This is a genomic window from Bacillus sp. PK6-16, assembly GCF_056530295.1.
Map to the genome: position 1 here is coordinate 5,150,001 of NZ_CP096511.1, position 56,270 is coordinate 5,206,270.

Annotated in this window: 73 protein-coding genes, 1 rRNA gene and 2 other annotated features (2 of these 76 cut by a window edge); of the genes, 3 read left to right on the plus strand and 71 right to left on the minus strand. The window is 39.0% G+C overall.

Annotated features, from left to right (window positions below):
- Together M1D66_RS26400 and M1D66_RS26405 are read right to left on the minus strand one after the other, a co-directional pair.
- A 16S ribosomal RNA gene (locus M1D66_RS26400) occupies window positions 1–146 on the minus strand; it reaches 1,406 nt to the left of the window's first position.
- A 223-nt stretch (window positions 147–369) separates the two neighbouring features.
- Window positions 370–588, minus strand: coding sequence for a hypothetical protein (locus M1D66_RS26405; protein ID WP_000901147.1), 219 nt, complete (start codon window positions 586–588; stop codon window positions 370–372).
- Window positions 589–758: 170 nt separating this feature from the next.
- Here M1D66_RS26405 and pdaB point away from each other — a divergent pair, with 170 nt between their 5' ends.
- Window positions 759–1,523 (plus strand): polysaccharide deacetylase family sporulation protein PdaB, encoded by a 765-nt coding sequence (pdaB, locus tag M1D66_RS26410; protein WP_000464703.1) that lies wholly within the window; start codon window positions 759–761, stop codon window positions 1,521–1,523.
- Between the two features lie 117 nt (window positions 1,524–1,640).
- Here pdaB and kbaA read toward each other — a convergent pair whose 3' ends face one another.
- Window positions 1,641–2,252, minus strand: a complete 612-nt coding sequence (gene kbaA / locus M1D66_RS26415; RefSeq protein WP_001088534.1) for a KinB signaling pathway activation protein KbaA — start codon at window positions 2,250–2,252, stop codon at window positions 1,641–1,643.
- A 139-nt stretch (window positions 2,253–2,391) separates the two neighbouring features.
- Between kbaA and gerD the strand changes: the two genes are divergently transcribed.
- Window positions 2,392–3,009, plus strand: a complete 618-nt coding sequence (gene gerD / locus M1D66_RS26420; RefSeq protein ID WP_000827294.1) for a spore germination lipoprotein GerD — start codon at window positions 2,392–2,394, stop codon at window positions 3,007–3,009.
- A gap of 171 nt (window positions 3,010–3,180) precedes the next feature.
- On the opposite strand, the gene M1D66_RS26425 is transcribed toward gerD, so the two are convergent.
- The 39 genes from M1D66_RS26425 to rpsJ form a co-directional block, all read right to left on the minus strand.
- Complete coding sequence (locus M1D66_RS26425; protein WP_000256628.1) at window positions 3,181–4,248, minus strand: Mrp/NBP35 family ATP-binding protein; 1,068 nt, start codon at window positions 4,246–4,248, stop codon at window positions 3,181–3,183.
- Window positions 4,249–4,392: 144 nt separating this feature from the next.
- Window positions 4,393–5,106 carry an N-acetylmuramoyl-L-alanine amidase CwlD gene (cwlD, locus tag M1D66_RS26430; RefSeq protein ID WP_000822439.1) on the minus strand — a complete coding sequence of 238 codons (714 nt, stop codon included), beginning with the start codon at window positions 5,104–5,106 and terminating at the stop codon, window positions 4,393–4,395.
- 66 nt (window positions 5,107–5,172) lie between these two features.
- Window positions 5,173–5,601: a DUF2521 family protein gene (locus M1D66_RS26435; protein ID WP_001101005.1), complete on the minus strand. Its 429-nt coding sequence runs from the start codon at window positions 5,599–5,601 to the stop codon at window positions 5,173–5,175.
- Window positions 5,602–5,763: 162 nt separating this feature from the next.
- A complete protein-coding gene (rpsI, locus tag M1D66_RS26440) occupies window positions 5,764–6,156 on the minus strand; it encodes a 30S ribosomal protein S9 (RefSeq protein WP_000079986.1) in 393 nt (130 codons plus the stop codon).
- Between the two features lie 21 nt (window positions 6,157–6,177).
- A complete protein-coding gene (rplM, locus tag M1D66_RS26445) occupies window positions 6,178–6,615 on the minus strand; it encodes a 50S ribosomal protein L13 (RefSeq protein WP_001260793.1) in 438 nt (145 codons plus the stop codon).
- A gap of 152 nt (window positions 6,616–6,767) precedes the next feature.
- Window positions 6,768–7,511, minus strand: coding sequence for a tRNA pseudouridine(38-40) synthase TruA (truA, locus tag M1D66_RS26450; protein WP_002098927.1), 744 nt, complete (start codon window positions 7,509–7,511; stop codon window positions 6,768–6,770).
- Window positions 7,512–7,525: 14 nt separating this feature from the next.
- Window positions 7,526–8,320, minus strand: coding sequence for an energy-coupling factor transporter transmembrane component T family protein (locus M1D66_RS26455; protein ID WP_001186526.1), 795 nt, complete (start codon window positions 8,318–8,320; stop codon window positions 7,526–7,528).
- Window positions 8,308–9,189 (minus strand): energy-coupling factor ABC transporter ATP-binding protein, encoded by an 882-nt coding sequence (locus tag M1D66_RS26460; protein WP_000406533.1) that lies wholly within the window; start codon window positions 9,187–9,189, stop codon window positions 8,308–8,310. Before M1D66_RS26460 ends, M1D66_RS26455 begins: the two co-directional genes overlap by 13 nt.
- Window positions 9,165–10,007, minus strand: coding sequence for an energy-coupling factor ABC transporter ATP-binding protein (locus M1D66_RS26465; RefSeq protein ID WP_000711757.1), 843 nt, complete (start codon window positions 10,005–10,007; stop codon window positions 9,165–9,167). The genes M1D66_RS26460 and M1D66_RS26465 overlap by 25 nt, the downstream gene beginning before the upstream one ends.
- A gap of 103 nt (window positions 10,008–10,110) precedes the next feature.
- Window positions 10,111–10,473 carry a 50S ribosomal protein L17 gene (gene rplQ, locus M1D66_RS26470; protein ID WP_000331490.1) on the minus strand — a complete coding sequence of 121 codons (363 nt, stop codon included), beginning with the start codon at window positions 10,471–10,473 and terminating at the stop codon, window positions 10,111–10,113.
- Between the two features lie 35 nt (window positions 10,474–10,508).
- The gene (locus M1D66_RS26475) at window positions 10,509–11,453 is read right to left on the minus strand and encodes a DNA-directed RNA polymerase subunit alpha (protein WP_000569643.1); all 945 of its coding nucleotides are present in this window, start codon (window positions 11,451–11,453) and stop codon (window positions 10,509–10,511) included.
- A gap of 180 nt (window positions 11,454–11,633) precedes the next feature.
- The gene (rpsK, locus tag M1D66_RS26480; protein ID WP_000101798.1) at window positions 11,634–12,023 is read right to left on the minus strand and encodes a 30S ribosomal protein S11; all 390 of its coding nucleotides are present in this window, start codon (window positions 12,021–12,023) and stop codon (window positions 11,634–11,636) included.
- Between the two features lie 24 nt (window positions 12,024–12,047).
- Window positions 12,048–12,413 (minus strand): 30S ribosomal protein S13, encoded by a 366-nt coding sequence (gene rpsM, locus M1D66_RS26485; protein WP_000090788.1) that lies wholly within the window; start codon window positions 12,411–12,413, stop codon window positions 12,048–12,050.
- A gap of 21 nt (window positions 12,414–12,434) precedes the next feature.
- The gene (gene rpmJ, locus M1D66_RS26490; RefSeq protein ID WP_000868344.1) at window positions 12,435–12,548 is read right to left on the minus strand and encodes a 50S ribosomal protein L36; all 114 of its coding nucleotides are present in this window, start codon (window positions 12,546–12,548) and stop codon (window positions 12,435–12,437) included.
- Window positions 12,549–12,583: 35 nt separating this feature from the next.
- A complete protein-coding gene (gene infA / locus M1D66_RS26495; RefSeq protein WP_001029884.1) occupies window positions 12,584–12,802 on the minus strand; it encodes a translation initiation factor IF-1 in 219 nt (72 codons plus the stop codon).
- A 68-nt stretch (window positions 12,803–12,870) separates the two neighbouring features.
- Window positions 12,871–13,617 (minus strand): type I methionyl aminopeptidase, encoded by a 747-nt coding sequence (gene map / locus M1D66_RS26500; protein ID WP_000582539.1) that lies wholly within the window; start codon window positions 13,615–13,617, stop codon window positions 12,871–12,873.
- Complete coding sequence (locus tag M1D66_RS26505) at window positions 13,617–14,267, minus strand: adenylate kinase (RefSeq protein WP_001048989.1); 651 nt, start codon at window positions 14,265–14,267, stop codon at window positions 13,617–13,619. Before M1D66_RS26505 ends, map begins: the two co-directional genes overlap by 1 nt.
- Before the next feature lie 56 nt (window positions 14,268–14,323).
- Window positions 14,324–15,625 carry a preprotein translocase subunit SecY gene (gene secY, locus M1D66_RS26510; RefSeq protein WP_000490117.1) on the minus strand — a complete coding sequence of 434 codons (1,302 nt, stop codon included), beginning with the start codon at window positions 15,623–15,625 and terminating at the stop codon, window positions 14,324–14,326.
- Window positions 15,625–16,065: a 50S ribosomal protein L15 gene (gene rplO, locus M1D66_RS26515; protein WP_000766081.1), complete on the minus strand. Its 441-nt coding sequence runs from the start codon at window positions 16,063–16,065 to the stop codon at window positions 15,625–15,627. The genes secY and rplO overlap by 1 nt, the downstream gene beginning before the upstream one ends.
- Before the next feature lie 33 nt (window positions 16,066–16,098).
- Complete coding sequence (gene rpmD, locus M1D66_RS26520; protein ID WP_001085234.1) at window positions 16,099–16,281, minus strand: 50S ribosomal protein L30; 183 nt, start codon at window positions 16,279–16,281, stop codon at window positions 16,099–16,101.
- A gap of 13 nt (window positions 16,282–16,294) precedes the next feature.
- A complete protein-coding gene (gene rpsE, locus M1D66_RS26525; protein ID WP_000554646.1) occupies window positions 16,295–16,795 on the minus strand; it encodes a 30S ribosomal protein S5 in 501 nt (166 codons plus the stop codon).
- A 21-nt stretch (window positions 16,796–16,816) separates the two neighbouring features.
- Entirely contained in the window at window positions 16,817–17,179 is a 363-nt protein-coding gene (gene rplR / locus M1D66_RS26530) for a 50S ribosomal protein L18 (protein WP_000628816.1), read from the minus strand.
- Between the two features lie 31 nt (window positions 17,180–17,210).
- Entirely contained in the window at window positions 17,211–17,750 is a 540-nt protein-coding gene (gene rplF, locus M1D66_RS26535) for a 50S ribosomal protein L6 (RefSeq protein WP_000086558.1), read from the minus strand.
- Between the two features lie 32 nt (window positions 17,751–17,782).
- Entirely contained in the window at window positions 17,783–18,181 is a 399-nt protein-coding gene (rpsH, locus tag M1D66_RS26540) for a 30S ribosomal protein S8 (protein ID WP_000245511.1), read from the minus strand.
- A gap of 29 nt (window positions 18,182–18,210) precedes the next feature.
- Window positions 18,211–18,396: a 30S ribosomal protein S14 gene (gene rpsN / locus M1D66_RS26545; protein WP_001085700.1), complete on the minus strand. Its 186-nt coding sequence runs from the start codon at window positions 18,394–18,396 to the stop codon at window positions 18,211–18,213.
- 33 nt (window positions 18,397–18,429) lie between these two features.
- Window positions 18,430–18,969 (minus strand): 50S ribosomal protein L5, encoded by a 540-nt coding sequence (gene rplE, locus M1D66_RS26550; protein WP_001080831.1) that lies wholly within the window; start codon window positions 18,967–18,969, stop codon window positions 18,430–18,432.
- Window positions 18,970–18,995: 26 nt separating this feature from the next.
- Entirely contained in the window at window positions 18,996–19,307 is a 312-nt protein-coding gene (rplX, locus tag M1D66_RS26555) for a 50S ribosomal protein L24 (protein ID WP_000558200.1), read from the minus strand.
- A 38-nt stretch (window positions 19,308–19,345) separates the two neighbouring features.
- A complete protein-coding gene (gene rplN / locus M1D66_RS26560; RefSeq protein ID WP_000615912.1) occupies window positions 19,346–19,714 on the minus strand; it encodes a 50S ribosomal protein L14 in 369 nt (122 codons plus the stop codon).
- A 43-nt stretch (window positions 19,715–19,757) separates the two neighbouring features.
- Window positions 19,758–20,021 (minus strand): 30S ribosomal protein S17, encoded by a 264-nt coding sequence (gene rpsQ / locus M1D66_RS26565; RefSeq protein WP_000004106.1) that lies wholly within the window; start codon window positions 20,019–20,021, stop codon window positions 19,758–19,760.
- Window positions 20,022–20,041: 20 nt separating this feature from the next.
- Window positions 20,042–20,242: a 50S ribosomal protein L29 gene (rpmC, locus tag M1D66_RS26570; RefSeq protein WP_000855718.1), complete on the minus strand. Its 201-nt coding sequence runs from the start codon at window positions 20,240–20,242 to the stop codon at window positions 20,042–20,044.
- Window positions 20,232–20,666, minus strand: coding sequence for a 50S ribosomal protein L16 (gene rplP / locus M1D66_RS26575; protein ID WP_000928969.1), 435 nt, complete (start codon window positions 20,664–20,666; stop codon window positions 20,232–20,234). Before rplP ends, rpmC begins: the two co-directional genes overlap by 11 nt.
- Before the next feature lies 1 nt (window position 20,667).
- The gene (gene rpsC / locus M1D66_RS26580; protein ID WP_000529956.1) at window positions 20,668–21,327 is read right to left on the minus strand and encodes a 30S ribosomal protein S3; all 660 of its coding nucleotides are present in this window, start codon (window positions 21,325–21,327) and stop codon (window positions 20,668–20,670) included.
- A 3-nt stretch (window positions 21,328–21,330) separates the two neighbouring features.
- On the minus strand, window positions 21,331–21,672 hold the full coding sequence (rplV, locus tag M1D66_RS26585; protein WP_001148024.1) for a 50S ribosomal protein L22: 342 nt from the start codon (window positions 21,670–21,672) through the stop codon (window positions 21,331–21,333).
- A 17-nt stretch (window positions 21,673–21,689) separates the two neighbouring features.
- Window positions 21,690–21,968, minus strand: a complete 279-nt coding sequence (gene rpsS, locus M1D66_RS26590; RefSeq protein WP_000124454.1) for a 30S ribosomal protein S19 — start codon at window positions 21,966–21,968, stop codon at window positions 21,690–21,692.
- Window positions 21,969–22,028: 60 nt separating this feature from the next.
- Entirely contained in the window at window positions 22,029–22,859 is an 831-nt protein-coding gene (rplB, locus tag M1D66_RS26595) for a 50S ribosomal protein L2 (protein WP_000511583.1), read from the minus strand.
- A 28-nt stretch (window positions 22,860–22,887) separates the two neighbouring features.
- The gene (gene rplW / locus M1D66_RS26600) at window positions 22,888–23,178 is read right to left on the minus strand and encodes a 50S ribosomal protein L23 (protein ID WP_001205558.1); all 291 of its coding nucleotides are present in this window, start codon (window positions 23,176–23,178) and stop codon (window positions 22,888–22,890) included.
- Window positions 23,178–23,801: a 50S ribosomal protein L4 gene (gene rplD / locus M1D66_RS26605; RefSeq protein WP_001127258.1), complete on the minus strand. Its 624-nt coding sequence runs from the start codon at window positions 23,799–23,801 to the stop codon at window positions 23,178–23,180. Before rplD ends, rplW begins: the two co-directional genes overlap by 1 nt.
- A gap of 25 nt (window positions 23,802–23,826) precedes the next feature.
- Complete coding sequence (gene rplC / locus M1D66_RS26610; RefSeq protein ID WP_000160207.1) at window positions 23,827–24,459, minus strand: 50S ribosomal protein L3; 633 nt, start codon at window positions 24,457–24,459, stop codon at window positions 23,827–23,829.
- 34 nt (window positions 24,460–24,493) lie between these two features.
- Window positions 24,494–24,802: a 30S ribosomal protein S10 gene (gene rpsJ / locus M1D66_RS26615; protein ID WP_001040596.1), complete on the minus strand. Its 309-nt coding sequence runs from the start codon at window positions 24,800–24,802 to the stop codon at window positions 24,494–24,496.
- A gap of 69 nt (window positions 24,803–24,871) precedes the next feature.
- Between rpsJ and M1D66_RS26620 the strand changes: the two genes are divergently transcribed.
- Window positions 24,872–25,045 carry a hypothetical protein gene (locus M1D66_RS26620; protein ID WP_153603574.1) on the plus strand — a complete coding sequence of 58 codons (174 nt, stop codon included), beginning with the start codon at window positions 24,872–24,874 and terminating at the stop codon, window positions 25,043–25,045.
- Between the two features lie 155 nt (window positions 25,046–25,200).
- Here the strand turns inward: M1D66_RS26620 and tuf are convergent, their stop codons facing one another.
- The 29 genes from tuf to mcsB all read right to left on the minus strand — a co-directional run.
- Window positions 25,201–26,388 carry an elongation factor Tu gene (gene tuf, locus M1D66_RS26625; protein ID WP_001029614.1) on the minus strand — a complete coding sequence of 396 codons (1,188 nt, stop codon included), beginning with the start codon at window positions 26,386–26,388 and terminating at the stop codon, window positions 25,201–25,203.
- A gap of 117 nt (window positions 26,389–26,505) precedes the next feature.
- Window positions 26,506–28,584: an elongation factor G gene (gene fusA / locus M1D66_RS26630; RefSeq protein WP_000090370.1), complete on the minus strand. Its 2,079-nt coding sequence runs from the start codon at window positions 28,582–28,584 to the stop codon at window positions 26,506–26,508.
- 208 nt (window positions 28,585–28,792) lie between these two features.
- Window positions 28,793–29,263, minus strand: a complete 471-nt coding sequence (gene rpsG, locus M1D66_RS26635; RefSeq protein WP_001137491.1) for a 30S ribosomal protein S7 — start codon at window positions 29,261–29,263, stop codon at window positions 28,793–28,795.
- 29 nt (window positions 29,264–29,292) lie between these two features.
- Window positions 29,293–29,715 (minus strand): 30S ribosomal protein S12, encoded by a 423-nt coding sequence (gene rpsL / locus M1D66_RS26640; RefSeq protein WP_001142341.1) that lies wholly within the window; start codon window positions 29,713–29,715, stop codon window positions 29,293–29,295.
- A gap of 114 nt (window positions 29,716–29,829) precedes the next feature.
- The gene (locus M1D66_RS26645; RefSeq protein WP_000121837.1) at window positions 29,830–30,078 is read right to left on the minus strand and encodes a 50S ribosomal protein L7ae-like protein; all 249 of its coding nucleotides are present in this window, start codon (window positions 30,076–30,078) and stop codon (window positions 29,830–29,832) included.
- Between the two features lie 113 nt (window positions 30,079–30,191).
- Window positions 30,192–33,803 (minus strand): DNA-directed RNA polymerase subunit beta', encoded by a 3,612-nt coding sequence (gene rpoC / locus M1D66_RS26650; RefSeq protein ID WP_000567939.1) that lies wholly within the window; start codon window positions 33,801–33,803, stop codon window positions 30,192–30,194.
- A gap of 37 nt (window positions 33,804–33,840) precedes the next feature.
- Complete coding sequence (rpoB, locus tag M1D66_RS26655; protein ID WP_000147553.1) at window positions 33,841–37,374, minus strand: DNA-directed RNA polymerase subunit beta; 3,534 nt, start codon at window positions 37,372–37,374, stop codon at window positions 33,841–33,843.
- A gap of 291 nt (window positions 37,375–37,665) precedes the next feature.
- Complete coding sequence (locus M1D66_RS26660; protein WP_000763266.1) at window positions 37,666–38,265, minus strand: class I SAM-dependent methyltransferase; 600 nt, start codon at window positions 38,263–38,265, stop codon at window positions 37,666–37,668.
- A 76-nt stretch (window positions 38,266–38,341) separates the two neighbouring features.
- A complete protein-coding gene (gene rplL / locus M1D66_RS26665; RefSeq protein WP_000159736.1) occupies window positions 38,342–38,701 on the minus strand; it encodes a 50S ribosomal protein L7/L12 in 360 nt (119 codons plus the stop codon).
- A gap of 67 nt (window positions 38,702–38,768) precedes the next feature.
- Entirely contained in the window at window positions 38,769–39,269 is a 501-nt protein-coding gene (gene rplJ, locus M1D66_RS26670) for a 50S ribosomal protein L10 (protein WP_000048716.1), read from the minus strand.
- Between the two features lie 39 nt (window positions 39,270–39,308).
- Window positions 39,309–39,453 (minus strand) — a sequence feature (ribosomal protein L10 leader region).
- A gap of 49 nt (window positions 39,454–39,502) precedes the next feature.
- The gene (rplA, locus tag M1D66_RS26675) at window positions 39,503–40,195 is read right to left on the minus strand and encodes a 50S ribosomal protein L1 (RefSeq protein ID WP_001987630.1); all 693 of its coding nucleotides are present in this window, start codon (window positions 40,193–40,195) and stop codon (window positions 39,503–39,505) included.
- 176 nt (window positions 40,196–40,371) lie between these two features.
- Window positions 40,372–40,797: a 50S ribosomal protein L11 gene (gene rplK, locus M1D66_RS26680; RefSeq protein ID WP_001085872.1), complete on the minus strand. Its 426-nt coding sequence runs from the start codon at window positions 40,795–40,797 to the stop codon at window positions 40,372–40,374.
- A gap of 167 nt (window positions 40,798–40,964) precedes the next feature.
- Window positions 40,965–41,498 (minus strand): transcription termination/antitermination protein NusG, encoded by a 534-nt coding sequence (gene nusG, locus M1D66_RS26685; RefSeq protein ID WP_000415794.1) that lies wholly within the window; start codon window positions 41,496–41,498, stop codon window positions 40,965–40,967.
- A 131-nt stretch (window positions 41,499–41,629) separates the two neighbouring features.
- Window positions 41,630–41,809, minus strand: a complete 180-nt coding sequence (secE, locus tag M1D66_RS26690) for a preprotein translocase subunit SecE (protein WP_001241323.1) — start codon at window positions 41,807–41,809, stop codon at window positions 41,630–41,632.
- Window positions 41,810–41,841: 32 nt separating this feature from the next.
- Complete coding sequence (gene rpmG / locus M1D66_RS26695; protein WP_014481927.1) at window positions 41,842–41,988, minus strand: 50S ribosomal protein L33; 147 nt, start codon at window positions 41,986–41,988, stop codon at window positions 41,842–41,844.
- A gap of 136 nt (window positions 41,989–42,124) precedes the next feature.
- Entirely contained in the window at window positions 42,125–42,784 is a 660-nt protein-coding gene (locus tag M1D66_RS26700) for an RNA polymerase factor sigma-70 (protein ID WP_000387193.1), read from the minus strand.
- A gap of 67 nt (window positions 42,785–42,851) precedes the next feature.
- Complete coding sequence (locus tag M1D66_RS26705) at window positions 42,852–43,364, minus strand: NYN domain-containing protein (protein ID WP_000997886.1); 513 nt, start codon at window positions 43,362–43,364, stop codon at window positions 42,852–42,854.
- A 3-nt stretch (window positions 43,365–43,367) separates the two neighbouring features.
- Window positions 43,368–44,111: a 23S rRNA (guanosine(2251)-2'-O)-methyltransferase RlmB gene (gene rlmB / locus M1D66_RS26710; RefSeq protein ID WP_049106450.1), complete on the minus strand. Its 744-nt coding sequence runs from the start codon at window positions 44,109–44,111 to the stop codon at window positions 43,368–43,370.
- Window positions 44,108–44,515 carry a Mini-ribonuclease 3 gene (locus tag M1D66_RS26715; protein ID WP_086384897.1) on the minus strand — a complete coding sequence of 136 codons (408 nt, stop codon included), beginning with the start codon at window positions 44,513–44,515 and terminating at the stop codon, window positions 44,108–44,110. Before M1D66_RS26715 ends, rlmB begins: the two co-directional genes overlap by 4 nt.
- 2 nt (window positions 44,516–44,517) lie before the next feature.
- The gene (gene cysS, locus M1D66_RS26720) at window positions 44,518–45,915 is read right to left on the minus strand and encodes a cysteine--tRNA ligase (protein WP_000152276.1); all 1,398 of its coding nucleotides are present in this window, start codon (window positions 45,913–45,915) and stop codon (window positions 44,518–44,520) included.
- The gene (gene cysE, locus M1D66_RS26725; RefSeq protein WP_000476497.1) at window positions 45,896–46,561 is read right to left on the minus strand and encodes a serine O-acetyltransferase; all 666 of its coding nucleotides are present in this window, start codon (window positions 46,559–46,561) and stop codon (window positions 45,896–45,898) included. The genes cysS and cysE overlap by 20 nt, the downstream gene beginning before the upstream one ends.
- Before the next feature lie 150 nt (window positions 46,562–46,711).
- Window positions 46,712–46,958, minus strand: a binding site (T-box leader).
- A gap of 47 nt (window positions 46,959–47,005) precedes the next feature.
- Window positions 47,006–48,463, minus strand: coding sequence for a glutamate--tRNA ligase (gltX, locus tag M1D66_RS26730; protein WP_000415143.1), 1,458 nt, complete (start codon window positions 48,461–48,463; stop codon window positions 47,006–47,008).
- Between the two features lie 89 nt (window positions 48,464–48,552).
- Window positions 48,553–49,029, minus strand: a complete 477-nt coding sequence (gene ispF / locus M1D66_RS26735; protein ID WP_000488386.1) for a 2-C-methyl-D-erythritol 2,4-cyclodiphosphate synthase — start codon at window positions 49,027–49,029, stop codon at window positions 48,553–48,555.
- A 116-nt stretch (window positions 49,030–49,145) separates the two neighbouring features.
- Window positions 49,146–49,826 (minus strand): 2-C-methyl-D-erythritol 4-phosphate cytidylyltransferase, encoded by a 681-nt coding sequence (ispD, locus tag M1D66_RS26740; RefSeq protein WP_000288283.1) that lies wholly within the window; start codon window positions 49,824–49,826, stop codon window positions 49,146–49,148.
- Window positions 49,827–49,842: 16 nt separating this feature from the next.
- The gene (locus M1D66_RS26745; protein WP_000919677.1) at window positions 49,843–50,952 is read right to left on the minus strand and encodes a PIN/TRAM domain-containing protein; all 1,110 of its coding nucleotides are present in this window, start codon (window positions 50,950–50,952) and stop codon (window positions 49,843–49,845) included.
- Between the two features lie 161 nt (window positions 50,953–51,113).
- The gene (gene disA / locus M1D66_RS26750; RefSeq protein WP_000392163.1) at window positions 51,114–52,187 is read right to left on the minus strand and encodes a DNA integrity scanning diadenylate cyclase DisA; all 1,074 of its coding nucleotides are present in this window, start codon (window positions 52,185–52,187) and stop codon (window positions 51,114–51,116) included.
- Window positions 52,188–52,190: 3 nt separating this feature from the next.
- Complete coding sequence (gene radA / locus M1D66_RS26755; RefSeq protein ID WP_088065366.1) at window positions 52,191–53,567, minus strand: DNA repair protein RadA; 1,377 nt, start codon at window positions 53,565–53,567, stop codon at window positions 52,191–52,193.
- Window positions 53,568–53,662: 95 nt separating this feature from the next.
- Complete coding sequence (clpC, locus tag M1D66_RS26760; protein WP_000971183.1) at window positions 53,663–56,098, minus strand: ATP-dependent protease ATP-binding subunit ClpC; 2,436 nt, start codon at window positions 56,096–56,098, stop codon at window positions 53,663–53,665.
- A 22-nt stretch (window positions 56,099–56,120) separates the two neighbouring features.
- Window positions 56,121–56,270: the 3' end of a protein-arginine kinase McsB gene (gene mcsB / locus M1D66_RS26765; protein WP_000050842.1), read on the minus strand. Its footprint extends 915 nt past the window's final position; the window shows 150 of its 1,065 coding nt (coding positions 916–1,065); the start codon falls outside the window, past its right edge; the stop codon is at window positions 56,121–56,123.

Below are 56,270 nucleotides of genomic sequence, written 5' to 3' on the forward strand. Positions count from 1 at the left end.
CCAGTCTTATGGGCAGGTTACCCACGTGTTACTCACCCGTCCGCCGCTAACTTCATAAGAGCAAGCTCTTAATCCATTCGCTCGACTTGCATGTATTAGGCACGCCGCCAGCGTTCATCCTGAGCCAGGATCAAACTCTCCAATAAAGTTAGTTTGTCTAGCATCTAAAATAAAAATTGACGTTTCACGTTGTTTGTTTCGTTCAGTTTTCAAAGAACTACTTGGTCGCTCGTTTGCGACTTCCTTATGTTAACATCTTCGTTAGTTAATGTCAACTAAGTTTTTCAATTTCTTTTTGTCGTTTTCTGCGTTTCCGCATCAGCGACGGTTATTAATTTAACATATACAAACTATTAACGTCAACACTTTTTAATAAAAAATTCTTTTTCTTACATAACGAATACATTCTTCTGTGTTAGCTACTCTCCGGAATAAACAGAAAATGATTTTATATCTTTCTTCCATGGCTTTTTTTACAACTTCATGAATACGCTCATCTTCAAAATCAAATAAAAGTTCCTCTAATTCTCTCTTCAATATGTATTCCATTTCTTTTCTCTCTTCTTTTGTCAACATCAGCCCAAGCAAACAATCACCTCAATAATTCCTTACGCAACAATAAACGTTCCGCTCATTTTCAATTATCACAATCCTATCATCCATTATATCCACTACTTACGATATTAATCCTTTGTTCTCTTTTTTATATTTCCAGCATATATGTAACTGAAAAGGATTGGACAAAGGGGCGTAATATTATGTTTTTCTTTTTTATTACGAGTAAGAGAAATTTTAAACACATTAGCTTAATAGTGATACTGTCCTTATTTACAGCATGGCTACTCTTTTTAAAAACATATTCACATGAATCTGCTTTTTCAACTGCTACAGGCCCTAAAGTAATTTACAAAGGAGACACCGCTAAAAAGCAAGTTGCATTTACGTTTGATATTAGTTGGGGAGACAAAAAAGCAATTCCAATCCTAGATACTCTTAAAGAAAAAGAAATTAAGAATGCAACCTTCTTCCTTTCTGCTGCATGGGCCGAAAGACACCCCGATATTGTAGAGCGAATCATGAAAGATGGACACGAAATCGGTAGTATGGGGTACAATTACACATCCTATACTTCTCTAGAGACAAATGAAATAAGACGAGACCTTTTACGAGCACAAGATGTTTTTACGAAACTTGGTGTAAAACAAGTCAAGCTGTTACGTCCACCTAGTGGCGAATTTAACAAAGCAACCCTTAAAATCGCAGAATCACTTGGATACACCGTCGTGCATTGGAGTAATAATTCAAACGATTGGAAAAACCCAGGTGTAAATAACATCGTTTCCACTGTCTCTAATAACTTGAAAGGTGGAGATATCGTCTTATTACACGCATCCGATTCTGCCCTTCAAACAAATAGAGCTTTACCGCTGCTCCTGCAAAAAATAAAAAGTGATGGATATGAGCAAATATCCGTTTCACAACTTATTTCCAACACAAGTACGAAAAGTGAAGATGTGAAGTAGCTTCTTCCCTACTACTCTTCACGCATAAAAAGCTCTACTACCTTTCAAGAAGGTGGTAGAGCTTTTTTAATCATACCATTTACAACATTATAACTGCTGTTGTATAAAACCTCTCTATTAAGCTGATTTACTTGTTTTTCCGATTAAACGATGTAATACAAGTAATTGATATGCATTACATAACAATAGCGGTATAACCATTAAATATAACCAATCTGTATCATTAATCCGAAGCGCCGGTACCCATTCAAGGATCGTTACAACAACCATAAAGAACAGAGCTGGCACAAATGCTTTTTTATTTGTTTCTTTACTTTTTACATAAGCAACAATTGCTCCAAACACAAATAACATTCCAGCAACAAGTATATTATTCCCTAACGAGACTTCCCCATTTGCAATAAGTACAGATCTTAAATACACAAAATCAAATAATACGAATGCAATAAAGAAGAGCTGGACTGCATTCCATAAAGAAGATGAGCGAAACATCCCTAGTCCAAAACGGTGGATTGTTAAATATGCAAAGAATCCCATTTGACTTATAACACTAAAAATAAATCCCACACCCATCAGCCAGAAAGATACTGCTAAAATCTCCTTACCGTCGAAATTTTGAAAAAATTTATTGTACTTGTCCCACTCCAAAACAAAACCAATAATAACTGTGCTCATCCCACCAAGAAACAACGTCGTTAAAAATAGTCGTACCCACTTGCGGCTATTCACAACACATCCCCCATTATCCTTATATTTCTAATTAAATTGTATCAATGACAATTTCAAAAAGCTAGCCATGTTCATGTATAAATTCCTTAAAGATATTTATATTAAAAAGAGAGAACTGTGCTGAAAGGAGTTCCAACTTATGAAACGGATGCTATTCATTTTCGTTTCTTCTTTTCTACTTATCGCACTTGCAGCATGCGCACAAGGAAAAGAAACGAAATCCGAACTAGATTACGATCAAACAAAGAAAATGATTGTTGATATTTTAAAAACAGATCAAGGTAAGAAAGCTATTCAAGATGTATTAACTGATGAAAAAATGAAACAAGCACTCATACTAGATGAAACAGTAGTAAAGAAAACGATTGAAGATGCCATGGTATCCGATAAAGGGCAACAATTCTGGGAAAAGCTCTTTAAAGATCCTGAGTTCTCATCAAAATTTGCTAAAAGTATGGGGAAAGAACAAACTCAATTAATGAAAACCTTATTAAAAGACCCTGAATACCAAGCAGGCGTTATAGAAATTATGAAAAATCCTGAAGTAGAAAAAATGATGTTACAAACAATGAAGAGTAAAGAATACCGTCAATATCTACAACAAGTACTAACAGAAACTGCTGAAAGTCCACTCTTCCAAGCCAAGATGATTGATATCATTAGTAAAGGTGTGCAAAAAGCTGAAAAAGGCGGATCTGGTAAGAAAGAAGCAGGCGGTGACGGTGGTTCTCAAGGCGACAAGAAGGAAGAACAGTAAAAAATAATAACTATAATAACGAGTGGACAATTTATATATTGTTCACTCGTTATTACTTTATCTTGCTATTAACAGACAAAATGGACCCCTCTAATTAAGCGAAAGGTTTACTAGCAACAAAAGCCTTATTGTTGTCAGTAACAGGTGAACCCCACTGATTAAAGTTTCACTTTATTTTTGTGTAACAGCTGTTTTATCAATTACTGTTTCAGCTATTTTACTATAAATAATGCCCGTTGTATGTGTATCTTCATATACTGAAGGAGCAAAGTCTTCTTTATTCCAATCGGGTTGTTGCAGTGGAATACGACCAAGAACATTCGTTTGTAATTCGGTAGCTAACTTATCTCCCCCGCCTTTTCCAAATACATATTCTTTCTCACCAGTTACCTTACTTTCAAAATATGCCATATTCTCAACAACACCAAGAATACTATGTTCAGTGCGCAATGCCATCGCTCCAGCACGCGCTGCTACAAACGCAGCTGTTGGATGAGGCGTCGTTACAATAATCTCTTTGCAAGATGGCAACATTGAGTGCACATCTAACGCAACATCACCTGTGCCTGGTGGCAAATCTAGTACTAAATAATCTAAATCGCCCCATTCTACTTCTGTGAAGAAGTGGTTTAACATTTTCCCAAGCATAGGTCCTCTCCAAATAACTGGTGCATTATCCTCTACAAAGAAGCCCATTGAGATTACCTTTACACCTAAACGTTCCACCGGAATTATCTTGTCACCTCTTACGATAGGACGTTTTTCTATCCCCATCATGTCTGGCACACTAAAACCGTAAATGTCCGCATCAATAATACCAACTTTTTTTCCTAAACGAGCTAAAGCAACTGCAAGGTTAACGGAAACAGTTGATTTTCCCACGCCACCTTTTCCACTCGCTACTGCTAAGAATGTTGTTTTTGAATTAGGTGACAATAAAGATTCACTTTGTTCTTCTTCTTGTTCCGGTGCAAACTGAGCTAATTCCTCTTCTGTAAATTCTGCAAAACGAAGTCCAACTGTTGCTGCCCCAAGTTCTTTTACTAACTTTACAATTCCAGACTGCAACTGCATTTGTTCCGCTGTACCGGTTTTTACGATTGCAATTTTGACACTCACATGTTCCTTCTCTGGCTTGACTGTTACCTCTTTAATTGCACTTGTTTCTTTTAATGTTTTATGTAAAAACGGATCTACAATCCCTTCTAACGCTTCAACCACTTGCTCTTTCGTTACCATAATTAGCCCAGCCCCCTGTATGAAAAATAACGTAATGTTAATTGAATTTATCTCTGCTTATCCTTGAAATAAATGCGTTTACATTTCCAGTATAACATATTTTCCGAAAACTTCGTTAACGAGAGAAGCTCAAAAAAATCCTCCTTATTCTGGAGGATTTCCTTTTTCCGTGAAATAACGTAATATACCACGGTATATTGCAGCTGCTACCTTTTGCTGATATTTCTCCGAATTTAACATATACCTTTCGTTCACATTCGATAAAAAGCCAGCTTCAATTAAAGCACCTGGTGTTTTAGAATACTTTAATAAATATACATGCGAAATTGTCTTAGCAGAACGATTCGTGTTCTCTAAACTTGTTCTCAATTCAGCCTGTATAAATTTTGCAGCACGTTCATTTTCAATCGAAGAGCGGTAATAGAACGTTTGTGCGCCTTTCGATCCACTACTAGTTAAAGCATTTAAATGAATACTTGCAAAAAAGTCTACATCAGGTTTATTGATGATTTCTACACGTTTTTTTAAATCCTCTGCTTTACGTCTACTATATGACTTTGTATCTTTGTTAGCTAAATCATAATCTCCCTCACGCGTTAAAATAACTAGTGCACCTTGTTCTTGTAAATAGTCTTGTACCTTTTTTGTAATTTCAAGCGTAATATCCTTTTCTATAATATCCTTTCCACCAACAGCCCCTCCATCTGGTCCACCATGCCCAGCATCTAACACAATTACTTTCCCTGATAAGGGTAAATTCCAAGCTCGCCACGATTTTGTAATTTGAAATTCTTGCTTGACTAAAAAAAACAATACAACCGCAGCGAGTGCAAAAGAGATAATTCGAATTCTCTTCATACCTTTCCTCCTCCAGCTAGTCCCTCTAATTACTTATATGGGACAAGAGGAAAGTTTATGCTTGTCTTAATGAAGCTTTAATCGATATCTTCTTTCACCTTTTTCATACCCTTCTTGCCACCACAATCCTATAAACTGCTGACAAGATTCAAAAAGTAACTCCTCATCTTTCAACTTTATTTCTCGCATAGTCATACTCGTTAAAAATTGAAATAGCGTTTCAGTTAATTGTTGTTCTTCTTCTAAAGCTCTATATTTCACATCAAAAAACGATTCACCATAATAACCAAATTTACTGTATCTCGCTCCTAATAAATAAGATTCTATCCCTAATTCAATACAGTAATCTTCATACTGACGATGAAGCTCTTGCATTTGAAAGGCATCACGAATATTTGAACGCAATGTTTTTAATGATAATTCCCGCAACATCTTCCGCTCGTATTTTAACTGCTTTTCTTTTTGTTTTTCTTGTAAGCTGACAATGACATTCATAGTACATATAAACCTCCCTAATACGTATTAGTCTAAACTTCTAAAGAAGAAGCATACGCGTGGCGGGAGCACTAAAATATTCCAAGCTATAAAAATTGCAAAAGAGGAATGAAACATAAAAAAACCCCAACCAAAATGGTTGGGGTTTGTAGTTCGCAAAAATTAACGTTTTGAGAACTGAGGTGCACGACGTGCGCCTTTAAGACCGTATTTTTTACGCTCTTTCATACGTGCGTCACGAGTTAATAGACCTGCACGTTTTAATGTTAGACGGTATTCTGGATCAGCTTTTAATAAAGCGCGAGAAATACCGTGACGAATAGCACCAGCTTGACCAGTGTATCCACCACCATTTACGTTTACAAGTACATCGTAGTTACCTAAAGTTTCTGTTGCAACTAGAGGTTGTTTCACTACTTCACGTAATGCAGCAAATGGGATATAGTTTTCAAAATCACGACCGTTAATGATAACGCGTCCTTCGCCTGGAACTAGGCGTACGCGCGCTACTGAACTCTTACGACGTCCAGTGCCATAGTATTGAACCTGTGCCAAAGTAAGCCCTCCTTTAATTAATTATCCGCGAAGTTCGTAAACTTCTGGTTTTTGTGCTTGGTGTGGATGCTCTGCTCCAGCATACACGTTAAGTTTCTTAGAAACTTGACGGCCTAAGCGTCCTTTTGGAAGCATGCCTTTAATTGCAAGCTCTAACATTTGTACAGGGTAGTTTGTACGCATTTCAAGAGCTGTTCTTTGCTTAAGTCCACCTGGGTGGTTAGTGTGACGGTAGTAAATTTTATCGTTTAATTTATTACCTGTTAAATGAATTTTCTCAGCGTTAATAATAATTACATGATCACCCGTGTCAACGTGTGGTGTAAATGTAGGTTTGTTTTTACCACGTAAAATGGATGCTACTTCACTAGCAAGGCGACCTAAAGTTTGACCTTCAGCATCAACCACATACCATTTACGCTCAACTTCGTTAGCTTTTGCCATAAAAGTCGTACGCATGTGTTTCCCTCCTCGTTATCTTTTCCATAGAAAAAATCTATTGTTTATCTTAAACACGATTTCCTTCCGGGGCTAATCGTGGTTTTAGAAACAATACCATATGTTATGATATACTTTTGAGTTTCTAATGTCAAGCAAATGTTACACCAGGATTAGTTGTTATAGTTTACCTCCCATAAGTAAAGCCCATGACCTGGAGCCATCTTTCCAGCAAACTGACGATTTTGTTTCGCTAAAATCTCTGGAATGCTATCAGGATCAAGCTTTCCTTGCCCTACGCTAAGTAACGTACCAACAATAATTCTGACCATATTATATAAAAATCCATTACCTACAAAACGAAAAATTATTTCATCATTTTGTTCAATTAACTCGATTTCATAAATTGTTCGCACTTTATCTTTTTTGTCAGTTTTTGCCGAACAAAAAGAAGTGAAATCATGTGTTCCAATAAAATAAGGAATTGCTTTTCTTATAGAGTTGATTTCGAGCGGGTATGGATATTGATATACGTAATTTCTACGGAATACATCCGCAGTCTTTGATAATAATACACGATAACGATATTCTTTTTTCTCAACACCGTAACGTGCATGAAATTCTTCTGTTTTTTTCTCTACTTGCCTAATAACAATATCATCTGGCAACATTGTGTTTAAAGCATTAATCCATTGCCATTCTTCAAGAGACAAAGGAGTATCAAAGTGTATTACTTGTCCTTTTGCATGAACTGTAGAATCTGTTCTACCAGATGCCTGAACACGAACAAGTTCTCCCTTATGCAATTTCTGCAATGCTTTTTCTATCTCCTGTTGAACAGTACGATGGTTCGGCTGAATTTGATAACCACAAAAATGCATGCCATCATATGCAACCGTACATTTTATTCTATCCATTTCTCTATTCTCCATTACGATCGCACCCATGCCAAAATACAAGCTAAACAAAATAAGCTGACAATCGTTACTGTATCGCTTGTTTTCCAGCGTAGTTGCCTAAATTTAGTACGTCCTTCACCACTTTGATATCCACGAGCTTCCATCGCAATGGCTAAGTCCTCTGCACGCTTAAAAGCACTGATAAACAGAGGAACGAGCAGTGAAATAATAGCTTTCATTCTATCTTTTATCGGTCCCCCGGCAAAATCAATACCACGTGACGCTTGTGCTTTCATTATTTTACTCGTTTCATCCATTAATGTCGGGATAAAACGAAGAGAAATTGACATCATTAATGCGATTTCATGAACAGGAACCTTTATACGCTTCAACGGCTTTAATAACGTCTCCAAACCATCTGTAATTTCAATAGGTGTCGTCGTTAACGTTAATAATGTCGTCATTAAAATAATAACGAAGAATCGTACAGAAATGTATATCCCTTGCTCTAATCCTTTTTCATATATCGAAAACCAACCAAGCTGGAATAGTACATCCCCCTCTTTATTTGTAAAAATATGCAGGAAAAATGTAAAAAGAAAAATCCATAAAATTGGTTTTAAGCCCGAAAGTACATAACGAATCGGCACTTTTGCAAAAAATAAAGCAATGAGTGCATATAAAAATAAAAATCCATATGAAATCGCATTATTTGCTAAGAAAACAACAAATACATATAAAAAGACAATCAGCAGCTTCGTACGTGGATCAAGTTGATGAATAAGTGAATTCCCCGGGATATATCTCCCAATAATCAACTGCTGCATGATTCATGACCACCTTTTCGTAACACCTGCACAACTTCATGAGTAAGATCCTCTAAAGATAAGGTAGCCTTTGGAATTGAAATACCAAACTTCTCTTCAATTGCACGTTTATACTTTAATGACATAGGAAGATCCACACCAATTTTCTCTAGTTCATCAGCATGTGAAAATACTTCCTCTGCACTTCCTTGCAAAAAGACCGTTCCTTTATGCATAACTACAATCTGCTCCGCATACTGAGCAGCATCCTCCATATTATGCGTTACAAGGATGACTGTAAGACCCTTCTCCTTGTGCAACTTATAAAACATCTCCATAAGTTCGTTCTGCCCTTTTGGATCTAGTCCTGCTGTAGGTTCATCTAATACAAGCACTTCAGGTTCCATTGCCAGTACACCCGCTATAGCAACACGTCTCATTTGTCCACCACTTAATTCGAACGGAGAACGTGCTAACAGTTCTGGTTCTAGCCCTACAAGTTCAATTGCCTTTCTAGCCTTTTGCCTTGCTTCGTCTACAGATACTCCAAAATTAGTAGGGCCGAAACAAATATCTTTCTCCACAGTCTCTTCAAACAACTGATGTTCTGGGAATTGAAAGACAACCCCTACTTTTTTACGTAGTGGCTTTAGCTTTTTTTCTTTCTTTCCTGCCGAAATCAAATGTTCACCAATTTGAACTGTACCATTTGTCGGCTGCAATAAACCATTTAAATGTTGAATCATCGTCGACTTTCCTGAACCAGTATGACCGATAATGGCATAATAGCCCCCACTTGGAAACGACACGTCTACATCATAAAGTGCGCGTCTTTCAAATGGAGTTTTATATTGATAACGATGTTCTACTTTTTGGAATGTAATCTCCAAAGTTCGTTCACCAAGCTTTCCATTGTAAGATGCGTATTTTGCAAGAGAATTTCATTTCTTTTTAATAATTCTGCTATTTTCACCGAAAACGGTACATCTAAGCCAATTTCTTGGAGCATATGAGAGGATTTGAAAATTTTTTCTGGAGTTCCTTCCTCTAATATTTCTCCCTTATTTAAAATAATGACACGATCTGACTGTGCCGCTTCTTCTAAATCGTGCGTAATTGATAACACGGTAATACCTTTTTGAGTAACAAGTTGTCTAACCGTTTCTACTACTTCACGTCTCCCTTGAGGGTCTAACATTGACGTTGCTTCATCTAATATTAAAATAGATGGTTGAAGTGCTAAAACGCCTGCTATTGCCACTCGCTGCTTTTGCCCACCAGATAAGGAATGAGGCTCATCATTAAGAAAATCTTCCATACGGACAAGTTGCAAGGCCTGTTCTAATCTTTCAATCATTTGTTCTCTTGGCATTCCGATATTCTCCAAGCCAAATACAACATCATCTTGCACTGTCGTTCCAACAAATTGATTATCTGGATTTTGAAATACCATTCCAATTTGTTTTCGAACATCCCATACCGTTTCCTCTGATAAAACCATTGTATCATTTACTGTAATAGTCCCTGCTTCTGGCAAAAACAAACCATTCAATAATTTTGCAAGTGTAGACTTTCCTGAACCGTTTTGTCCAATAATAGATACCCATTCTCCCTCATATAAGGAAAATGAAACATCTTTTAATGCATAAGTGGCTGCCCCAGGATATTGAAATGATATATTTTCTATCCGAAGTTTCTCTTTTTTCAATAGAAGGCACCCTTTCCTTCGCCAAGTTAGCCTATTTTTATATTTAAAAAAAAGGGCCATGACCAGTTTCTTGAAAAGAACTGTCCTGCCCTTTTAATTATCATTATACTAACTCGATAATTACCATTGGTGCTGCGTCTCCGCGACGTGGACCAATTTTTGCAATACGAGTGTATCCGCCTTGGCGCTCAGCATAGCGTGGAGCTACATCAGCGAATAGTTTTTGAAGTGCATCTTGACCAGTCTCAGCGTTAGCTACTTCATTGCGAATGAAAGCTGCTGCTTGACGACGAGCATGAAGATCTCCGCGTTTACCTAAAGTGATCATTTTTTCCACTACAGAACGAAGTTCTTTTGCACGAGTTTCTGTCGTTTGGATGCGCTCGTTGATAATTAAATCAGTAGCTAAATCACGTAACATAGCTTTACGTTGCGCACTTGTACGGCCTAATTTTCTGTATGCCATTCGTAGTTCCCTCCTTTGTTGATGGGTTTAAATCCTCAGTCGTCTTTACGTAAACCTAAACCTAATTCCTCAAGTTTATGTTTAACTTCTTCTAAGGATTTACGCCCTAAGTTACGAACTTTCATCATATCTTCTTCTGTTTTGTTCGCAAGCTCTTGTACAGTATTAATTCCTGCACGTTTTAGGCAATTATAAGAACGAACAGAAAGGTCTAGTTCTTCGATAGTCATCTCAAGAACTTTCTCTTTTTGATCTTCTTCCTTCTCGACCATAATCTCAGCATTTTGTGCTTCATCAGTTAAACCAACAAAGATATTTAAATGCTCAGTTAAGATTTTGGCACCTAAAGAGATAGCTTCTTTTGGCCCGATGCTTCCATCCGTCCATACATCAAGCGTAAGCTTATCATAATTAGCCACTTGTCCGACACGTGTCTTTTCCACTTGGTAAGTCACACGTGATACTGGAGTATAAATAGAATCAATAGGAATTACTCCTATTGGTTGATCTTCGCTTTTATTTGCATCAGCTGGCGTATACCCACGGCCACGCTTTGCAGTTAAACGCACGCGGAAATGCGCATCTTTTGCTAACGTTGCAATGTGTAAATCTGGATTTAAGATTTCTACATCACTATCGTGAGTAATATCAGCAGCTGTGACAATACCTTCGCCCTGTACATCAATTTCCAACGTCTTCTCTTCTTCAGAGTAGATTTTAAGAGCTAACTTTTTCAAGTTTAAGATGATCGTCGTAACGTCTTCTACTACGCCCTCAACTGTTGAAAATTCATGTAATACGCCATCGATTTGGATAGCAGTAACAGCGGCACCAGGGAGTGAGGATAAAAGAATACGACGTAAGGAGTTACCCAAAGTAGTACCATATCCACGCTCAAGCGGTTCAATTACGAATTTACCATATTTAGCATCTTCGTTAAGTTCAACCGTTTCGATTTTCGGCTTTTCGATTTCAATCATTAACTAAACCCTCCTTCAAAACGTCGAAACCCCGGTTAAACAAAGGTATAACCCCTGTCTAACCGAAAGTCCCCCTTAGGCAGTTCCCGATTGTGCACAACAAGCGATGTTTCTGTACGAAATTTCTCGATAATGCATCATATCCATTATAGACAAAAGGGAAAATTCTATACAGAAAAATTACACACGACGACGTTTTGGTGGACGACATCCATTATGAGGAACTGGAGTAACATCTCTAATTGCTGTTACTTCTAGACCTGCAGCTTGAAGAGCACGAATTGCAGCTTCACGACCAGCACCAGGACCTTTAACAGTAACCTCTAAAGTTTTTAAACCGTGTTCCATTGCAGCTTTAGCAGCAGTTTCAGCAGCCATTTGCGCAGCGAATGGAGTAGATTTACGAGATCCACGGAAACCAAGTGCACCAGCACTAGACCAAGAAAGTGCGTTACCGTGAGTATCTGTAAGTGTTACGATTGTGTTGTTGAAAGTAGAACGAATATGAGCTATACCAGCTTCAATATTCTTTTTCACACGTTTTTTACGAGTGTTTGTTTTACGTGCCATTGTTAGTTCAACCTCCTTTACTTATTATTTCTTTTTATTTGCTACTGTACGACGTGGACCTTTACGTGTACGAGCATTGTTTTTAGAGTTTTGACCACGAACTGGTAAACCACGACGGTGACGAAGACCACGGTAAGAACCGATCTCCATTAGACGTTTGATGTTAAGAGATACTTCACGACGAAGGTCTCCCTCAACTTTAATACGATCGATGATATCACGGATACGTCCTAATTCGTCTTCCGTTAAATCACGAACTCGTGTTTCTTCAGAAATACCTGCTTCAGCAAGAATTTTTTCAGCAGTTGTGCGACCAATGCCGAATACGTAAGTTAAAGAAATAACAACGCGTTTGTCTCGAGGAATATCTACACCTGCGATACGTGCCATTACGAATGCACCTCCTTCTGATTAACCTTGTTTTTGTTTATGTTTAGGGTTTTCACAAATAACCATTACTTTTCCACGTCTACGAATAACTTTACATTTTTCGCAGATTGGTTTAACTGACGGTCTTACTTTCATGTCTCGAACCTCCTTAAAGATTACGGAGTGCTATATTATTTAAAACGGTACGTAATACGACCACGATTTAAATCGTACGGAGATAATTCTACCGTAACTTTGTCTCCTGGTAAAATACGAATGAAGTTCATACGGATTTTACCAGAAACGTGAGCCAATACGACATGCCCATTCTCTAATTCTACTTTGAACATAGCATTTGGCAACGTTTCAAGAACGGTACCTTCGACTTCAATTACATCATCTTTAGCCATTCAATAGTTCTCCCTTCTTCAAATCAGTAACATTTTACACTGCTCTGAAATCCCGGAGAGCCAGCTACTTATAAAGTGGTAAGGATTTCGTATCCTGCTTCTGTAAGAGCAATCGTGTGCTCAAAATGGGCACACCATTTACCATCTACCGTTACCACTGTCCAGTCATCAGATAGTGTTTTTACATATCGTCTTCCTTGATTCACCATCGGCTCAACACAGATGACCATTCCCGGCTTTAATCTAGGGCCTCTATTTGGTGGACCATAGTGCGGGATTTGAGGGTCCTCATGTAAGTCTTGCCCGATTCCGTGACCAACATACTCCCTAACGATCGAGAATCCATTCTCTTCAGCATGGGTTTGAACCGCATGTGAGATATTTGATAATCTCTCGCCTGGTTTTACTTGTTCTAGACCAAGATACAACGATTTTTCTGTGACATCAAGTAGCTTTTGAACAGATTCAGAAATGTTTCCAACTGGATACGTCCATGCAGAATCTCCATGGTACCCATTGTATTTCGCACCAATATCGATACTGATGATATCGCCCTCTTTGAGCTTGCGCTTCCCTGGAATTCCGTGTACAAGCTCTTCATTTACAGAAGCACATATGCTCCCCGGAAATCCGTTGTATCCTTTAAAAGATGGCGTAGCACCATATTTTTGAATCGTCTTTTCCGCTATTTGATCGAGCTCTTTCGTTGTAATTCCTGGAGTAATGTGCTGTTTCAACTCTTGATGAGTCAAAGCAACGATCCTGCCAGCTTCTCGCATGATTTCTATCTCGCGAGGAGTTTTGCAGATTATCATTACGCTAAGCCTCCGATGAGAACATCGATATCAGCAAATACTTTATTGATATCTTGCTCACCATTAATGCTTTGTAAGTAACCAAGCTCTTCGTAGAAATCAAGCAAAGGTTTTGTTTGCTTAATATTTACATCTAAACGATTTGCTACAGTTTCTTCATTGTCATCAGAGCGTTGATATAATTCGCCACCACATTTATCGCACACATCAGCTTTTGCTGGTGGATTGAATTCTAAGTGGTAAGTCGCACCGCACTCTTTACAAATGCGACGGCCTGTAAGGCGTTTTAATAACAACCCTGAATCCACATTAATGTTTAAAACATAGTCGATTTTTTTGCCAAGATCTTTCATAATTTCTTCAAGAGCTGATGCTTGTGCAACAGTTCGTGGGAAACCGTCTAGTAAGAAACCTCTTACGCAGTCGTCTTGACTTAAACGTTCACGAACGATTCCGATTGTAACTTCATCTGGAACAAGTGCACCTTTATCAATAAAAGATTTTGCTTGTAGACCCATTTCAGTTTCAGCCTTCATAGCTGCACGGAACATGTCTCCTGTTGAAATGTGAGGGATGTTATACTTGGCAACAATCTGTTCGGCTTGTGTACCTTTACCAGCACCAGGAAGCCCCATTAAAATTAAGTTCATCCTTGTTCCCCCTCAGAGTACATGAGCATGTAGGGAAGACAATTCTTCCCACTTACTCACTGCTTGATAAACCCTTTGTAATGGCGTTTTACCAGTTGGCTTTCTAGCTGCTTCATTGTTTCTAAAGCAACGCCGACAACGATTAACATACTCGTTCCACCGATCTGTGCAGATGGAGGAAGATTTCCCAATTTCGTAAAGATAACTGGTAAGATTGCAATCGCTGCTAGGAAAATTGATCCTACAAAGGTCAAACGATACAAGATTTTTGTTAGATATTGTTCCGTATTCTTACCCGGACGAATACCTGGAACATATCCACCTTGCTTGTTTAGATTCTCTGACATTTGCTCTGGATTAACCTGAACAAATGCATAGAAATATGTGAAGGCTACAATGAGCGCAACATATATGATCATTCCCACTGGGTGAGAATAGTTAAAGTTTGCAATAATCCACTGCGATACATCATGTTTCGGGAAGAACTGTGCAATAGTCGGAGGCGTAATTAAGAATGAAACAGCAAAAATTACTGGAATAACACCAGCACTATTTACCTTAAGCGGTAAATGTGTGTTTTGTGCTCCAGCATAACCACCATTTCCTCCTGTTACACGCTTCGCATATTGAATTGGGATCTTTCTAACAGCCTGTTGAATGAAAATAACACCCACAATAACTGCTAGCACAGCTAGTAAAATCAATGCAACTTTAACGATACTCATGAACAATTGATCTCCGATATTTTGAAACTGTTGCTGATACACTTGAGATATAACACTTGGGATCGCTGCGGCAATACCGCCAAAGATAAGGATGGAAATACCATTACCTACACCTTTAGCTGTAATCTGTTCACCTAACCACATTAAAAATGCAGTACCAGCAGTCAGTACCGTAGCAATGTATAAATAAGTGCTCCAACCTGGATTCAAAATTAATTGTCCACCTACCATACCGTTAAAACCGATTGACATACCAAACCCCTGAATAAACGCAAGAACAATTGTAAAGTAACGCGTGAATTGCGTTAATTTACGACGGCCCATTTCACCTTGCTTCGACCATTCCGAAAATTTAGGAACAACATCCATCTGCAATAATTGCACGATGATGGATGCTGTAATATACGGCATGATTCCCATCGCAAAGATGGAGAAGTTTTTCAAGGCTCCACCGCCAAATGTATTTAGAATACCTAAAGCATTTAATTGATCTTGTGCCTTCAGTACGTCTCCATTTGTAAATGGCACGGGGATAAACGTGCCAATCCTGAATACGATTAACATCGCTAAAGTGAATAATATTTTACGTCTTATCTCAGCAACGCGCATAAAGTTGGAGATTGTACGAAACATTAGATCACCTCAACTGATCCGCCAGCTGCTTCAATTGCTTCTTTAGCACTTGAAGAGAACTTGTGCGCTTTAACAGTTAGTTTTTTCTCTACTGCTCCGCTTGCAAGAACTTTAACACCGTCGTTTAACTTGCTGATAACGCCAGTTTCCAGCAATAATTCAGGTGTTACTTCTGTACCATCTTCAAAACGATTTAACGTTGATAAGTTTACAATAGCAAACTCTTTACGGTTAATGTTTGTGAAGCCGCGTTTTGGTAAACGACGGAATAATGGAGTTTGACCACCTTCGAAGCCAAGACGAACACCGCCGCCAGAACGTGCGTTTTGTCCTTTATGACCTTTACCAGCAGTTTTACCGTTACCAGAACCGATACCACGACCGACACGGTTACGTACTTTACGAGAACCTTCTGCAGGTTTTAATTCATGAAGTTTCATTCCCAGGCACCTCCTTATATTAATGAGTTATCCTTAAGCTTCTTTTACAGTTACAAGGTGAGAAACTTTGTTGATCATACCAAGAATAGCAGGAGTTTCTTCCTTAACTACAGTTGAATTCAACTTTTTAAGACCTAAAGCTTCTACCGTCGCACGTTGATCTTGTGGACGACCAATTACACTACGAGTGAGGGTAATTTCTAACTTTTTCGCCATTTGTTTTCCCTCCTTAACCTAGTAGCTCTTCTACAGATTTACCGCGTAATTTTGCAACATCTTCAGCGCGCTTAAGTTCGCTTAATCCGTTCACAGTAGCGCGAATCATGTTGATTGGTGTGTTAGAACCAAGAGATTTCGAAAGAATATCTTGTACACCAGCTAATTCAAGGACCGCACGAACAGGTCCACCAGCAATAACACCAGTACCCTCAGCAGCAGGTTTTAAGAATACTTCACCAGCGCCAAAATGACCGTTGATTGTGTGTGGAATTGTTGTACCAACTAATGGTACAGCGATTAAGTTTTTCTTAGCGTCTTCGATAGCTTTACGGATTGCGTCTGGTACCTCTTGTGCTTTACCAGTACCGAATCCAACATGACCGTTTTTATCGCCAACTACAACTAGTGCAGCAAAGCGGAAACGACGACCACCCTTAACAACTTTCGCGACACGATTTATCGTAACTACACGTTCTTCAAGTTCTAATTTACTTGGGTCAATGCGATGCATCAATTTTCCCTCCTTTGACCATTAAAATTGTAATCCAGCCTCACGAGCAGCTTCAGCTAGAGCTTTAACACGGCCATGGTATAAGTAACCACCGCGATCAAATACTACTTCTTTAACGCCTTTCTCTACAGCACGCTTAGCAACTGATTCTCCAACTTTCGTAGCAGCTTCAATATTGCTAGTACCGTTAAGAGCAAGGTCTTTATCAAGAGTAGATGCACTTACTAACGTTACACCATTCACATCATCAATAACTTGAGCGTAAATATGTTGGTTAGAACGGAACACGTTTAAACGTGGACGCTCTGCAGTACCAGTAAGTTTAGCACGTACACGTGCATGTCTTTTCTTACGAGTCGCATTTTTATCAGCTTTAGTGATCATTCTTGTCACTCCTTTCTCTCACCTAACGGGTTTACTTAGCAGTTTTACCTTCTTTACGACGAACAACTTCGCCTTCGTAACGAATACCTTTACCTTTGTAAGGCTCAGGAGCACGTACAGCACGGATGTTAGCAGCGAATTCGCCAACACGTTGCTTGTCGATACCTTTAATTACGATCTTAGTTGGTGCAGGTACTTCAACTTCAAGACCTGCTTCCGGAGTCATTTCTACTGGATGAGAATAACCTACGCTTAATACAAGTTTATCACCTTGTTTTTGAGCACGGTAACCAACACCGACTAATTCAAGTCCGCGTGCGAAACCTTCAGTTACACCTTCAACCATGTTTCCGATTAAAGCACGAGTTGTACCGTGTAATGCACGGTGTTCCTTCTGTTCAGATGGACGCTCAACTGTTAATGTATTCTCTTCAATTTTGATAAGCATATCAGCATTGAAAGTACGAGTTAATTCACCTTTAGGGCCTTTTACTGTTACAGTATTGTCTTCTGCAACTGTAATAGTAACACCTGCAGGGATTTCAAGAATCTTTTTACCAATACGAGACATGTGGTCACACCTCCGTTCGTTTTAAATATATATTACCAAACGTATGCTACTACTTCTCCACCAGTTTGTAATTGACGAGCGTCTTTGTCTGTCATTACTCCCTTAGATGTAGAAACAAGAGCGATACCTAATCCGTTAAGTACACGTGGTACTTCGTCAGCTTTAGCGTAAACGCGTAAGCCAGGTTTACTGATACGTTTTAATCCAGTGATTACACGTTCATTGTTTGCACCATATTTCAGGAAAATACGAAGGATACCTTGTTTGTTATCCTCGATGTATTCTACATCACGAATGAAACCTTCACGTTTTAAAAGTTCAGCGATCTCTTTTTTGATTTTAGAAGCAGGAACCTCTAATTTCTCATGACGTACCATGTTCGCATTACGGATGCGAGTAAGCATGTCTGCAATTGGATCTGTCATCACCATGTGTTTTACCTCCTTCCCATTTGTGGGTTTTACCAACTAGCTTTTTTAACACCAGGAATTTGACCTTTATATGCAAGTTCACGGAAACAAATACGGCAAAGTTTAAATTTGCGGTATACAGAATGCGGACGACCGCAGCGTTCGCAACGTGTATACTCTTGTACTTTAAACTTAGGAGTACGCTTTTGTTTCGCTATCATAGATTTTTTAGCCACGTTTTCGCCTCCTCTACTTAGCGTTGGCTTCCATTATTTTTGGAATGGCATACCGAATTGTGTTAAAAGTTCACGAGCTTCTTCATCAGTTTTCGCTGTAGTAACGATTACGATGTCCATACCGCGGACTTTGCTTACTTTATCATAATCAATCTCAGGGAAAATAAGTTGCTCTTTAACACCTAATGTATAGTTTCCACGACCATCGAATGATTTCTTAGAAACACCACGGAAATCACGTACACGTGGTAAAGAAACTGATACTAATTTGTCGAAGAACTCATACATTTGCTCGCCGCGTAAAGTTACTTTCGCACCGATTGGCATACCTTCACGAAGACGGAAACCAGCGATTGATTTTTTAGCACGAGTTACAACAGGTTTTTGACCTGTGATTTGTGTTAATTCTTCTACTGCGTTGTCTAACGCTTTTGAGTTAGATACCGCGTCACCAACACCAGTGTTGATTACGATCTTTTCGATTTTTGGTACCTGCATTACAGATTTATAGTTAAACTTGCTCACTAGAGCAGGAGTAATTTCCTTTTGGAACTTCTCTTTAAGGCGATTCAATGAAGTGACCTCCTTTCTTAAGAAAATTATTTATCTAATAATTCACCAGATTTTTTTGCAATACGAACTTTTTTACCATCTTCTACTTTGAAGCCTACGCGAGTAGGTTCACCTGTTTTCGGATCTAAAATCATAACGTTAGAAACGTGAATAGGTGCTTCTTTAGTAATAATTCCACCTTGTGGATTTAATTGAGATGGCTTAGAGTGCTTCTTAACGATATTGACACCCTCAACGATAACACGGTTTTGCTTTGGGAAAGCCACAAGGATAACGCCTTGTTTTCCTTTGTCTTTACCAGTGATTACCTGTACTTTATCACCTTTTTTTACATGCATCTTAATTCTGCACCTCCTTAGCAAGGCAATACCTTAAATTATAGAACTTCTGGAGCTAAAGAAACGATCTTCATGAAGTTGCTATCACGTAATTCACGAGCTACTGGTCCGAAGATACGAGTACCACGTGGGCTCTTATCGTCTTTAATGATAACCGCTGCGTTTTCATCAAATTTGATGTAAGAACCGTCCGGACGACGAGCTCCGCTCTTCGTACGTACTACTACTGCTTTAACAACGTCACCTTTTTTAACAACGCCACCTGGTGTTGCTTGTTTTACCGTAGCAACGATAATGTCACCAATGTTAGCATATTTACGACCAGAGCCGCCTAATACTTTAATTGTTAAAAGTTCACGTGCACCAGAGTTGTCAGCAACTTTCAAACGAGATTCTTGTTGGATCATGTTATGAAACCTCCCTTCGGACTAAAAATTCCGATTCGTCTATTTAGATAATAACCGCTTCTTCAACGATTTCAACTAAACGGAAACGCTTAGTAGCAGAAAGCGGGCGAGTTTCCATGATTTTAACGATATCGCCAAGTTTCGCTTGGTTTTGCTCATCATGGGCTTTGTACTTCTTAGAATACTTAACACGTTTTCCGTACAAGGAATGAGTTTTGTAAGTTTCAACTAAAACTGTAATCGTTTTGTCCATTTTGTCAGACACTACACGACCAGTATAAACTTTGCGTTGGTTACGTTCGCTCACTATGCAAACCTCCCCTCAATTTATCGATTAATTCCGATCTCTCTTTCACGAACTACAGTTTTCATACGAGCAATTGCTTTACGCACTTCACGAATGCGAGTTGGATTCTCTAATTGTCCTGTAGCAAGTTGGAAGCGAAGATTAAACAACTCTTCCTTTAAAGCTTTAACTTTTGTTTCGATTTCGGCAGTGGTTAATTCACGAATATCATTAGTTTTCATTAGATTCACCACCATTTTCTTCACGTTTTACGAATTTACATTTCACAGGTAACTTGTGAGCTGCAAGACGTAATGCTTCGCGTGCTACCTCTTCAGATACACCCGCGATTTCGAACATAATTTTCCCAGGTTTTACTACTGCTACCCAGCCTTCTGGTGCCCCTTTACCGGAACCCATACGTACTTCTAGAGGTTTTGCAGTGTAAGGTTTAGAAGGGAAAATTTTAATCCATACTTTACCGCCACGTTTCATGTAACGAGTCATTGCACGACGAGCAGCTTCGATTTGACGGTTTGTAATCCATGAAGCAGCTTGTGCTTGTAAACCGAATTCACCGAAAGCAATTTCAGTTCCACCTTTAGCACGACCACGCATTTTACCACGATGCTCTCTACGATATTTTACGCGTTTTGGCATTAACATATTATTTTCCTCCTTCCTCAGAAGCTTTCTTTTTTGTAGGAAGGACTTCTCCACGGTAGATCCATACTTTTACGCCTAATTTACCGTATGTTGTATCAGCTTCAACTGCTGCATAGTCAATATCAGCGCGAAGTGTATGAAGTGGAACAGTTCCTTCACTGTAAGATTCTGCACGAGCGATATCAGCTCCGCCAAGACGACCAGAAACCTGTGTTTTAATACCTTTAGCACCTGCACGCATAGCACGTTGAATAACTTGCTTTTGTGCACGACGGAATGATACACGGTTTTCTAATTGACGAGCGATGTTTTCGCCTACTAATTTAGCGTTAAGATCAGCTCTCTTAACTTCTAAAATGTTGATGTGTACACGCTTGCCTGTTAATTGGTTAAGAGCTTTACGAAGCGCTTCAACTTCAGTACCACCTTTACCAATTACCATACCAGGTTTTGCAGTGTGAATTGTAACATTTACACGATTTGCTGCACGTTCGATTTCTACTTTAGCAACAGCAGAATCTTTTAAGCGTACATTAATGTACTCACGGATTTTGATGTCTTCATGTAATAATGTAGCGTAATCTTTCTCAGCGAACCAACGAGATTCCCAGTCACGGATAACGCCGACACGAAGACCAATTGGATTAACCTTTTGACCCATCGATTATCCCTCCTTCTTTTCTGATACCACAACTGTGATGTGGCTTGTGCGTTTGTTAATTTGGCTTGCACGACCCATTGCACGTGGACGGAAACGTTTTAACGTTGGACCTTCGTCAACGAAAACTTTTTCTACAACTAGGTTGTTAATGTCCATCTCATAATTGTGCTCTGCATTTGCGATTGCAGATTTTAAAACTTTTTCTACAACTGGAGAAGCAGTTTTTGGTGTGTGGTTAAGGATAGCAATCGCTTCACCCACTTGCTTACCTCGGATTAAGTCTACTACTAAACGAACTTTACGAGGAGCAATACGAACTGTTCTCGCTACTGCTTTAGCTTGCATTGAAGTGCCTCCTCTCATTATCTTCTAGTTTTCTTATCGTCAGCAAGGTGACCTTTGTACGTACGAGTTGGTGCGAATTCACCTAACTTATGGCCAACCATATCCTCAGTGATGTACACAGGTACGTGTTTACGACCATCATATACAGCGATTGTGTGTCCGATGAACTGAGGGAAGATTGTTGAACGGCGAGACCAAGTTTTAACAACTTGTTTTTGCTCAGATGCAACTAATTTTTCCATTTTGCTCATTAAGTGATCATCGACAAATGGTCCTTTTTTTAAGCTACGAGCCATTTTGGTGCCTCCCTTCGTGATTGGCGTACGGTTCTAGAAATGAACCGTACTACAATCCCATTATTTTTTACGACGACGAACGATAAATTTGTCAGACGCTTTGTTTTTCTTACGAGTCTTGAATCCAAGAGTTGGTTTACCCCATGGAGACATTGGAGACTTACGTCCGATTGGAGAACGTCCTTCACCACCACCGTGTGGGTGATCAACAGGGTTCATTACAGAACCACGAACTGTTGGGCGTTTACCTAACCAGCGAGAGCGACCTGCTTTACCGATTTTGATAAGTTCGTGTTGTTCGTTACCTACTTGACCGATTGAAGCGCGACAAGCAGATAATACAAGACGTACTTCACCAGAAGTTAAACGTACAAGTACGTATTTACCTTCTTTACCAAGTACTTGAGCAGATGTACCAGCAGAACGAACTAATTGTCCGCCACGACCAGGCTTAAGCTCGATGTTATGAACAACAGTACCTACTGGAATGTTGATTAATGGTAATGCGTTACCGATTTTAATGTCAGCTTCTGGGCCAGACATAACTTCCATACCTACTTCTAAAGATTTAGGAGCAAGAATGTAACGTTTTTCACCGTCAACGTAGTTAATTAATGCGATATTCGCAGAGCGGTTTGGATCGTATTCGATCGTAGCAACGCGTCCTGGAATTCCATCTTTGTTACGCTTAAAGTCGATGATACGGTATTGACGCTTATGTCCGCCACCTTGATGACGTACAGTGATTTTACCTTGGTTATTACGACCAGCCTTCTTGCTTAAAGGAGCAAGTAATGACTTTTCGGGTCTATCAGTCGTGATTTCAGCGAAATCATTCGTAGTCATATTACGACGACCGTTAGTAGTTGGATTATACTTTTTGATTCCCATCTCAATTTCCCTCCTTCTTTAGTAAGAATTAAACGCCTTGGAAGATTTCGATTTCTTTGCTGTCAGCAGTTAGCTTAACGATTGCTTTACGACGACGGCTAGTAAAACCAGCGTGACGACCAACGCGTTTTGCTTTCGGCTTGTAGTTCATGATGTTCACTTTTTCTACTTTAACACCAAAGATCGCTTCAAGAGCATCTTTAACTTCTGTTTTATTAGATTTAACGTCCACATCGAACGTGTATTTTTTTTCAGCCATCATTTCCATAGAACGTTCAGTGATAACTGGGCGCTTAATGATATCACGAGGATCTCTCATTATGCAAGCACCTCCTCTACTTTTTCCACTGCCGCTTTTGTCATGATTAGCTTATCATGATGAAGCACGTCTAAAACGTTTACGCCATCAGCAGTGATTACTGTTACTCCAGGGATATTGCGAGCAGATAACTCTACAGATTCGTTTGCATCAGCAGTTACGATAAGAGCTTTCTTCTCAACAGTTAATCCTTTAAGTACTGCTAGCATGTCTTTTGTTTTTGGTGCATTTAACACTAGGTCTTCAAGAACTACAATGTTGTTCTCAACTACTTTAGTAGCTAATGCAGATTTGATTGCTAAACGACGAACTTTCTTAGGAAGTTTGTACGCATAGCTTCTTGGTGTAGGTCCGAATACCGTACCACCACCACGCCATTGAGGAGAGCGGATAGACCCTTGACGAGCACGTCCAGTTCCTTTTTGACGCCATGGTTTACGACCACCACCGCGAACTTCAGAGCGAGTTTTTACTTTGTGTGTACCTTGACGTAAAGATGCACGTTGCATCATTACAGCTTCGAAAAGTACAGCTTCATTTGGTTCGATACCGAAAATAGCTTCAGCTAATTCGATTTCACCAACCTGTGAACCAGTTTGGTTATATACAGTAACTTTTGGCATTGGAATTCCTCCTTCCTATTGTGAATTATTTGCTAACCTTCACAGCGCCTTGAACAACTACAAGAGATTTCTTAGCACCTGGAACGTTACCTTTTACTAGTAATAAGTTGCGCTCAGTGTCAACTTGAACGATTTCTAAGTTTTGGATAGTAACTTGGTCTCCACCCATACGTCCAGCAAGTTTTTTGCCTTTGAATACACGGTTCGGAGCAACTGGGCCCATTGAACCTGGACGACGGTGATAGCGAGAACCATGAGACATAGGTCCGCGAGATTGTCCGTGGCGTTTGATAACACCTTGGAAACCTTTACCTTTAGAAATTCCTGTTACATCAACGATTTCACCTGTAGCGAATACGTCAACTTTTACCTCTTGACCAACCTCTAATCCGTCCACGTCTGCATCGCGGATTTCGCGAATGAAGCGCTTAGGAGTTGTAGATGCTTTAGCAGTGTGGCCTTGTTCAGGTTTGTTAGTTAACTTTTCACGTTTATCTTCAAATCCTAACTGGATTGCATTGTAGCCATCAGTTTCAGTTGTTTTCTTTTGAAGAACAACGTTTGGATTAGCAGCGATAACTGTTACTGGGATTAACTCACCGTTCTCAGCAAATACTTGAGTCATACCGATCTTTCTTCCTAAGATTCCTTTGGTCATGAGTTACACCTCCTACATTTTTAAGTTATATAAATTATAGTTTGATTTCGATATCTACACCAGATGGTAAGTCTAAACGCATTAATGAATCTACTGTTTGTGGAGTAGGACTCACGATGTCGATTAGACGTTTGTGCGTGCGCATTTCGAATTGCTCACGAGAATCTTTGTACTTATGAACAGCACGAAGAATTGTGTAAACAGTTTTTTCAGTTGGTAATGGGATCGGACCAGAAACTGTTGCCCCAGAACGCTTAGCTGTTTCTACAATTTTCTCAGCTGACTGATCAAGAATACGGTGATCGTAAGCTTTTAAACGGATACGAATTTTTTCTTTTGCCATTATTTTCCCTCCTTCGTTCGCCTATTTCTAAAATAGACCTTCTCCATGGAAATTTCCCCACACCATGCCATGGCAAAGCGGCCGGGTGTGTCAGCAACCTTCCACTTCATCGCAGTCAAAGACCAACATTGTCTATTATACAATGTTATTCGTCTAGATGCAAGCATCTTTTTGTTTGCATCTGCTTTTCTCTACTTTTGCTATTATACATGGCACTTTAAAGAATTTCAAGTTTTCATCTAATAGAATTCATTTTACAGTTTCTGGATTATCTTTTGTCGTTTTTATATTACTATAGAAGAAACTCGTCAAAACAAAAAACACCCTCTTCTTCCTTATATAAACGCAAACAAAAAACCTAAGGGAAAATCCCTTAGGTTTTTTTATATCAGTTAAGATTACTCAACGATAGTAGCAACTACACCGTAACCTACTGTACGTCCACCTTCACGAATAGAGAATTTAGTTCCCTCTTCGATAGCGATTGGAGCGATAAGTTCGATAGTCATTTCGATGTTGTCACCAGGCATTACCATTTCAGTACCTTCTGGTAATTGGATGATACCAGTTACGTCAGTTGTACGGAAGTAGAACTGAGGACGGTAGTTAGCGAAGAATGGAGTGTGACGTCCACCTTCTTCTTTAGATAATACGAAAACTTCAGCTTTGAATTTAGCGTGAGCTTTTACAGAACCGCTTTTTGCAAGTACTTGTCCACGTTGGATGTCTTCACGAGCAACCCCACGAAGTAAAGCACCGATGTTGTCTCCAGCTTGAGCTTGGTCAAGAAGTTTACGGAACATCTCTACACCAGTTACAGTTGTAGAAGCATTTTCTTCAGCAAGACCGATGATTTCTACTACGTCACCAACTTTAACGATACCGCGCTCAACACGACCAGTAGCAACTGTACCACGACCTGTGATAGAGAATACGTCCTCTACAGGCATTAAGAATGGTTTGTCAGTTTCACGTTCTGGAGTTGGGATGTAAGCATCAACTTCAGCCATTAATTCAATGATTTTTGCTTCCCAATCAGCTTCTCCTTGAAGAGCTTTAAGAGCAGAACCTTTGATTACAGGAATGTCGTCGCCTGGGAATCCGTATTCAGATAATAGGTCGCGAACTTCCATTTCTACTAATTCTAATAATTCTTCGTCATCTACCATGTCGCATTTGTTTAAGAATACAACGATGTAAGGAACACCTACTTGACGAGAAAGAAGGATGTGCTCACGTGTTTGAGGCATTGGGCCATCAGCAGCAGATACTACTAAGATACCGCCGTCCATTTGAGCAGCACCAGTGATCATGTTTTTAACATAGTCAGCGTGACCTGGGCAGTCAACGTGTGCATAGTGACGAGTTTCAGTTTCGTACTCAACGTGTGCAGTTGAAATTGTGATACCGCGCTCTCTTTCTTCTGGAGCAGCATCGATTTGATCGTATCCGCGTGCTTCAGCACCACCAGCTTTTGCAAGAACTGTAGTGATCGCAGCAGTTAATGTAGTTTTACCATGGTCAACGTGGCCGATTGTACCGATGTTAACATGGGGTTTAGAACGTTCGAATTTAGCTTTAGCCATTCTAAATTCCTCCTTAGTTTATATAGGTTATTTTATATTTAGACTAGAAAGTGAAACTTACGTCCCACTTTCTAAGCTTACATAAGTAGTTATACTTGAACAATCGATAAAAATCAATTATTCACCTTTATTTTTTTTGATAATTTCTTCAGAAACAGACTTTGGTACTTCTTCATAGTGGTCAAACACCATAGAGAATGTTCCGCGTCCTTGAGTGTTAGAACGTAATGACGTTGCATAACCGAACATTTCAGAAAGTGGAACCATAGCGCGAACAACTTGTGCGTTACCGCGAGCTTCCATACCTTCTACACGTCCACGACGAGATGTTACGTCACCCATAATGTCACCCATGTACTCTTCAGGAATTACAACTTCAACTTTCATCATTGGCTCAAGAATTACTGGGCTACATTTAGAAACCGCAGCTTTAAGTGCCATAGATGCAGCGATTTTGAACGCCATCTCAGATGAATCGACATCATGGTAAGATCCGTCAACTAATGCAGCTTTAATGTCAACTAGTGGATAACCAGCTAGTACACCATTTTTAAGTGCATCTTCAAGACCTGCTCCAACAGCTGGGATGTATTCACGAGGAACTACACCACCGACGATCTTGTTTTCGAATTCGAATCCTTTACCTTCTTCGTTAGGTTCAAACTCAATCCAAACGTGACCGAATTGTCCACGACCACCAGATTGACGAGCGAACTTACCTTCAACTTTCGCAGCAGCGCGGAAAGTCTCACGGTATGCTACCTGAGGAGCACCAACGTTTGCTTCCACTTTGAATTCACGACGCATACGGTCAACGATGATATCAAGGTGAAGTTCACCCATACCAGCGATGATAGTTTGGCCAGTTTCTTGGTCAGTGTGAGCACGGAATGTTGGATCTTCTTCAGAAAGCTTAGATAATGCTGTACCCATTTTATCTTGGTCAGCTTTAGATTTTGGTTCGATAGCTACAGAGATAACTGGCTCTGGGAATTCCATAGACTCAAGGATAACAAGGCTCTTCTCGTCACAAAGAGTATCACCAGTAGTAGTATCTTTTAAACCTACAGCAGCAGCGATATCACCAGCGTAAACTGTTGAAATCTCTTCACGGCTGTTAGCGTGCATTTGTAGGATACGACCTACACGCTCACGCTTACCTTTAGTTGAGTTTTTCACGTATGATCCAGAGTTTAACACACCAGAGTACACACGGAAGAACGTTAACTTACCAACATAAGGGTCAGTCATGATTTTGAATGCTAAAGCTGCGAATGGTTCTTCATCGCTAGACTTACGTTCTACTTCTTCATCTGTATCCGGTAGAGTACCTTTAATAGCAGGTACATCTAGTGGTGATGGAAGGTAGTCGATAACTGCGTCTAACAGAATTTGAACACCTTTGTTTTTGAATGCAGAACCACAGATTACTGGGAAGAATTCTACAGAAGTTGTAGCCTTACGGATACCAGCTTTAAGCTCTTCTACAGTGATTTCTTCACCTTCTAGGTACTTCATCATCATTTCTTCATCAAGCTCAGCTACCGCTTCAATAAGTTTTCCACGGTATTCTTCAGCTAATTCTTTGTGCTCTTCAGGAATTTCAACACGTTGAATGTCTGTTCCTAAATCGTTACCGTACATGTAAGCACACTCTTCAACAAGGTCAATGATACCATTGAACTCATCTTCAGCACCGATTGGTAACTGAATTGGATGTGCGTTTGCTTGTAAACGATCGTGGATTGTTCCTACAGAGTATAAGAAATCTGCACCGATCTTATCCATTTTGTTAACGAATACGATACGAGGTACGCCGTAAGTAGTAGCCTGACGCCAAACAGTTTCTGTTTGTGGTTCTACACCAGATTGCGCATCAAGTACTGCTACAGCGCCATCAAGTACGCGTAAAGAACGTTCTACTTCTACTGTGAAATCTACGTGTCCTGGAGTATCAATGATGTTTACACGATGACCTTTCCATTGTGCTGTAGTTGCAGCAGAAGTAATTGTGATACCACGCTCTTGCTCTTGCTCCATCCAGTCCATCTGAGATGCACCTTCGTGAGTTTCACCGATTTTATGAATACGTCCTGTGTAGTACAGAATACGCTCAGTTGCTGTTGTTTTACCAGCATCGATGTGAGCCATGATACCAATATTACGAGTGTTTTCTAAAGAGAACTCTCTTGCCATTTGGTGTCTTGCTCCTTCCATATATGGATTGGATTTTTTTATTTTAAGTAGCAAAAAAGCCACTTTATATTGTTACACATGTCAGTATGTCCAGTACTCTCATTATGTAAAACGAGCGCCCGATGAAAGGGAGAGGCATTCTCCCTCTCCACACTTCCATAAGCGACAAATAAAGCGGTTTATGCTTACATTTATTTTACGTTGAATCCTACCAACGGTAATGAGCAAATGCTTTGTTAGCTTCTGCCATTTTATGAGTGTCTTCACGTTTCTTAACAGATGCACCAGCGTTGTTAGCTGCATCTAAGATTTCGTTAGCAAGACGCTCTTCCATAGTTTTTTCACCACGAAGACGAGCGTAGTTTACTAACCAACGAAGACCTAAAGTTGTACGGCGTTCTGGACGAACCTCAACTGGAACTTGGTAGTTAGCACCACCAACACGACGAGCGCGTACTTCAAGAACAGGCATGATGTTCTTAAGAGCTTGCTCGAATACTTCCATTGGCTCTTTACCAGTACGTTCGTTTACGATATCGAACGCATTATAAAGAATTGTTTGAGATTTACCTTTTTTACCGTCAACCATCATTTTGTTGATAAGGCGTGTTACTAGCTTCGAATTGTACATTGGATCTGGTAACACGTCACGTTTCGCAACAGGTCCTTTACGAGGCATATTGAGTTCCTCCTTTCATTTTAAAGTTATTATTTTTTAGCAGGTTTTGGTCTCTTAGTACCATATTTAGAACGTCCTTGCATACGTTTGTCAACACCAGCTGTGTCAAGCGCACCACGAACGATGTGGTAACGTACCCCCGGTAAATCCTTTACACGACCACCGCGAATTAATACTACGCTATGCTCTTGTAGGTTATGACCGATACCTGGGATGTAAGCTGTAACCTCGATACCGTTTGTTAAACGTACACGAGCGTATTTACGTAACGCTGAGTTAGGTTTCTTTGGAGTCATTGTACCAACACGAGTACATACACCACGTTTTTGAGGTGCAGAGATATCAGTTGATTTTTTCTTTAAAGAGTTAAAACCTTTGTTTAACGCAGGTGATTTAGATTTCCATACTTTATCAGTACGACCATTTCTCACTAATTGGTTAATAGTAGGCATTTGATTATCCTCCCTTCGCATGTTTGTATGACCACATATCCAGGTGGTTCATTATTAGTTGAAAACAAAGTTTTTGCAAGGAAGAGCAAATGCTCTCTCCTCACAAAAACAGTTTTAACTTATTATTCCTATTGCTGAAGCTCCCACTTGAATCCCCGAAGCTTTACCAAGCTTACGAACTGATTCAACTTTTGTTATGGGCACGTTATATTGCATTGCAACACGAATGATAGCATGGGTTAACCGCATGTCAGCATCCTCTGCGATGACAACTTCTTTAACTGTACCATTTTTGATTGCCTCCAATGTGCGTTTATGACCAACGACTACATTTTCAGCAGTTGATACTTTTTGATAAGACATATAAATATCCTCCAAAGCATCGTTCAGGAGCAACCTTGATTATAGTAACATTTTGACTCATACAATGTCAACTAAGATTAATTGTTTTTATACAAAATTTATGCCGGAAAATTTTACTGTTCCACATAAACCTCATCGTTTTCTACATTCATGTCATCTTGTGTTGTTTTTACAAGATCCACTTTGCGATAACGATTCATACCTGTTCCAGCAGGAACAAGTTTACCGATAATAACATTTTCTTTTAATCCTAGAAGTTCATCGCGTTTACCCTTAATTGCTGCATCAGTTAAGACACGAGTTGTTTCTTGGAACGATGCTGCAGATAAGAATGAATCTGTTTCAAGTGAAGCTTTTGTAATACCAAGTAGAACAGGTCTAGCTGTTGCTGGTTGCTTACCTTGCAGTAAGACCTTAGCATTCGCATCAGTGAACTGATGGATATCTAGTAATGTTCCTGGTAATACATCTGTTTCACCTGCATCACTTACACGAACTTTACGTAACATTTGACGTACCATTACTTCTACGTGTTTGTCACCAATTTCTACCCCTTGCATACGGTATACTTTTTGAACTTCACGTAATAAGTATTCTTGAACCGCCGTAATGTCCGTTACTTTTAGTAATTCTTTCGGATCAATAGAACCTTCTGTTAACTCTTTACCGTGGCTAATTGGCTGTCCTGGAGTTACTTTCAGACGAGCACCGTAAGGAATAGCATACGTACGAGCTTCAACTTCACCCTGTACAACTACTTCTTGGCGATCTTTAACGTCGTTGATCGCTGCGATAACACCGTCGATTTCACTGATAACTGCCTGACCTTTCGGATTACGAGCTTCGAAGATCTCTTGGATACGAGGTAAACCTTGAGTGATATCATCTCCGGCAACCCCACCTGTATGGAATGTACGCATCGTTAACTGTGTACCTGGCTCACCGATAGATTGAGCTGCGATAATACCTACCGCTTCTCCTACTTCTACGTCTGTTCCAGTTGCTAAGTTACGACCGTAACACTTCTTACATACACCGTGGCGAGTGTTACATGTAAACGCTGAACGAATGTTTACAGTTTCAACACCCGAATTTTCAACGATATGAGCGATATCTTCAGTAATTAATTGATTTTCAGCAACTAATACTTCACCTGTTTCAGGATGTTTTACAGTTTTTCTTGCAAAACGTCCAACAAGACGATCATATAATGACTCGATAACTTCATTACCCTCTTTAATCGCACCAATTAATAAACCGCGATCTGTTCCACAATCATCTTCACGAACGATTACATCTTGTGCAACGTCAACAAGACGACGTGTTAAGTAACCAGAATCGGCAGTTTTAAGTGCTGTATCGGCAAGACCTTTACGCGCACCATGCGTAGAGATGAAGTACTCAAGTACTGTTAAACCTTCACGGAAACTCGATTTGATTGGAAGTTCGATGATACGACCAGATGGATTGGCCATAAGACCACGCATACCAGCAAGCTGAGTAAAGTTAGATGCGTTACCACGGGCACCTGAGTCACTCATCATGAAGATTGGGTTGCGTTTATTCAAGGATTTCATCAGTTTTCCTTGGATAACATCTTTTGCATTACTCCAAATAGAGATAACGCGATCGTAACGTTCTTCTTCCGTGATTAAACCGCGACGGAATTGTTTAATTACATTATCTACTTTTGCTTGTGCTTCGTGGAGAATTTCATCTTTTTCGCCTAATACAAGAATGTCAGATACCCCAACTGTAATACCAGCTTTTGTAGAGTACTTGAATCCTAAGTTTTTCATACGGTCAAGCATGCGAGACGTTTCTGTAATTTGGAAACGTTTGAACACTTCCGCAATGATGTTACCAAGGATCTTCTTGCTAAATGGCGCCACTTCTTCGCGACTAGCAATAATTTCTTTAATGTTCGCACCTTTTTCAACGAAATATTTCGCTGGTGTTTCTTTTTCAAGGTTTGAATTTGTTGGTTCATTAATATAAGGGAACGACTCTGGTAAGATTTCGTTAAATATTAATTTACCAACTGTTGTTAATAGAAGCATACTCTTTTGCTCTTCAGTAAATGTTGCGTTGTTTACTGCACTTGCAGCTACTGCAACACGTGTATGAAGATGAACATATCCATTTTGATATGCAAGCAATGCTTCGTTTGCATCTTTGAAGACCATACCTTCACCGATTGCACCTTCACGCTCAAGTGTTAAGTAATAGTTACCTAATACCATATCCTGAGATGGAGTAACAACTGGTTTACCGTCTTTCGGGTTCAAGATGTTTTGTGCCGCTAACATAAGAAGACGAGCTTCAGCTTGAGCTTCTGATGATAAAGGTACGTGAACGGCCATTTGGTCACCGTCAAAGTCCGCGTTGTATGCAGTACATACAAGTGGGTGAAGACGGATTGCGCGACCTTCTACTAATGTAGGTTCAAACGCCTGGATACCAAGACGGTGAAGTGTTGGTGCGCGGTTTAGAAGTACTGGATGTTCTTTAATCACAGACTCTAAAACGTCCCAAACTTCAGGTTGTACACGCTCGATTTTACGTTTCGCACTCTTAATGTTATGTGCTAATCCTTTTTCAACTAACTCTTTCATTACGAAAGGTTTGAACAGTTCAAGCGCCATTTCTTTTGGTAATCCACATTGATACATCTTTAAGTTCGGTCCTACAACGATTACAGAACGACCAGAGTAGTCAACACGTTTACCTAATAAGTTTTGACGGAAACGTCCTTGTTTACCTTTAAGCATGTGAGATAGTGATTTTAATGGACGGTTACCTGGCCCAGTAACTGGACGGCCACGACGACCATTATCGATTAATGCGTCTACAGCTTCTTGTAACATACGTTTTTCGTTTTGAACGATGATGCTTGGTGCACCTAAGTCCAATAGACGTTTTAAACGGTTGTTACGGTTAATTACACGACGGTATAAGTCGTTTAAGTCAGAAGTAGCAAAACGTCCACCGTCTAACTGTACCATTGGGCGTAGTTCTGGTGGGATTACTGGTAGAACATCTAAGATCATCCAAGACGGTTCATTTCCAGAGTTACGGAATGCTTCTAATACTTCTAGACGTTTAATAGCACGAGTACGGCGTTGTCCTTGTGCTGTTTTTAATTCTTCTTTTAAGAAGTCTACTTCTTTATCTAAATCGATGTCTTGTAGTAGCTTTTTAATTGCTTCTGCACCCATAGCAGCTTGGAATGTGCTACCATATCGATCACGATATGCACGGTATTCTTTTTCAGAAAGTAATTGCTTCTTATCAAGTGGTGTATCTCCACTTTCTGTTACAACATAAGAAGCGAAATAAATTACTTCTTCAAGCGCGCGAGGGGACATGTCTAAGACAAGTCCCATGCGGCTCGGGATACCTTTGAAATACCAAATATGAGATACAGGAGCAGCTAATTCGATATGACCCATACGTTCACGACGTACTTTTGCACGCGTTACTTCAACGCCACATCGATCACAAACTACACCTTTATAACGTACACGTTTGTATTTTCCGCAATGACATTCCCAGTCCTTTTGTGGTCCGAAAATACGCTCACAGAACAAGCCATCTTTTTCAGGCTTTAACGTACGATAGTTAATAGTTTCTGGTTTCTTAACTTCACCGTATGACCAAGAACGAATCTTGTCAGGTGAAGCAAGTCCAATCTTCATATATTCAAAGTTATTTACATCTATCAAGGGGCCTACCTCCCTTTTAGTCTACAGGTTATCCCAATTATTCCTTAGTTGTCTCAACTTCGACATTCAATTTATCTGCTGATTGATGATCATCGTCATCTTCTGTATCACGCATTTCAATTTCTGTATCGTCGCTAGACATCATTTTAACGTCCATACCTAAACTTTGCAGCTCTTTAATCAATACTTTGAATGATTCAGGAACGCCTGGTTCTGGAACATTTTCGCCTTTAACAATTGCTTCATAAGTCTTAACACGTCCAACAACATCATCAGACTTCACTGTTAAGATTTCTTGAAGAGTATAAGCAGCACCGTAAGCTTCAAGTGCCCAAACCTCCATCTCACCGAAACGCTGTCCACCGAACTGAGCTTTACCTCCAAGAGGTTGCTGCGTTACAAGTGAGTATGGTCCAGTAGAACGAGCATGAAGTTTATCGTCAACCATGTGCGCAAGTTTGATCATATACATGACACCAACAGATACGCGGTTATCGAATGGTTCACCAGTACGTCCGTCATACAGGATTGTTTTCGCGTCATTTGCCATACCAGCTTCTTCAATTGTGCCCCAAACATCTTCCTCACGAGCACCATCGAATACTGGTGTTGCAATGTGAATGCCAAGGTATCTTGCTGCCATACCAAGATGAAGCTCTAATACCTGACCGATATTCATACGAGATGGTACCCCTAATGGGTTTAACATGATATCGATTGGCGTACCGTCTGGTAGGTAAGGCATATCTTCTTCTGGTAAAATACGAGAAATAACACCTTTGTTACCGTGACGTCCGGCCATCTTGTCACCTTCAGAAATTTTACGTTTTTGAACGATATATGCACGTACAAGTTGATTCACGCCTGGTGGCAATTCATCGCCATCTTCACGGTTGAATACTTTTACGTCTAAGATAATACCGCCACCACCGTGTGGTACACGTAGTGATGTATCACGTACTTCACGCGCTTTTTCTCCAAAGATAGCATGTAATAGACGTTCTTCAGCTGTTAATTCTGTTACACCTTTAGGTGTTACTTTACCAACAAGTAAATCTCCATCTTTTACTTCAGCACCAACGCGAATGATACCGCGCTCGTCAAGGTTACGTAATGCGTCTTCCCCAACGTTTGGAATGTCACGTGTAATTTCTTCTGGTCCAAGCTTCGTATCACGAGCTTCTGATTCATATTCTTCAATATGAATAGAAGTGTACACATCATCTTTTACAAGGCGCTCACTCATGATGATCGCATCCTCGTAGTTATAACCGTCCCAAGTCATGAAGCCAACAAGCACGTTACGTCCAAGTGCTAGTTCACCTAATTCCATAGAAGGACCATCCGCAAGGATTTCACCTTTTACAACTTCATTTCCAACACTTACGATTGGGCGTTGGTTGTAACAAGTTCCTTGGTTAGAACGAATGAATTTTTGCATTTTGTAGCGATCTAAGTCGCCTTTTACTGTTTGACCGTCAACTTCTACATAGCGACGTACCCAAACTTCACGTGCTTCTACGCGCTCAACAACACCAGGATGTTTACAGATTACTGCAGCACCTGAGTCTTTTGCTGATACGTACTCCATACCTGTACCTACAATCGGAGATTCCGGATTCATTAACGGAACCGCCTGACGTTGCATGTTCGCTCCCATAAGTGCGCGGTTAGAGTCATCGTTTTCTAAGAACGGAATACAAGCTGTCGCTGCCGACACTACTTGTTTTGGAGATACATCCATGTAGTCGATGCGTTCTCTATTTGTGACAATGTTTTCACCACGGAAACGAGCTACGATATCTTCACTTAGGAATTCACCTTCGTCAGATAATTTCATATTCGCTTGGGCTACAACATAGTTATCTTCTTCATCTGCTGTTAAGTAATCAACATGCCCTGTTACAAGACCAGTTTCTGGGTCAACACGACGGTATGGTGTTTCAATGAAACCAAACTCATTTACTTTCGCGAACGAAGATAATGAGTTAATCAAACCGATGTTTGGTCCCTCTGGTGTTTCAATCGGACACATACGACCGTAGTGAGAGTAATGAACGTCACGCACTTCAAAGCCTGCGCGCTCACGCGTTAAACCACCAGGTCCTAATGCAGATAGTCTTCGTTTGTGAGTTAACTCTGCTAATGGGTTTGTTTGGTCCATAAACTGAGATAACTGAGAACTTCCGAAGAACTCTTTAATAGATGCAATAACAGGACGAATATTAATTAGTGCCTGTGGTGTAATTGCATTTGTATCTTGGATCGACATTCTCTCACGAACAACACGTTCCATACGAGAAAGACCGATACGGAATTGATTTTGTAACAGTTCTCCAACAGAACGCAGACGACGGTTTCCTAAATGGTCAATATCATCTGTATCCCCTACTTTGTATAGTAGGTTGAAGAAGTAACTGATAGAAGCAAGGATATCACCTGGTGTGATGTGTTTCACATCACGAGTAATGTTTGCATTACCAATTACATTAATTACGCGTTCGCCTTCCGACTCAGGAGCATAAATCTTAATAGATTGCAGCTCAACATCGCCTTCTACCACTCCACCCATTGGTTTCGCTGTTTTGAATCCAATGTTTTTCTCTAAGTAAGGTAAAATGCGATCAAGTGTACGACGATCTAAGATTGTTCCTTCTGCCGCTAAAATTTCACCAGTTTCTGGATCCACTAATGTTTCAGCTAAACGTTGATTAAACAATCTGTTTTTAATGTGTAACTTCTTGTTGATCTTATAGCGACCTACATTTGCTAAATCGTAGCGCTTTGGATCAAAGAAACGAGACACAAGTAAGCTCTTAGCATTTTCTACTGTTGGTGGTTCACCAGGACGTAAACGCTCATAAATTTCAAGCAATGCTTTTTCTGTGCTATCTGTGTTGTCTTTTTCTAATGTGTTGCTTAAGTATTCGTTATCACCTAAAAGCTCGGTGATTTCTTGATCAGAGCCAAACCCTAATGCGCGTAACAAAACAGTTACAGGAAGTTTACGCGTACGGTCAATACGCACATATACAACATCCTTAGCATCTGTCTCATACTCTAACCAAGCTCCGCGGTTTGGAATTACAGTAGCAGTAAAACCACGTTTTCCGTTTTTATCCACTTTGCCACTATAGTATACGCTTGGAGAGCGAACTAACTGGGAAACGATAACACGTTCTGCACCGTTAATTACGAATGTTCCAGTCTCTGTCATGAGTGGGAAATCTCCCATGAACACATCTTGTTCTTTTACTTCACCAGTTTCCTTGTTGATTAGACGCACTTTTACACGAAGTGGTGCTGCATACGTCACATCACGCTCTTTGCATTCGTCTACAGAGTATTTAGGTTCACCTAAGCTGTAGTCGATAAATTCAAGCGATAGATTTCCCGTAAAGTCTTCAATCGGAGAAATGTCTTGGAACATTTCTCGCAAACCCTCATCAAGAAACCACTGATAAGAAGAGGTTTGAATTTCGATAAGATTTGGTAACTCTAATACTTCACTAATACGGGCATAACTTCTTCGTTGGCGGTGGCGTCCGTATTGAACTAGTTGACCTGTCAACTGCTTCACCCCTCAAATCATGAGTATTATAAATGCACAAAAAAATTTGTGCAAAATCACAAATAAATACAACTACTGCTATTAGCGTAGTCTCTTTCTCTTAAAGATAAATACGTTGAGTCTTTCTACCTGCTCAAAAAAGAAAAATGGCTTCTATAAGAAAACCATCATTCTGTTTCATAATCTGCTGATTTTACTATCTTTTCCAAGAGAAACAAAAATATACATCTTTCTCAACGCAGAAAATCATATATTGGCATTGTATAATGTTAACATAGCCAAAAATAACCGTCAACGTTTTTTTGATTTTATGATATAATATCCTTTTTTCTTTTCTACAACCTCAACTTCAGAAAATACTTCTTCTAGTTTTTTTAGCGCAGACGGTGCACCTTGTTTCTTTTGAATAACAATCCAAAGTTCTCCACCTGGAACTAAATACTCCACAGCTTTTTCTAAAATCTCATGTACGATATCTTTACCCGCACGAATTGGAGGGTTAGATAGAATAGCAGCATATTTACCATCTACATTTTCATAGACGCTACTTTGAAAAATACGTATATTCTCGATTTTGTTATTAGCGGCGTTTTCTTTCGCAAGCCCAAGTGCCCTCTCATTCACATCCACCATGTGAACTTCACGACCTTGAAACTCTTTCGCTAACGACAAACCAATAGGACCGTATCCGCAACCTACATCTAATATATTACCTTTAATATCTGGCATTTGAAACGCTTCAATTAAAAGACGGGAACCAAAGTCCACTTCGTTTTTCGAGAACACCCCATGATCGGATAAGAAAGTAAATCGAGATCCACGAAGGGCAAACTCCCATCGCTTACGATCACTTTTACTAGAAGGGTCGTTAGAAAAATAATGGTCTGCCATATGGCCACCTCTTTTCTTTACAGTTAAAAAAAAAGCTCGCATGAGAGCGAGCTTTTTTTAAAGCATCAAAAGTTAATTACTTAACTTCTACAGCAGCGCCAACTTCTTCAAGTTTAGCTTTAATTTCTTCAGCTTCTTCTTTAGCAGCAGCTTCTTTGATTACTTTTGGAGTGTTGTCAACTAATTCTTTAGCTTCTTTTAAGCCAAGACCAGTGATTTCACGAACAACTTTGATAACTTTGATTTTTTGTGCACCAGCGCTAGTTAGTTCCACATCAAATTCAGTTTTCTCAGCAGCAGCTTCTCCAGCGCCACCAGCAACAGCTACAGGAGCAGCAGCAGTTACGCCGAATTCTTCCTCGATAGCTTTTACTAAGTCGTTAAGTTCTAATACAGTCATAGATTTAACTGCTTCAATGATTTGTTCTTTAGTCATTGTAAATATCCTCCCTTAAATAGGTTTGTATTGTTTTATCGATAATACGTAATTATCTTTTAAAAAATTAAGCGCCTTGCTCTTCCTTTTGGTCTGCAACTGCTTTAGTAGCAAGTGCAAGGTTACGGATTGGAGCTTGAAGAACGCTAAGAAGCATAGAAAGTAAGCCTTCACGTGATGGAAGAGTAGCGATTGCTTTAACCTCATCAAGTGTTACAAGTTTACCTTCGATTACGCCCGCTTTAATTTCTAAAGCTTCATGATCTTTAGCGAAGTCGTTTAATACTTTCGCAGGAGCAACTACATCCTCGTTACTGAACGCGATTGCGTTTGGTCCTGTTAAGAATTCATTTAACTCAGCCATTTCAGCAGATTCTGCAGCACGACGAGTTAGAGAGTTTTTGTAAACTTTGAACTCAACGCCAGCTTCACGTAATTGCTTACGTAATTCTGTTGCTTCAGAAACTGTTAAACCACGGTAGTCAACAACGATTGTAGATTTACTAGCGCGAAGTTTGTCCGCGATTTCAGTTACAACTTGTTGTTTAGTTTCGATTACTTTGCTCATGTTATTACACCTCCTGTAGATTATATAGAAGATGTACCGAAAGTGCACTAAAAACCTCCATGCCCAACTTGTAGACATGGAGGCATATAGTCACAGAAAAAAGATTCCGCTTCGTATATTAACACCTAGGTAGGAAATTAAGTCTATTGACACCTACTGTCTACGGTACACTAATTAAATTCACAACATAAATGATTATATTAAAACTTCTTTATGAAGTCAACTTCCAAAATTTACGCTAATGTAGAAACGTCTACACGTACGCCAGGTCCCATTGTAGAAGCAACTGTTACGTTCTTCATGTAAGTACCTTTTGCAGCAGCTGGCTTAACTTTTTGTAAAGTGTCAGCAATTGTTTTGAAGTTTTCTACTAATTTAGCATCTTCGAAAGATACTTTACCGATTGGAACGTGGATGTTACCAGCTTTATCAACGCGGTATTCAACTTTACCAGCTTTGATTTCGTTAACAGCTTTAGTTACATCGAAAGTAACTGTTCCAGTTTTAGGGTTTGGCATTAAACCTTTAGGTCCTAATACGCGACCAAGTTTACCAACTTCACCCATCATGTCAGGAGTTGCTACTACTACATCGAAATCGAACCAACCTTGTTGGATTTTACCGATGTAATCAGTATCGCCTACGAAGTCAGCTCCAGCAGCTTCAGCTTCTTTAGCTTTTTCACCTTTAGCAAATACTAATACACGTTGTACTTTACCAGTACCGTGTGGAAGAACAACTGCGCCACGGATTTGTTGGTCAGCTTTCTTAGGGTCAACACCTAAACGGAATGCAGCTTCTACAGTTGCATCAAATTTAGCTGTGTTTGTTTTCTTTACTAATTCTACTGCTTCTGTTGCAGAGTAAGCAGCTGCACGATCAACAAGCTTTGCAGCTTCTACGTACTTTTTACCTCTTTTAGCCATTTTTATTTCCTCCTCGAATGTGGTTTTAGCGGAATAACCTCCCACGTTTACGCCTGTTTTCAGGTATAACCTGAGGATGAGCGCCATCCATTTATTTAAAAACGATAATCATTTACGATAATAAAGGTTGCGAATTGGAATTCCAGACCCGCAACCTTTTTTAAAAACAAATCGAATTAGTCTTCGATAACGATGCCCATACTGCGTGCAGTACCTTCAACCATACGCATTGCAGCTTCTACGCTAGCAGCGTTTAGGTCAGGCATTTTAGTTTCAGCGATTTCGCGTACTTTATCACGCTTAACAGTTGCCACTTTATTACGGTTTGGTTCACCAGAACCAGACTCAATACCAGCTACTTTCTTAAGAAGAACAGCAGCAGGAGGAGTTTTAGTAATGAAAGTGAATGAACGGTCCTCAAATACCGTAATTTCAACAGGGATGATAAGACCAGCTTGATCTGCTGTACGAGCGTTAAACTCTTTACAGAAGCCCATGATGTTAACACCTGCTTGTCCTAATGCTGGACCAACTGGTGGAGCTGGGTTAGCTTTACCTGCAGGAATTTGAAGCTTTACCATTTTAATTACCTTTTTAGCCACGAGACACACCTCCTTAAGTCCGTGATGTGGTCAATTGGACAGTGATTTGCCCTCCCACGTCATATTTTATCTGTAAGGATAAAATCTTTCAAAAAACGTCTCCGATAACGAAGACGTACTGACTTAAAAGATATTATCACTTTTTACAATTCATTTCAAGTTTCATTTTATAATTTTTCAATTTGATGGAAGTCAAGTTCAACTGGAGTCTCGCGACCAAACATGTCCACAAGCACGCTAACCTTTTTCTTCTCCACATCAATTTCTTCAATAGCACCTGTATAATCTGCGAATGGCCCCTCATTTACACGTACTGTCTCATGAAGTTCAAAGTCGAAATCAACCACTTCGTTGTCCATTCCCATATGTTTCATAATGGTAACAACTTCCTCTTCTAATAGAGGTGATGGTTTAGATCCAGAACCAGAAGAACCAACGAACCCAGTTACACCCGGCGTGTTACGTACAACATACCAAGAGTCATCAGTCATGATTAATTCTACTAATACATAACCTGGGAACACTTTTCTTTTCATTAATTTTTCTTTTCCGTTTTTCATTTCTACTTCTACTTCTTCCGGGACAACAACACGGAAAATTTTATCTTGCATACCCATTGATTCTACACGTTTCTCTAGGTTTGCTTTTACTTTATTTTCATATCCAGAATAAGTATGGACAACATACCAACTTTTTTCCATTCATTTAGGACGAGCGTCCTTCCCTCCCTGACGTACATTTTTTTGCGCAAATGAAAAAACCCGTTCACCGGGCTTTTACACAGTTCTTATAAATAACATTATATCATGGATAAGTGCTTCTTATTCAAGAATTAACCAAGAATTAACCGAATTAAAGAAGAAATGCCCATATCAACTACTGCGAAGAAAATCGCAAAGAACACAACTGTAGCAACAACAGTCGCTGTTGAGCGGAGTAATTCATCTTTTTTAGGCCAACTTACTTTTTTCATTTCGCGACCTACATCGCCGAAAAAGTTCGTTAAACGCATCTGCGGGACCTCCAGTGTATTATTTCAATTATTTATTTTGTTTCCTTGTGAACTGTATGCTGATTGCATGTTTTACAAAACTTTTTTATTTCAAGTCGCTCTATTGAGCTCGTATCTTTCATAGTAGAGTAGTTTCGATTTTTACACTCTTCACATGAGAGTACAACTTTTTTCCTCATTAGTTACACCAACCTTGTAACATTATGTCCCTAAAAATGTATCATACAATAAAAGACAATGTCAATGACATGCATTTTGTACTCTCTACAAAAGAAAACAGGTGATTTATTTTACACCTGTAGCACTTGTTACTTCTTATGAATTTAAAGTTGTACTTTCTCTCATTTCCATATATCGTTCCAATTTCCTCTTTACTCTTTGTAAAGCGTTATCAATAGATTTCACATGCCTGTTTAACTGTTCTGAAATCTCTTGATAAGAACGACCATCTAAATATAAAGAAAGCACTTTTCTTTCTAAATCGCTTAATAATTCAGATATTTTTGATTCTATGTCTGTATATTCTTCCTGGCTAATGATCATCTCTTCAGGATCAGTCACCTTCGCTTCAGAAATAACATCCAATAACGTTCGATCAGATTCCTCATCGTAAATCGGCTTATCTAAAGACACATACGAATTTAAAGGAATATGTTTTTGTCTTGTTGCCGTTTTAATAGCGGTAATAATTTGTCGAGTGATACATAGTTCAGCAAATGCTTTGAATGAAGACAGCTTGTCCTCTTTATAATCACGAATTGCTTTAAACAACCCTATCATACCTTCTTGAACAATGTCTTCTCGATCGGCACCCACTAAAAAGTAAGATCTTGATTTCGCACGAACAAAGTTCTTATACTTGTGAATTAAATATTCTAGAGCGTCAGTATTACCTTTTCGAACTAACTCAACGATTGCCTCATCCTCTAAATCACGAAATGTAACGTCGCCTATACTTACGAAGCCTGCTTCCACCTTGATCCCTCCGACCGCTATTTATTTAGCAATATTATACAGTAAAAAGATAAAGAGCGTCAATGCTTCAACGCTCTCCTCTTCTTAATTTTTCTAATTTTTCTGTAATATCTTTACTAAATATCTTTCGCATGGCGGGCTGCTGTTCTTTCGTGTCTTTTGTACGCCTTCTTACTTGTTGTTCCATCGCTTGTACTTCCAACTCTAATTCACGCGCAGATTTTCGAAGGGCACCTTGCCCAAATATAACCCATTGTTCTGTATAATCAGAAGTCGCAACATATATTTGTGTATTTATATTTCTAAGCTCTATCGCAAGTTGCTCTATCTTTTCGTCTGCAGTTTGATTCTTTCGTGTGAATATTACTTCTACACGAGATTGTTTCATCTTTTTTTCAATACCATGGACTGTATAGGCATCAAAGACTATCATCACTTTTGTGCCTGTATAACCTTGATAATCCGCCATCTTATCAATAAGCGCATCTCTTGATGATTGTAAATCTACATCCCGCAGTTTCTTCAAATCTCCCCAAGCTCCGATAATGTTGTAACCGTCAACGATTAAAATATCGTTCATTTTTTATTTACCAATTTCGTGACGTTTACGATATACCTCATACATTAACAAACTTGCGGCTACTGAAGCATTTAAGGATGTAACTTTACCAATCATCGGTAAAGTGATTAAGAAATCACACTTTTCACCAATAATACGACTCATACCTTTTCCTTCACTACCAATTACTAATCCAATCGGCATTGTACCATCTAAATTACGGTAATCCGTTTTCCCTTTGGCATCTGTACCAGCAATCCAAAGTCCACGCTCTTTTAATTCATCAATTGTACGAGATAAATTTGTTACGCGCGCAACAGGAATGTATTCAATCGCTCCTGTTGATGCTTTCGCAACTGATGCTGTAAGTCCCACAGCTCTTCTCTTCGGAATAATAATTCCATGAGCTCCTGTTGCATCAGCAGTACGCATAATAGAACCTAGGTTATGCGGATCTTCAATCTCATCTAAAATCAAGAAGAATGGATCTTCATTACGTTTTTCTGCCACTTTGAATAAATCTTCTAACTCTGCATACTGATATGCAGCTACTTGAGCAATTACACCTTGATGATTACCCTCAACTAATTGATCTAACTTTTTCTTTGGTGCATGTTGTAAAATAATCTTATTTTCTTTCGCTAACGCTAGTACAATTTGTACTTGTCCTTTGGCAGCACCTTCTGCGATCCAAATTTTATTAATATCTCTCCCTGATCTTAACGCTTCAATTACAGGGTTACGTCCGATAATATATTCACTAGTCATGATGATGTGCCCCCTTCCTTTTCTTCTAAAACTGCAATTGCCTTATATACAATTTCTTCTAATCTTTCACGATTATTTAATAAATGATGGTAACCAATTAGCGCTTCAAAGGCTGTACTATGTCGATATGTTTGTACATCCGTATTTTTCGGAACTGTACCTGAATTTGCATTACGCCCTCTTCTTAATACCGCCTCTTCTTCCTCTGTCAAAAATGCCGTCTCTAATAAATGATAAACAACTTTCGCCTGTGCTTTTGCTGAAACAAAGCTCGTCCCTAAGCGGTGTAATTGATTAGGTCGAACTTTTCCTTTTTGAAGGAGGTGATAGCGGATATATTGTTCATATACCGCATCACCCATATACGCTAACGCCAAGCTGTTTAATTGCTTTGCATCGATCATCCTTATCCTCTTTTCCATCTTGTACCTTGAGCGGTATCTTCTAAAATAATATTACGTTCTTTTAAATCGTCACGAATTTGATCAGACAATGCAAAATCACGATTTTTACGAGCTTCAATGCGCTTTTGGATAAGCTCTTCAATTTCTTCATCCAGTAATTCTTCTTTTGATAATTCTAATCCTAAAATATCAAATAACGTTTCCAGTTGTTTTACGTATGCTTCAATCACAACTTTAGATGTATGCTCTTCAAGTAAATATTGATTTGCATGATTTGCTACGTTGTATAATTCGGTAATTGCATTTGCAGTGTTAAAGTCATCATTCATTGCCTCTTCAAATGCAGTCTGGAATTTCTCTATTTCAGCTAACCATTTCTCATTATGGTCCGTTAAATCCGTACTACTCTCCATACGATGCTTTAAGTTTCCATAAGCTGTTTTAATTCTTTCCAGTCCATTATTCGTACTTTGTAATAACTCTTCACTAAAGTTAATCGGGTGACGATAGTGTACTGATAACATAAAGAATCTAATTAACTGCGGGTCGTATTGCTTAATAATATCGTGAACTAAAATAAAGTTACCAAGCGATTTAGACATCTTCTCATTGTTAATATTAATATATCCATTATGCATCCAGTAACGTGCAAACGTTTTTCCAGTCAATGCTTCTGACTGCGCAATTTCATTTTCATGATGTGGGAATGCCAAGTCTTGACCACCAGCATGAATGTCAATTGTATCCCCTAAGTACTTACGCGCCATTGCTGAGCATTCAATATGCCACCCTGGACGTCCTTGCCCCCAAGGGCTTTCCCAGAAGATTTCTCCTTCTTTCGCAGCTTTCCATAAAGCAAAATCAAGAGGGTCTTGTTTCTTTTCCCCTACCTCAATACGAGCACCGTGACGTAAATCTGCGATTGGTTGATGTGATAATTTACCGTAACCTTCGAATTCCTTCGTCTTAAAGTACACATCACCCTCTGATTCATATGCATACCCTTTATTCACAAGTTCTTGAATAAATTCAATAATGATATCCATATTTTCTGTTACACGAGGATGAACTGTTGCGTGTTTGCAACCTAGTGCTGTTACATCTTCAAAGTACGCTTCAACAAAGCGATCAGCAATTGTCGGTACATCTTCACCTAATTCATTTGCCGCTTTAATTAATTTATCATCTACATCCGTAAAGTTAGATACATATTGCACATCGTATCCTTTGTATTCTAAATAACGACGCACTGTATCGAATACCATAGGAGGCCTTGCATTCCCAATATGAATGTAGTTATAAACTGTAGGTCCGCATACATACATCTTTACCTTATTTTCTTCTAATGGAACAAACTCTTCTTTTTGACGTGTTAACGTATTATAAATGTGAATAGTCATTTTTATCCTTCCTTTCTACCTTTAATTCCAATTGTTTCTTCAATTTATCAAGTTCTACTTCCATAGCCTTTAATTTATCAAAAATCGGATCCGGAAGGTCAGAGTGATTTAATTCTTGACCAATCTTTACTCCATTTTGAATAACGACACGGCCAGGTATACCTACAACTGTAGAATGTGCAGGAACTTCTTTTAATACGACAGACCCTGCTCCGATTTTAGAATTCTCTCCCACAGTAATAGAACCAAGAACTTTAGCACCCGTCGCAATTAATACATTATCCTGAATTGTTGGATGCCTCTTTCCTTTTTCTTTTCCTGTACCACCTAATGTAACCCCTTGATAAATCGTTACATTATCACCAATTTCACAAGTTTCTCCGATTACAACTCCCATTCCATGATCTATAAAAAAACGTCGACCAATAGTTGCTCCTGGATGGATCTCAATGCCAGTAAAAAAGCGGCTTACTTGTGAAACAAAACGTGCAAGAAAGAAAAAATTTCTTTTATAAAAAGCATGTGCAATTCGATGGGCCCAAACTGCATGTAATCCAGAGTAAGTTAAAATGACTTCGAAATAACCTCTTGCCGCTGGATCCTGTTCAAAAACGACTTCAATATCTTCCCGAAGCCTCTTAAACATCGGTGTTCCCTCCCCTTTATGGGCTGCTTTTTTGTCGAGCGAACTAACTCCCCTAACTCATCACTTCTCCCCTAATTCTTTATATAAGGAGATAAATTCTATATTCATACCTATTTACACGGTATAAAAAAAAGGCGTCTCTGTCATATTGACAGAGACGCCTTTTAAGCGCGGTTCCACTCTGTTTAGGCTTAAAAAAGCCTCAAACTCATCCATGATAACGGTGTACACCGCTTCTGCTTACTTTGCGGCCTAAGACATCCCACGAAGCAATTCGCTGTTCAGCAGAAGACTCGAAGGGGCATTTCAAAAATCCGCTTATAAACCACTCCCAGCCTAAAGGTGGTTCTCTCTGTAAAAAGCCTGATTTTCTACTTCTCCTTCTCGTCGCTTTTCCTTATTAGGTTTTAGGTATACTTATTATATTTCTAAACCTAGAAAATGTTAACCAATTACTTTTTGAAGACGATTTAAAACTTTTTCTTTTCCAAGAAGTGCAATAGCATTCGGAAGCTCTGGACCATGCGTTTGTCCTGTAGTTGCAACACGGATTGGCATAAATAAATTTTTACCTTTATGTCCTGTTTCCTTTTGAACTGCTTTAATCGCTGCCTTAATTGCTGCTGGCTCCATTGCTTCTAGAGCTTCTATTTGACCAGCAAATGCACGAAGTACTTCAGGTACTTGTTCACCATTTAATACTTCTTGTCCTTCTTCTTCATAATCAACATGATCTTTAAAGAACATTTCAGAAAGCTCTACAATTTCAGCTCCAAAACTCATTTGTTCATGGTATAAAGCAATTACATCACGAATCCAAGCTTGGTCTTGTTCGCTTAAAGTTTCTCCCACACGTCCAGCTTTCACTAAATGCGGTAAGCTTAACTCTACAACCGTATCTAAATCTTGCTTTTTCATATACTGGTTGTTCATCCATTTTAGTTTTTGAGAATCAAATAATGCAGGTGATTTTGATAAACGAGCTGCATCGAACATTTTGATAAACTCATCTTTAGAGAAGATTTCTTCTTCTCCTACCGGAGACCAACCTAGTAGTGCAATAAAGTTAAAGATTGCTTCTGGAAGATACCCAAGCTCTTTATATTGCTCAATAAATTGAATAATAGATTCATCACGCTTACTTAACTTTTTACGACTTTCATTAACAATTAGAGTCATATGACCGAATTGTGGAATATCCCAGCCGAAAGCTTCATAAATCATCATTTGTTTCGGTGTATTTGAAATATGATCATCACCACGAAGTACATGTGTAATTTCCATTAGATGATCATCTACTGCTACTGCAAAGTTATAAGTTGGAATTCCATCCTTTTTCACAATAACAAAATCACCGAAATCATTTGAATGGAACGCAACTTCATCTTTTACAATATCTTTGAATGTGTAGTCACGATCAGCTGGTACACGGAAACGAATACTTGGAATACGTCCCTCAGCTTCAAATTCTTTCACTTGTTCTTCAGTTAATTCACGGTGGTTACCTGCGTAACGAGGTGTTTCACCGCGAGCGATTTGTCCTTCACGCTCTGCTTCTAGCTCTTCTTCTGTCATATAACATTTATAAGCTAGACCACGCTCTAATAAATCTTCATATAATTTTTTATAAATATCTAAACGCTCTGTTTGGCGATATGGTCCAAATTCACCACCAACATCAACACCTTCATCCCAGTCCATACCGAGCCATTTCAAGTATTTTAATTGGCTTTCTTCTCCACCAGCCACGTTACGTTTTACATCAGTATCTTCAATACGAATAATAAATTTGCCATCTAAATGACGAGCAAATAAATAATTAAATAATGCCGTACGCGCATTTCCGATATGTAAGTGTCCTGTTGGACTTGGCGCGTAGCGCACTCTCACTTGCTTTTCCATAATTGGTACACCTTCCATTCTTAATGTCAACACATTCTATAATTGTACACCAAAAAAATGTGATTATCCATCTTACGAATTAAAAACCATTATTTTTTCTGTAATAAAACAACCGCTTGAGAAGCAATCCCTTCTTCTCTACCTGTAAATCCTAATTTTTCTGTTGTTGTTGCCTTTACATTAATGTTATCGATAGACGTTTCTAACAGTTCACTAATGCGCTTACGCATACTCTCAATATGTGGTGCCATTTTTGGTTTTTGAGCAATAATTGTACAATCTAAATTTCCTAACTCGTAACCTTGTTCACGCACAAATTCCCAAACTTTTTGTAACAATACAGCTGAATCTGCATCTTTAAAAGCTGGGTCTGTATCAGGGAAATGCTTTCCGATATCTCCTGCTGCAATCGCACCTAAACATGCATCAGCAATCGTATGTAACAATACATCTGCATCTGAATGGCCGATTAATCCTTTCTCGTGTGGAATTGTAATTCCACCGATAATCAACGGGCGCCCTTCCGCAAATTCATGTACATCAAAACCTTGTCCAATTCGAAACATCCTTACTTCCTCCTTAAGCTAAACTACTGAGCTTTATGACTCTATATTATATCGCTATCCTTATAAAGAAAAGCCCGGCTGTTGCCGAGCTTTTCTTTATTAACACGTCATCAATGTTATTTCTTCTGAACACGTAGGAAACTTTCAGCAATTAATAGATCTTCCGGAGTCGTCACTTTAATATTATAGTAACTCCCCTCTACTACACCTACTTGCTTCCCAACACGTTCTACGAGACTTGCATCATCTGTGCCAAGAAAACAACTTTGCTTTGCGCTTCTATGAGCTTCTAGCAAAAGAGAAACAGAGAATCCTTGTGGTGTTTGTACAGCGTTAAGTTGAGATCGCTCTACCGTTTCTACAACAACACCCTTCTCTACTTTCTTAACAGTATCTTTTACTGGCACTGCACAAATGGAAGCTCCATATTTTTCTGCTGCAGTTAATACATCGCGAATCACTTTATTCGTTACGAACGGGCGCGCCCCGTCATGCACAAGAACATATTCGACACCACTCGCATACTGAAGTGCGTTATAGACGCTATCTTGTCTTTCGGCTCCACCCTGAATGAATTGTACGTGCTTTTCAATCTGGTACTTCTGCATTAACTCTTCAAAATACGGGCGTTCTTCTTCGTTAATTGCCATAATAATACTCTTGCACGCTTTATCTTTTTCAAAAGCACGCAATGTGTGCACAATAATTGGTACTTCATCTATAAGTAAAAATAACTTATTTTTACCAGCACCCATTCGTTTTCCTTGGCCCGCTGCCGGAATAATTAATGTATACATATTGATAATCCTCTACTTATAATGCTTTTTCTAGCAATTTACGTTTTGCGAAAATCATACGACCAGCCGATGTTTGTAATACGCTAGTAACAAGTACGTCAAGTTGTGAACCCACATACTCTCTACCATCTTCTACTACAATCATCGTACCATCATCTAAGTATGCAACACCTTGATTTTGTTCTTTACCATCTTTCACAACATAAACACTTAATTCTTCACCAGGGAGTACGACTGGTTTAATCGCATTAGCTAAATCATTAATGTTTAACACCGTAACCCCTTGTAATTCAGAAACTTTGTTTAAATTGAAATCGTTTGTTACTACAGTTCCACCAGTGATTTTTGCCAACTTTACAAGCTTGCTATCTACTTCTTGGATATCATCGAAATCGCCTTCATAAATTTCTACCGGAATTGGCATCTCCTTTTGAATACGATTTAAAATGTCTAGCCCTCTGCGGCCACGATTACGCTTTAAAGCATCTGAAGAATCGGCAATATGCTGAAGCTCTTCTAATACGAATTGCGGAATGACAATTGTTCCTTCTAAAAACTTTGTTTGGCAAATATCTGCAATACGTCCGTCAATAATTACACTCGTATCGAGAATTTTCCAATGAGTCGTAGATTTTTCTGCTTCGACCTCTACCTCTTCATTCTCACTATTGTTTTTCTTCTTACCTCCGCGTTGGGGTAATGTAAATAATCCTAGCAATTCATTCCTCTTTTTAAATCCTACTTGGAATCCTAAATATCCAAGTAAAAGGGTGAAGAACACTTGCAACACCGTACTAATAACTGGAATTGTAAATTCACGAATTGGTATCAAAATTAAATATGCAACAATAAGACCAGAGATTAATCCTAATGTACCAAATAAAACATCTGCTACAGGCGCCTTTACAAGAGCCTCTTCAATATGCTTAATAAGTTGAACAATATAATCTACAAGCCAAAATGTTGTTAAAAATAAAATAATTGCACCAATAATTGCACGAACATACGATCCTTCCAACAAAGGAACCGCACCGATATCTAATACATTAATAATTTTGGGGATTAAGTAAATCCCTAACGCTCCCCCGATCACTAAAAAGAAGAGCTGTACAATCCGTTTTAACATCCAACCACCTCCTACTCATTATTAACCATTGTTTCGCTAATCAAAACGCCGAATGCAAAAGCGGACGTGTTTTTTTTGTAAATAGTTTTATTTACCAATATATCATATCATATACCAAAAATGTTCTAGTGTCGTTATATTATAGAATCAATGTAATATTCTTAATTGTGTCTACTCATATAGAGATGCTCTTGAATTCTTTTTAGACCTTCTCGTATTTTCTTCGCTCTCACTTCTCCAATTCCTTCCACATCATCCAATTCATTAATAGTTGCTCGGCAAACACCTTGCAATGTTTTAAATCGATTAATTAAATTCTCGATAATAAGTGGTGGAACACGAGAAATCTTGCTTGTGATTCGGTACCCTCTAGGTGTCACACTTTCTTCTAAACTTGTTTGTCCTGGATAGCCAAGCAATTTAACTAAATCACTATCCTCTAAAAGTTGTGTATTTGCAAGATCTTGTAACTTTTTCAAGATTTGATGATGGTCTTGTGTTTTCTCCTGGTGATAATCTTTAATTAACAATGCTGCCTCTGCCTCTAAATCAGCTAGTAATTCTGTAAGCTGTAAACGAATTAACCTACCTTCTGTTCCTAACTCATGAATATAGCTCAATATTTCATTTTTAATACGCAGCACCATTTCAACACTATGTAAAACGTGAACCACCTCGGACATTGTAACGACCTCTTCAAATTCTAGAATACCCAAATTCGTAATGCCGTCATTCCATACAGCCTTATATTTTTCTAGCGTTTGAATTGCTTGATTTGCCTTCGTTAAAATGACACCTATATCTTTTAATGTATAACGTAAGTTCCCTTGATATAGCGTAATTACATTACGTCTTTGTGAAATGGCCACAACAAGGCTACCCGTCTGCTTTGCTACACGCTCTGCTGTTCGGTGACGCATACCTGTTTCAATAGAATCAATAGATGAATCTGGAACTAACTGTGCGTTTGCAATTAAAATTTTACTTCCAGTTTCATTTAAAATAAGTGCTCCATCCATTTTTGCTAATTCATATAAACTAGCAGGAGAGAATGCGCAATTAATATGAAAACCACCATCAACAATGCTTTTAATCTGCTCATTATACCCAAGAACAATTAGTCCCCCTGTTTGTGCGCGAAGTACATTATCTATCCCTTCGCGCAGTGGTGTTCCTGGGGCCACAAGCTGTAAAATATTAATCATACTTTTGACACGTTGCTTATTTTCTTCCATAGCCTAGCCTCCTAATGTCAAACGAAGCGCTTCTCCTAAATTAGAAACACCTACAACCTCAATCCCCTCTGGAATTGTCCATCCCCCTAAATTTTTTCTAGGAATGATAGCACGTTGAAATCCTAATTTAGCTGCTTCTTGTACACGTTGTTCAATTCTTGATACTCTTCTTATTTCTCCAGTTAATCCAACTTCTCCTATTACCGCATCAGTTGGTGCCGTAGATTTATCTCTAAAACTTGAAGCTATACTTAAGGCGACAGCTAAATCAATTGCCGGTTCGTCTAATTTCAAACCACCAGCTACTTTTAAATACGCATCTTGATTTTGTAATAGTAAACCTGTTCTTTTCTCTAGTACCGCCATAATAAGCGAGACACGATTATGATCAATTCCTGTCGCCATTCTTCGAGGATTTCCAAAACTAGTAGGGGAAATTAATGCCTGTATTTCTACTAAAACTGGTCTTGTTCCTTCCATTGAGGCAACTACTGTTGAACCTGCAACTCCAACTGGTCTTTCCTCAAGGAAAATTTCAGAAGGATTTAAGACTTCTGCAAGGCCAAGTTCTTTCATTTCAAAGATACCCATTTCATTCGTAGAACCAAAACGATTCTTTACAGCTCGTAAAATACGATATGTATGGTGTCGATCTCCTTCAAAGTAAAGAACTGCATCGACCATATGTTCTAACATACGCGGTCCCGCAATTGCACCTTCTTTTGTCACATGTCCTACGATAAAAATTGGGATTCCCTTTGTTTTTGCAAGTTTCATTAATTCTGCTGTACATTCACGTACTTGCGCCACACTACCAGGAGCTGATGTCACCTCAGGTAAATGTATCGTTTGAATAGAATCAATAACAACAAAAGCAGGATTCATCTCTTCAATATGTGCTGCAATACGCTGTAAATCTGTCTCTGATACAACAAATAAATTACTACCATTTACATGTAAACGATCTGCACGAAGTTTAATCTGCTTTGCTGACTCCTCACCCGATATATACAATACATCATATGAAGCATCTGCTAATTGCGAGGAAATCTGTAATAATAACGTTGATTTTCCAATCCCAGGGTCCCCACCAATAAGTACTAAAGATCCATCTACAATTCCGCCACCTAGTACACGGTTAAACTCTTGAAATTTTGTTTCAATACGTGCCTCAGACTTTGTTTCTACTTCTGTAAGACGTCTTGGTTTTGTTACCTCTGTTTGAATTGCATTTGCATAATTTAGGCGTCTGGATGATACAACGGGTTCCATCTCTTCAACAAGCGAATTCCATTGACTACAACCTGGACATTTACCCATATATTTTGGTGATTGATAACCACACTCTTGACATGTGAATTTTGTTTTCTTTTTAGCCATATCTTTTTATATTTCACTTCGCTTTCATCTATAAACATTTGACCTTCTCGTACAAGAAAGAGGGCTATCTCGTAGCCCTCTTAGTTTGTCTATACTTATTTTACCTTTTCAGCACTATGAATGACAAATGTTTCCCCTTCTACATCAAAGATAACTTTTTGCCCTTTCTCAATAGCACCTTTTAAAAGTTCTTCCGATAGTCTATCTTCTACATGCTTCTGAATTGCTCTACGTAGTGGACGAGCACCATATTCACGATCAAACCCTTTATCAGCAATAGCTGCAATCGCTCCTTCTGTTAAGTGCAATTCAATTTCTTGTTCTTTTAAGCGATTCACTAACTGATTTACCATAAGAGTCACAATTTCTTGAATATGTTTTTTCTCAAGCATATGGAATACGATAATTTCATCAATACGGTTTAAGAATTCTGGACGAAATGCCTTTTTCAGCTCATCCATTACTTTACCTTTCATATCCGAATAATCACGGCTTTCATCTTGTACGTTAAATCCAAGATGTTTGTTACGTTTTAGCGCCTCAGCACCAACGTTAGACGTCATAATAACAATCGTATTACGGAAATCAACTGTACGTCCTTTAGAATCAGTTAAACGACCATCTTCCAATACCTGTAGTAGAATATTAAATACATCAGGATGTGCCTTCTCTACTTCATCTAATAGGACAACTGAATAAGGCTTACGACGAACCTTCTCTGTTAATTGTCCGCCTTCTTCATACCCAACATATCCTGGAGGAGAACCAACTAAGCGAGAAGTTGAATGTTTCTCCATATACTCAGACATATCAATGCGAATCATTGCATCCTCATCACCGAACATAGATTCTGCCAATGCTCTTGCTAATTCTGTTTTACCTACACCTGTTGGCCCTAAGAAAATAAATGAACCAATTGGACGTTTCGGATCTTTCAATCCTGCTCTTGCACGACGAACAGCTTTCGCTACAGCCACTACAGCTTCATCCTGACCGATGACACGATCATGAAGAATGGATTCTAAGTTTAATAATTTATCAGTCTCTGTTTGTGCAAGTTTAGAAACAGGGATACGTGTCCATGTAGAAACGACATTTGCAATATCTTCTACCGTAACCTCTGAATTTTCTTTTCCTTGTTGTTCTTTCCACTGACGCTTTGTATCTTCCAATTTCTCACGTAAGCGTTGTTCCATATCACGTAAGGAAGCAGCCTTTTCAAACTCTTGACTTTGTACAGCCGCATCTTTTTCTTTTCGAATTTCCTCAAGCTTCACTTCAAGCTCTTTTAAGTTTGGTGGTGTTGTATAAGAACGCAAGCGAACCTTTGAAGCAGCTTCATCAATTAAATCAATTGCTTTATCTGGTAAGAAACGATCCGTAATATAACGATCTGAAAGTTTTACAGCTGCATCAATTGCATCATCTGTAATAGACACACGGTGATGCGCCTCATAACGATCGCGTAACCCTTTCAAGATTTGAGTTGATTCTTCTAGACTCGGCTCATCAACATGAATTGGCTGGAAACGTCTCTCTAAAGCTGCATCCTTTTCAATATATTTACGATACTCATCTAAAGTTGTCGCACCAATACATTGTAATTCTCCGCGTGCTAAAGATGGTTTTAAAATATTCGATGCATCGATTGCACCTTCTGCTCCACCTGCACCGATTAATGTATGAAGTTCATCAATAAATAGAATAATATTCCCTGCTTGACGTATTTCATCCATTACTTTCTTTAAACGATCTTCAAACTCACCACGATATTTCGTCCCAGCTACCACTGTTCCCATATCTAGTGTCATAACACGCTTATCTCTTAACGTTTCAGGAACTTCATTATTTACGATTTGCTGTGCTAACCCTTCAGCAATTGCTGTTTTACCTACACCAGGCTCTCCAATTAACACTGGATTGTTTTTTGTTCTACGGCTTAACACTTCAATTACACGTTGAATTTCTTTACTACGTCCAATAACAGGATCCAAACGATTCTCACGTGCAACAACTGTTAAGTCGCGCGCTAAACTGTCTAGTGTCGGTGTATTTGCATTTGTCGATGAACCACCTTGGTGACCTGAACTTGCTTCGTTACTTCCAAGAAGTTGTAACACTTGTTGTCTTGCTTTGTTGAGGCTTACACCTAAATTATTTAATACACGTGCCGCTACACCTTCACCTTCACGGATTAAGCCAAGTAAAATATGTTCTGTTCCAACGTAAGAATGTCCTAGCTTACGCGCTTCATCCATAGACAATTCAATAACTTTTTTAGCACGAGGTGTATAATGTACAGTTTGAGAAGCTTCTGTTCCACGTCCAATTAACGCTTCTACCTCTTTTTGCACTTTCTCCGGGCTCAATCCAAGAGCAATTAACGCTTTTGCTGCAATTCCTTCACCTTCGCGTACAAGCCCAAGTAAAATATGTTCTGTTCCAATGTTATTATGCCCAATGCGAATTGCTTCCTCTTGAGATAAAGCTAATACTTTCTGTGCTCTTTCTGTAAATCTTCCAAACATCATAGAAATCGCCTCCTACTTGCGCTTAGTTTTTTTCAATACGTAATCGCTCACGGATTAAGGTTGCTCTTCGATAATCTCTTTCTTCTGGTCCTAAAGGTCCTCCTGCATATTGTTGTAAAATACCAGGTTGCGTAAGAACCATTAGCTCAGTCAAAATATTTCTCGATATACC

Bases quoted from the DNA above. Each gene is read 5' to 3' on its own strand.
- pdaB (WP_000464703.1), top strand. From the start codon at position 759: ATGTTTTTCTTTTTTATTACGAGTAAGAGAAATTTTAAACACATTAGC.
- gerD (WP_000827294.1), top strand. From the start codon at position 2,392: ATGAAACGGATGCTATTCATTTTCGTTTCTTCTTTTCTACTTATCGCA.
- M1D66_RS26425 (WP_000256628.1), bottom strand. From the start codon at position 4,248: ATGGTAACGAAAGAGCAAGTGGTTGAAGCGTTAGAAGGGATTGTAGAT.
- cwlD (WP_000822439.1), bottom strand. From the start codon at position 5,106: ATGAAGAGAATTCGAATTATCTCTTTTGCACTCGCTGCGGTTGTATTG.
- M1D66_RS26435 (WP_001101005.1), bottom strand. From the start codon at position 5,601: ATGAATGTCATTGTCAGCTTACAAGAAAAACAAAAAGAAAAGCAGTTA.
- rplM (WP_001260793.1), bottom strand. From the start codon at position 6,615: ATGCGTACGACTTTTATGGCAAAAGCTAACGAAGTTGAGCGTAAATGG.
- truA (WP_002098927.1), bottom strand. From the start codon at position 7,511: ATGGATAGAATAAAATGTACGGTTGCATATGATGGCATGCATTTTTGT.
- M1D66_RS26455 (WP_001186526.1), bottom strand. From the start codon at position 8,320: ATGCAGCAGTTGATTATTGGGAGATATATCCCGGGGAATTCACTTATT.
- rplQ (WP_000331490.1), bottom strand. From the start codon at position 10,473: ATGGCATACAGAAAATTAGGCCGTACAAGTGCGCAACGTAAAGCTATG.
- M1D66_RS26475 (WP_000569643.1), bottom strand. From the start codon at position 11,453: ATGATTGAAATCGAAAAGCCGAAAATCGAAACGGTTGAACTTAACGAA.
- rpsK (WP_000101798.1), bottom strand. From the start codon at position 12,023: ATGGCACGTAAAACAAACACTCGTAAAAAACGTGTGAAAAAGAATATT.
- rpsM (WP_000090788.1), bottom strand. From the start codon at position 12,413: ATGGCACGTATCGCAGGTGTAGATATTCCTCGAGACAAACGCGTTGTT.
- rpmJ (WP_000868344.1), bottom strand. From the start codon at position 12,548: ATGAAAGTAAGACCGTCAGTTAAACCAATCTGCGAAAAATGTAAAGTT.
- infA (WP_001029884.1), bottom strand. From the start codon at position 12,802: ATGGCTAAAGATGATGTAATTGAAGTCGAAGGTACCGTTCTTGAAACG.
- map (WP_000582539.1), bottom strand. From the start codon at position 13,617: ATGATAATCTGCAAAACTCCTCGCGAGATAGAAATCATGCGAGAAGCT.
- M1D66_RS26505 (WP_001048989.1), bottom strand. From the start codon at position 14,267: ATGAACTTAATTTTAATGGGGCTTCCTGGTGCTGGTAAAGGTACACAA.
- secY (WP_000490117.1), bottom strand. From the start codon at position 15,625: ATGTTTCGTACAATCTCCAACTTTATGCGCGTTGCTGAGATAAGACGT.
- rplO (WP_000766081.1), bottom strand. From the start codon at position 16,065: ATGAAACTTCATGAATTAAAACCTGCAGAAGGTTCTCGTAAAGTACGT.
- rpmD (WP_001085234.1), bottom strand. From the start codon at position 16,281: ATGGCGAAAAAGTTAGAAATTACCCTCACTCGTAGTGTAATTGGTCGT.
- rpsE (WP_000554646.1), bottom strand. From the start codon at position 16,795: ATGCATCGCATTGACCCAAGTAAATTAGAACTTGAAGAACGTGTAGTT.
- rplR (WP_000628816.1), bottom strand. From the start codon at position 17,179: ATGATCACTAAAGCTGATAAAAATGCGACTCGTAAGAAAAGACATGCA.
- rplF (WP_000086558.1), bottom strand. From the start codon at position 17,750: ATGTCTCGTATTGGTAAAAAGATTCTTGAAATCCCTGCAGGTGTTACT.
- rpsH (WP_000245511.1), bottom strand. From the start codon at position 18,181: ATGGTGATGACAGATCCAATTGCAGACATGCTTACTCGCATCCGTAAT.
- rplX (WP_000558200.1), bottom strand. From the start codon at position 19,307: ATGCATGTAAAAAAAGGTGATAAAGTACAGGTAATCACTGGTAAAGAC.
- rplN (WP_000615912.1), bottom strand. From the start codon at position 19,714: ATGATCCAACAAGAATCTCGTTTGAAAGTTGCTGACAACTCTGGTGCA.
- rpmC (WP_000855718.1), bottom strand. From the start codon at position 20,242: ATGAAAACTAATGATATTCGTGAATTAACCACTGCCGAAATCGAAACA.
- rplP (WP_000928969.1), bottom strand. From the start codon at position 20,666: ATGTTAATGCCAAAACGCGTAAAATATCGTAGAGAGCATCGTGGTAAA.
- rpsC (WP_000529956.1), bottom strand. From the start codon at position 21,327: ATGGGTCAAAAGGTTAATCCAATTGGTCTTCGTGTCGGCGTTATCCGT.
- rplV (WP_001148024.1), bottom strand. From the start codon at position 21,672: ATGCAAGCTAAAGCAGTAGCGAGAACAGTTCGTATTGCTCCTCGTAAA.
- rpsS (WP_000124454.1), bottom strand. From the start codon at position 21,968: ATGGCTCGTAGCTTAAAAAAAGGACCATTTGTCGATGATCACTTAATG.
- rplB (WP_000511583.1), bottom strand. From the start codon at position 22,859: ATGGGAATCAAAAAGTATAATCCAACTACTAACGGTCGTCGTAATATG.
- rplW (WP_001205558.1), bottom strand. From the start codon at position 23,178: ATGAGAGATCCTCGTGATATCATTAAGCGCCCAGTTATCACTGAACGT.
- rplD (WP_001127258.1), bottom strand. From the start codon at position 23,801: ATGCCAAAAGTTACTGTATATAACCAAACTGGTTCACAGGTTGGTGAA.
- rplC (WP_000160207.1), bottom strand. From the start codon at position 24,459: ATGACCAAAGGAATCTTAGGAAGAAAGATCGGTATGACTCAAGTATTT.
- rpsJ (WP_001040596.1), bottom strand. From the start codon at position 24,802: ATGGCAAAAGAAAAAATTCGTATCCGTTTAAAAGCTTACGATCACCGT.
- M1D66_RS26620 (WP_153603574.1), top strand. From the start codon at position 24,872: ATGGCAAAGCGGCCGGGTGTGTCAGCAACCTTCCACTTCATCGCAGTC.
- tuf (WP_001029614.1), bottom strand. From the start codon at position 26,388: ATGGCTAAAGCTAAATTCGAACGTTCTAAACCCCATGTTAACATCGGT.
- fusA (WP_000090370.1), bottom strand. From the start codon at position 28,584: ATGGCAAGAGAGTTCTCTTTAGAAAACACTCGTAATATTGGTATCATG.
- rpsG (WP_001137491.1), bottom strand. From the start codon at position 29,263: ATGCCTCGTAAAGGACCTGTTGCGAAACGTGACGTGTTACCAGATCCA.
- rpsL (WP_001142341.1), bottom strand. From the start codon at position 29,715: ATGCCTACTATTAACCAATTAGTGAGAAATGGTCGTACTGATAAAGTA.
- M1D66_RS26645 (WP_000121837.1), bottom strand. From the start codon at position 30,078: ATGTCTTATCAAAAAGTATCAACTGCTGAAAATGTAGTCGTTGGTCAT.
- M1D66_RS26660 (WP_000763266.1), bottom strand. From the start codon at position 38,265: ATGGCAGACCATTATTTTTCTAACGACCCTTCTAGTAAAAGTGATCGT.
- rplL (WP_000159736.1), bottom strand. From the start codon at position 38,701: ATGACTAAAGAACAAATCATTGAAGCAGTTAAATCTATGACTGTATTA.
- rplJ (WP_000048716.1), bottom strand. From the start codon at position 39,269: ATGAGCAAAGTAATCGAAACTAAACAACAAGTTGTAACTGAAATCGCG.
- rplA (WP_001987630.1), bottom strand. From the start codon at position 40,195: ATGGCTAAAAGAGGTAAAAAGTACGTAGAAGCTGCAAAGCTTGTTGAT.
- nusG (WP_000415794.1), bottom strand. From the start codon at position 41,498: ATGGAAAAAAGTTGGTATGTTGTCCATACTTATTCTGGATATGAAAAT.
- secE (WP_001241323.1), bottom strand. From the start codon at position 41,809: ATGCGTTTAACGAACTTTTTCGGCGATGTAGGTCGCGAAATGAAAAAA.
- rpmG (WP_014481927.1), bottom strand. From the start codon at position 41,988: ATGAGGAAAAAAGTTGTACTCTCATGTGAAGAGTGTAAAAATCGAAAC.
- M1D66_RS26705 (WP_000997886.1), bottom strand. From the start codon at position 43,364: ATGAACGATATTTTAATCGTTGACGGTTACAACATTATCGGAGCTTGG.
- rlmB (WP_049106450.1), bottom strand. From the start codon at position 44,111: ATGACTAGTGAATATATTATCGGACGTAACCCTGTAATTGAAGCGTTA.
- M1D66_RS26715 (WP_086384897.1), bottom strand. From the start codon at position 44,515: ATGATCGATGCAAAGCAATTAAACAGCTTGGCGTTAGCGTATATGGGT.
- cysS (WP_000152276.1), bottom strand. From the start codon at position 45,915: ATGACTATTCACATTTATAATACGTTAACACGTCAAAAAGAAGAGTTT.
- cysE (WP_000476497.1), bottom strand. From the start codon at position 46,561: ATGTTTAAGAGGCTTCGGGAAGATATTGAAGTCGTTTTTGAACAGGAT.
- gltX (WP_000415143.1), bottom strand. From the start codon at position 48,463: ATGGAAAAGCAAGTGAGAGTGCGCTACGCGCCAAGTCCAACAGGACAC.
- ispF (WP_000488386.1), bottom strand. From the start codon at position 49,029: ATGTTTCGAATTGGACAAGGTTTTGATGTACATGAATTTGCGGAAGGG.
- ispD (WP_000288283.1), bottom strand. From the start codon at position 49,826: ATGTATACATTAATTATTCCGGCAGCGGGCCAAGGAAAACGAATGGGT.
- M1D66_RS26745 (WP_000919677.1), bottom strand. From the start codon at position 50,952: ATGTTAAAACGGATTGTACAGCTCTTCTTTTTAGTGATCGGGGGAGCG.
- disA (WP_000392163.1), bottom strand. From the start codon at position 52,187: ATGGAAGAAAATAAGCAACGTGTCAAAAGTATGATTAATATTTTACAG.
- radA (WP_088065366.1), bottom strand. From the start codon at position 53,567: ATGGCTAAAAAGAAAACAAAATTCACATGTCAAGAGTGTGGTTATCAA.
- clpC (WP_000971183.1), bottom strand. From the start codon at position 56,098: ATGATGTTTGGAAGATTTACAGAAAGAGCACAGAAAGTATTAGCTTTA.